General features: G+C 69.0%; 54 protein-coding genes and 1 tRNA gene (1 of these 55 running past the window's edge). 37 read left to right on the forward strand and 18 right to left on the reverse strand.

Going from position 1 to position 57,671, the window contains the following annotated elements; all coding sequences use genetic code 11:
* The first annotated feature begins 338 nt into the window (after positions 1-338).
* The 19 genes from ACWGKS_RS17690 to ACWGKS_RS17780 all read left to right on the forward strand — a co-directional run bounded on the left by ACWGKS_RS17690 (position 339) and on the right by ACWGKS_RS17780 (position 21,809).
* Positions 339-1,037: an immunity 49 family protein gene (locus ACWGKS_RS17690; RefSeq protein WP_452523317.1), complete on the forward strand. Its 699-nt coding sequence runs from the start codon at positions 339-341 to the stop codon at positions 1,035-1,037.
* A gap of 41 nt (positions 1,038-1,078) precedes the next feature.
* Positions 1,079-1,960 carry an immunity 49 family protein gene (locus tag ACWGKS_RS17695; RefSeq protein ID WP_452523232.1) on the forward strand — a complete coding sequence of 294 codons (882 nt, stop codon included), beginning with the start codon at positions 1,079-1,081 and terminating at the stop codon, positions 1,958-1,960.
* Positions 1,961-2,018: 58 nt separating this feature from the next.
* On the forward strand, positions 2,019-2,729 hold the full coding sequence (locus ACWGKS_RS17700) for a demethylmenaquinone methyltransferase (RefSeq protein WP_358507711.1): 711 nt from the start codon (positions 2,019-2,021) through the stop codon (positions 2,727-2,729).
* 417 nt (positions 2,730-3,146) lie between these two features.
* Positions 3,147-4,451, forward strand: coding sequence for a geranylgeranyl reductase family protein (locus tag ACWGKS_RS17705; protein WP_358507709.1), 1,305 nt, complete (start codon positions 3,147-3,149; stop codon positions 4,449-4,451).
* A gap of 211 nt (positions 4,452-4,662) precedes the next feature.
* Complete coding sequence (locus ACWGKS_RS17710) at positions 4,663-5,022, forward strand: NADH-quinone oxidoreductase subunit A (protein ID WP_067597535.1); 360 nt, start codon at positions 4,663-4,665, stop codon at positions 5,020-5,022.
* A gap of 70 nt (positions 5,023-5,092) precedes the next feature.
* On the forward strand, positions 5,093-5,638 hold the full coding sequence (locus tag ACWGKS_RS17715; RefSeq protein ID WP_067597538.1) for a NuoB/complex I 20 kDa subunit family protein: 546 nt from the start codon (positions 5,093-5,095) through the stop codon (positions 5,636-5,638).
* A gap of 2 nt (positions 5,639-5,640) precedes the next feature.
* A complete protein-coding gene (locus ACWGKS_RS17720) occupies positions 5,641-6,387 on the forward strand; it encodes an NADH-quinone oxidoreductase subunit C (RefSeq protein WP_452456364.1) in 747 nt (248 codons plus the stop codon).
* 55 nt (positions 6,388-6,442) lie between these two features.
* Positions 6,443-7,738, forward strand: a complete 1,296-nt coding sequence (locus tag ACWGKS_RS17725) for an NADH-quinone oxidoreductase subunit D (protein WP_358507704.1) — start codon at positions 6,443-6,445, stop codon at positions 7,736-7,738.
* Positions 7,735-8,484 carry an NADH-quinone oxidoreductase subunit NuoE gene (gene nuoE / locus ACWGKS_RS17730; RefSeq protein ID WP_358507702.1) on the forward strand — a complete coding sequence of 250 codons (750 nt, stop codon included), beginning with the start codon at positions 7,735-7,737 and terminating at the stop codon, positions 8,482-8,484. The genes ACWGKS_RS17725 and nuoE overlap by 4 nt, the downstream gene beginning before the upstream one ends.
* Positions 8,481-9,803, forward strand: coding sequence for an NADH-quinone oxidoreductase subunit NuoF (gene nuoF / locus ACWGKS_RS17735; RefSeq protein WP_358507701.1), 1,323 nt, complete (start codon positions 8,481-8,483; stop codon positions 9,801-9,803). The genes nuoE and nuoF overlap by 4 nt, the downstream gene beginning before the upstream one ends.
* Positions 9,800-12,259 (forward strand): NADH-quinone oxidoreductase subunit G, encoded by a 2,460-nt coding sequence (locus ACWGKS_RS17740; protein ID WP_358507700.1) that lies wholly within the window; start codon positions 9,800-9,802, stop codon positions 12,257-12,259. Before nuoF ends, ACWGKS_RS17740 begins: the two co-directional genes overlap by 4 nt.
* Complete coding sequence (gene nuoH / locus ACWGKS_RS17745; RefSeq protein ID WP_358507698.1) at positions 12,256-13,629, forward strand: NADH-quinone oxidoreductase subunit NuoH; 1,374 nt, start codon at positions 12,256-12,258, stop codon at positions 13,627-13,629. The genes ACWGKS_RS17740 and nuoH overlap by 4 nt, the downstream gene beginning before the upstream one ends.
* Complete coding sequence (gene nuoI / locus ACWGKS_RS17750; protein WP_358507696.1) at positions 13,622-14,170, forward strand: NADH-quinone oxidoreductase subunit NuoI; 549 nt, start codon at positions 13,622-13,624, stop codon at positions 14,168-14,170. The genes nuoH and nuoI overlap by 8 nt, the downstream gene beginning before the upstream one ends.
* Positions 14,167-15,114 carry an NADH-quinone oxidoreductase subunit J gene (locus ACWGKS_RS17755; RefSeq protein WP_358507694.1) on the forward strand — a complete coding sequence of 316 codons (948 nt, stop codon included), beginning with the start codon at positions 14,167-14,169 and terminating at the stop codon, positions 15,112-15,114. Before nuoI ends, ACWGKS_RS17755 begins: the two co-directional genes overlap by 4 nt.
* The gene (nuoK, locus tag ACWGKS_RS17760; RefSeq protein ID WP_013156051.1) at positions 15,102-15,401 is read left to right on the forward strand and encodes an NADH-quinone oxidoreductase subunit NuoK; all 300 of its coding nucleotides are present in this window, start codon (positions 15,102-15,104) and stop codon (positions 15,399-15,401) included. The genes ACWGKS_RS17755 and nuoK overlap by 13 nt, the downstream gene beginning before the upstream one ends.
* A gap of 14 nt (positions 15,402-15,415) precedes the next feature.
* The gene (gene nuoL / locus ACWGKS_RS17765) at positions 15,416-17,359 is read left to right on the forward strand and encodes an NADH-quinone oxidoreductase subunit L (protein ID WP_358507810.1); all 1,944 of its coding nucleotides are present in this window, start codon (positions 15,416-15,418) and stop codon (positions 17,357-17,359) included.
* Between the two features lies 1 nt (position 17,360).
* Complete coding sequence (locus ACWGKS_RS17770; protein WP_358507693.1) at positions 17,361-19,019, forward strand: NADH-quinone oxidoreductase subunit M; 1,659 nt, start codon at positions 17,361-17,363, stop codon at positions 19,017-19,019.
* A complete protein-coding gene (gene nuoN / locus ACWGKS_RS17775) occupies positions 19,016-20,665 on the forward strand; it encodes an NADH-quinone oxidoreductase subunit NuoN (RefSeq protein ID WP_358507691.1) in 1,650 nt (549 codons plus the stop codon). The genes ACWGKS_RS17770 and nuoN overlap by 4 nt, the downstream gene beginning before the upstream one ends.
* 139 nt (positions 20,666-20,804) lie before the next feature.
* Positions 20,805-21,809, forward strand: a complete 1,005-nt coding sequence (locus tag ACWGKS_RS17780; protein ID WP_358507689.1) for a polyprenyl synthetase family protein — start codon at positions 20,805-20,807, stop codon at positions 21,807-21,809.
* A gap of 71 nt (positions 21,810-21,880) precedes the next feature.
* Here ACWGKS_RS17780 and ACWGKS_RS17785 read toward each other — a convergent pair whose 3' ends face one another.
* From ACWGKS_RS17785 to rarD, 4 genes are all read right to left on the reverse strand, one after another.
* Positions 21,881-22,903 carry a hypothetical protein gene (locus tag ACWGKS_RS17785; RefSeq protein ID WP_358507687.1) on the reverse strand — a complete coding sequence of 341 codons (1,023 nt, stop codon included), beginning with the start codon at positions 22,901-22,903 and terminating at the stop codon, positions 21,881-21,883.
* 194 nt (positions 22,904-23,097) lie between these two features.
* A complete protein-coding gene (locus ACWGKS_RS17790) occupies positions 23,098-24,180 on the reverse strand; it encodes a hypothetical protein (protein WP_358507685.1) in 1,083 nt (360 codons plus the stop codon).
* A 231-nt stretch (positions 24,181-24,411) separates the two neighbouring features.
* A complete protein-coding gene (locus ACWGKS_RS17795) occupies positions 24,412-25,242 on the reverse strand; it encodes a hypothetical protein (protein ID WP_452523239.1) in 831 nt (276 codons plus the stop codon).
* A gap of 114 nt (positions 25,243-25,356) precedes the next feature.
* Complete coding sequence (gene rarD / locus ACWGKS_RS17800) at positions 25,357-26,310, reverse strand: EamA family transporter RarD (protein WP_358507681.1); 954 nt, start codon at positions 26,308-26,310, stop codon at positions 25,357-25,359.
* A 69-nt stretch (positions 26,311-26,379) separates the two neighbouring features.
* Between rarD and msrA the strand changes: the two genes are divergently transcribed.
* The 3 genes from msrA (at position 26,380) to ACWGKS_RS17815 (ending at position 29,408) form a co-directional block, all read left to right on the forward strand.
* Positions 26,380-27,045 (forward strand): peptide-methionine (S)-S-oxide reductase MsrA, encoded by a 666-nt coding sequence (gene msrA, locus ACWGKS_RS17805; protein ID WP_358507679.1) that lies wholly within the window; start codon positions 26,380-26,382, stop codon positions 27,043-27,045.
* A gap of 188 nt (positions 27,046-27,233) precedes the next feature.
* Entirely contained in the window at positions 27,234-27,980 is a 747-nt protein-coding gene (locus tag ACWGKS_RS17810; RefSeq protein ID WP_358507677.1) for a phosphotransferase family protein, read from the forward strand.
* A gap of 402 nt (positions 27,981-28,382) precedes the next feature.
* Positions 28,383-29,408, forward strand: a complete 1,026-nt coding sequence (locus ACWGKS_RS17815; protein WP_358507675.1) for an acyltransferase — start codon at positions 28,383-28,385, stop codon at positions 29,406-29,408.
* Positions 29,409-29,551: 143 nt separating this feature from the next.
* Here ACWGKS_RS17815 and ACWGKS_RS17820 read toward each other — a convergent pair whose 3' ends face one another.
* From ACWGKS_RS17820 to ACWGKS_RS17830, 3 genes are all read right to left on the reverse strand, one after another.
* Entirely contained in the window at positions 29,552-31,102 is a 1,551-nt protein-coding gene (locus ACWGKS_RS17820; protein ID WP_358507673.1) for a tripartite tricarboxylate transporter permease, read from the reverse strand.
* Positions 31,102-31,668 (reverse strand): tripartite tricarboxylate transporter TctB family protein, encoded by a 567-nt coding sequence (locus tag ACWGKS_RS17825; protein ID WP_358507808.1) that lies wholly within the window; start codon positions 31,666-31,668, stop codon positions 31,102-31,104. Before ACWGKS_RS17825 ends, ACWGKS_RS17820 begins: the two co-directional genes overlap by 1 nt.
* Before the next feature lie 65 nt (positions 31,669-31,733).
* Entirely contained in the window at positions 31,734-32,726 is a 993-nt protein-coding gene (locus ACWGKS_RS17830; RefSeq protein WP_452456363.1) for a Bug family tripartite tricarboxylate transporter substrate binding protein, read from the reverse strand.
* A 211-nt stretch (positions 32,727-32,937) separates the two neighbouring features.
* Between ACWGKS_RS17830 and ACWGKS_RS17835 the strand changes: the two genes are divergently transcribed.
* Together ACWGKS_RS17835 and ACWGKS_RS17840 are read left to right on the forward strand one after the other, a co-directional pair.
* A complete protein-coding gene (locus tag ACWGKS_RS17835; protein ID WP_452523243.1) occupies positions 32,938-34,602 on the forward strand; it encodes an ATP-binding protein in 1,665 nt (554 codons plus the stop codon).
* A complete protein-coding gene (locus tag ACWGKS_RS17840; protein ID WP_358507667.1) occupies positions 34,599-35,282 on the forward strand; it encodes a response regulator in 684 nt (227 codons plus the stop codon). The genes ACWGKS_RS17835 and ACWGKS_RS17840 overlap by 4 nt, the downstream gene beginning before the upstream one ends.
* Positions 35,283-35,315: 33 nt before the next feature.
* On the opposite strand, the gene ACWGKS_RS17845 is transcribed toward ACWGKS_RS17840, so the two are convergent.
* Positions 35,316-35,480 (reverse strand): hypothetical protein, encoded by a 165-nt coding sequence (locus ACWGKS_RS17845; RefSeq protein ID WP_452523245.1) that lies wholly within the window; start codon positions 35,478-35,480, stop codon positions 35,316-35,318.
* A gap of 251 nt (positions 35,481-35,731) precedes the next feature.
* On the opposite strand from ACWGKS_RS17845, the gene ACWGKS_RS17850 reads away from it, so the two are divergent.
* Complete coding sequence (locus ACWGKS_RS17850) at positions 35,732-37,396, forward strand: IS200/IS605 family accessory protein TnpB-related protein (RefSeq protein ID WP_452523247.1); 1,665 nt, start codon at positions 35,732-35,734, stop codon at positions 37,394-37,396.
* Here the strand turns inward: ACWGKS_RS17850 and ACWGKS_RS17855 are convergent.
* Positions 37,348-37,476, reverse strand: coding sequence for a hypothetical protein (locus ACWGKS_RS17855; RefSeq protein ID WP_452523319.1), 129 nt, complete (start codon positions 37,474-37,476; stop codon positions 37,348-37,350). The genes ACWGKS_RS17850 and ACWGKS_RS17855 overlap by 49 nt on opposite strands.
* Before the next feature lie 411 nt (positions 37,477-37,887).
* Between ACWGKS_RS17855 and ACWGKS_RS17860 the strand changes: the two genes are divergently transcribed.
* The gene (locus ACWGKS_RS17860; protein WP_452456361.1) at positions 37,888-38,262 is read left to right on the forward strand and encodes a VOC family protein; all 375 of its coding nucleotides are present in this window, start codon (positions 37,888-37,890) and stop codon (positions 38,260-38,262) included.
* A 28-nt stretch (positions 38,263-38,290) separates the two neighbouring features.
* On the opposite strand, the gene ACWGKS_RS17865 is transcribed toward ACWGKS_RS17860, so the two are convergent.
* Both ACWGKS_RS17865 and sigJ read right to left on the reverse strand, forming a co-directional pair.
* Positions 38,291-39,448: an NAD(P)-binding protein gene (locus ACWGKS_RS17865; RefSeq protein WP_452456360.1), complete on the reverse strand. Its 1,158-nt coding sequence runs from the start codon at positions 39,446-39,448 to the stop codon at positions 38,291-38,293.
* Positions 39,449-39,452: 4 nt separating this feature from the next.
* A complete protein-coding gene (sigJ, locus tag ACWGKS_RS17870) occupies positions 39,453-40,361 on the reverse strand; it encodes an RNA polymerase sigma factor SigJ (RefSeq protein WP_358507659.1) in 909 nt (302 codons plus the stop codon).
* Between the two features lie 163 nt (positions 40,362-40,524).
* Here sigJ and ACWGKS_RS17875 point away from each other — a divergent pair, with 163 nt between their 5' ends.
* Positions 40,525-41,064 carry a GNAT family N-acetyltransferase gene (locus ACWGKS_RS17875; protein ID WP_452456359.1) on the forward strand — a complete coding sequence of 180 codons (540 nt, stop codon included), beginning with the start codon at positions 40,525-40,527 and terminating at the stop codon, positions 41,062-41,064.
* Positions 41,065-41,160: 96 nt separating this feature from the next.
* On the opposite strand, the gene ACWGKS_RS17880 is transcribed toward ACWGKS_RS17875, so the two are convergent.
* The 6 genes from ACWGKS_RS17880 to ACWGKS_RS17905 all read right to left on the reverse strand — a co-directional run bounded on the left by ACWGKS_RS17880 (position 41,161) and on the right by ACWGKS_RS17905 (position 46,452).
* Positions 41,161-41,373: a hypothetical protein gene (locus tag ACWGKS_RS17880; protein ID WP_358507656.1), complete on the reverse strand. Its 213-nt coding sequence runs from the start codon at positions 41,371-41,373 to the stop codon at positions 41,161-41,163.
* Positions 41,374-41,453: 80 nt separating this feature from the next.
* The gene (locus ACWGKS_RS17885; RefSeq protein ID WP_358507654.1) at positions 41,454-41,666 is read right to left on the reverse strand and encodes a hypothetical protein; all 213 of its coding nucleotides are present in this window, start codon (positions 41,664-41,666) and stop codon (positions 41,454-41,456) included.
* A 345-nt stretch (positions 41,667-42,011) separates the two neighbouring features.
* Positions 42,012-42,551, reverse strand: a complete 540-nt coding sequence (locus ACWGKS_RS17890) for a hypothetical protein (protein WP_358507652.1) — start codon at positions 42,549-42,551, stop codon at positions 42,012-42,014.
* Between the two features lie 172 nt (positions 42,552-42,723).
* Complete coding sequence (locus ACWGKS_RS17895; RefSeq protein ID WP_452523250.1) at positions 42,724-43,386, reverse strand: NAD(P)H-binding protein; 663 nt, start codon at positions 43,384-43,386, stop codon at positions 42,724-42,726.
* 143 nt (positions 43,387-43,529) lie between these two features.
* On the reverse strand, positions 43,530-44,609 hold the full coding sequence (locus ACWGKS_RS17900) for a 2-oxoacid:ferredoxin oxidoreductase subunit beta (RefSeq protein WP_358507649.1): 1,080 nt from the start codon (positions 44,607-44,609) through the stop codon (positions 43,530-43,532).
* Complete coding sequence (locus ACWGKS_RS17905) at positions 44,602-46,452, reverse strand: 2-oxoacid:acceptor oxidoreductase subunit alpha (RefSeq protein WP_358507647.1); 1,851 nt, start codon at positions 46,450-46,452, stop codon at positions 44,602-44,604. The genes ACWGKS_RS17900 and ACWGKS_RS17905 overlap by 8 nt, the downstream gene beginning before the upstream one ends.
* A gap of 490 nt (positions 46,453-46,942) precedes the next feature.
* Here ACWGKS_RS17905 and ACWGKS_RS17910 point away from each other — a divergent pair, with 490 nt between their 5' ends.
* On the forward strand, positions 46,943-47,803 hold the full coding sequence (locus ACWGKS_RS17910) for a M48 family metalloprotease (protein ID WP_358507646.1): 861 nt from the start codon (positions 46,943-46,945) through the stop codon (positions 47,801-47,803).
* A 51-nt stretch (positions 47,804-47,854) separates the two neighbouring features.
* Here the strand turns inward: ACWGKS_RS17910 and ACWGKS_RS17915 are convergent, their stop codons facing one another.
* Positions 47,855-48,352, reverse strand: coding sequence for a YajQ family cyclic di-GMP-binding protein (locus tag ACWGKS_RS17915; RefSeq protein ID WP_358506836.1), 498 nt, complete (start codon positions 48,350-48,352; stop codon positions 47,855-47,857).
* A gap of 214 nt (positions 48,353-48,566) precedes the next feature.
* Between ACWGKS_RS17915 and ACWGKS_RS17920 the strand changes: the two genes are divergently transcribed.
* From ACWGKS_RS17920 to ACWGKS_RS17960, 9 genes are all read left to right on the forward strand, one after another.
* Positions 48,567-48,648 (forward strand) — tRNA-Tyr (locus ACWGKS_RS17920).
* Between the two features lie 553 nt (positions 48,649-49,201).
* Positions 49,202-49,447, forward strand: a complete 246-nt coding sequence (locus ACWGKS_RS17925; RefSeq protein WP_358506834.1) for a hypothetical protein — start codon at positions 49,202-49,204, stop codon at positions 49,445-49,447.
* Positions 49,448-49,503: 56 nt separating this feature from the next.
* Entirely contained in the window at positions 49,504-49,749 is a 246-nt protein-coding gene (locus ACWGKS_RS17930) for a hypothetical protein (protein WP_358506833.1), read from the forward strand.
* 13 nt (positions 49,750-49,762) lie between these two features.
* The gene (locus tag ACWGKS_RS17935; protein WP_358506831.1) at positions 49,763-50,008 is read left to right on the forward strand and encodes a hypothetical protein; all 246 of its coding nucleotides are present in this window, start codon (positions 49,763-49,765) and stop codon (positions 50,006-50,008) included.
* Positions 50,009-50,018: 10 nt separating this feature from the next.
* Positions 50,019-50,342 (forward strand): hypothetical protein, encoded by a 324-nt coding sequence (locus ACWGKS_RS17940; RefSeq protein WP_358506829.1) that lies wholly within the window; start codon positions 50,019-50,021, stop codon positions 50,340-50,342.
* A gap of 130 nt (positions 50,343-50,472) precedes the next feature.
* The gene (locus ACWGKS_RS17945; protein ID WP_452456355.1) at positions 50,473-51,015 is read left to right on the forward strand and encodes a hypothetical protein; all 543 of its coding nucleotides are present in this window, start codon (positions 50,473-50,475) and stop codon (positions 51,013-51,015) included.
* A 172-nt stretch (positions 51,016-51,187) separates the two neighbouring features.
* Complete coding sequence (locus ACWGKS_RS17950; protein ID WP_452523255.1) at positions 51,188-52,153, forward strand: DUF2397 family protein; 966 nt, start codon at positions 51,188-51,190, stop codon at positions 52,151-52,153.
* Complete coding sequence (locus ACWGKS_RS17955; protein WP_452523257.1) at positions 52,153-53,547, forward strand: TIGR02678 family protein; 1,395 nt, start codon at positions 52,153-52,155, stop codon at positions 53,545-53,547. Before ACWGKS_RS17950 ends, ACWGKS_RS17955 begins: the two co-directional genes overlap by 1 nt.
* Positions 53,501-57,671: the 5' portion of a TIGR02680 family protein gene (locus ACWGKS_RS17960; RefSeq protein WP_452523258.1), read on the forward strand. Its footprint extends 401 nt past the window's final position; only the first 4,171 of its 4,572 coding nucleotides appear in the window; its start codon is at positions 53,501-53,503; its stop codon lies beyond the right edge, outside the window. Before ACWGKS_RS17955 ends, ACWGKS_RS17960 begins: the two co-directional genes overlap by 47 nt.

Here is a 57,671-nt window from a genome sequence, read left to right on the forward strand (position 1 = left end):
CACGCCTGTGTCAGGGGAACGAAAGTTCACCCATGAATGCACCCCTCGTCTTGATTGTCGGGTTCCTGCAGATTCCCAGTCACTGAGATCACCTCAATGAGGGCGGGTGGTGCGGAACAGGCGAATGGGTACGATTATCGGATTTTCGACATTGGATAAAAATCGTGCATGTGGCTCGCCCCAAAATCTCTCGGCCGGTCGGCGAAAATAAACTGCGGAGGAATCAGGAGTTTATTGAAAGAAAAGCCAGTGAACTAGACGGGGGTGTTAGGAAGCTGGGTGGCGCGATTAATATCATTGACCATAAGGCTACTGAGTTTCTTGTCGCTGATCCTCGGGTGGAACAGGGTCGGACTTGGGATGCGTGGTTGACGGCAATGCAGTATCACCATGCCTTCTATCAGGCATCGATGGCGGAGCCTTATTCTCGGGTGGATTGTTTGGTCGCTGGTCGGATGCGGAACCTGCATAGTTTCAATCCGAACTATGCGATCAATGCGAGTTCGTGGATCAGTCTTATGCGTAAGACCTTGACGTGCCGCGCCGCTGATCGGTCCCGGTTTCTGGCGCGGGTTCCGGTCGAGGTTCTGCGTAGTGCGGGGGAGAGCGAGGGCACTCGTTTCATGCCTGGCGCCTACGCGGAGGTGGAGGCGTGGCAGGCGTTCGTCCTGGGTTCACCTGACACAGCGGGGCTGGTGGAGCGGGCTCGGGAGTTGTCGGACCCGAAACGGGCTTCGTTCGCCGCCGATCACGCGGAGATGGTGACGCTTCCTGAGCTGGATGTTCTGGGCCGGTTGGTCGCGGGGGACGGTCCCGGGTTCAACGAAGCCCTGGTTCGGGCCTTGGAGTTGTATCGGGAGTACACCGCGGAGGAGTTGGCCAAGGGGAGCACCACAGGGATCTTGCCGCTGGGCCTGTTGGCGTTGGCCTGTCTGGCCCATGACGGGGCCGTGGAGGGTGTGTCCCTCGAAGTGGAGTCCGATTACCTGCCCGCCGGGATCGTGAACGGTTCCTGGCGCGACGCCTTCCCCGTCTAACGACCTGTCGCATCAGTCGTCCTACTTAGAGGAGACCCCACATGGTTTTCGTTCCCCGCCGCACCCCGATCGGGTTCACGGTCGACGAGTCACGGGTGGAGGCGATCGAGGCCGAGCGTGAGCATTACGTCCGGCTCTTGGTGGAGGAGACGGCGACCGCCGACGTCCACCTCGACGCGGTGTACCGCCTCGCCATGGAATTGCTGGTCCTGGACCCCGAGTGCACCTGGATCTGGGCATGGGACGCGTGGGCGTTCGCCTTTCAGTACCACCACGCCGTCGTCGCGCTCGGGACCAGTTCGCGGGGCACCGAACTGGAGTTGTTCGTGGACTACGAGACCCGCTCGCTGGTCTCTCCAGGGGCCATGGCCGGAGCGGACGCGCGGACCTGGCTGACCGCGTTCTTCATGGGCTTGATCTGCCGGGACGAGAAGCGGGTCCGGCACCTGGCGGCCATCCCCATCGAACGGTTGCGCGGAGAGGGCAAGGCCCGGCACCCCGAGTACGTCTACGCCTGGGTGAGCGCCCTACAAGCACTGATCAACCTTGACGACCGGCTTGTCGCGCACCTGCGGGAGGCGATGGAGGGGTCGGACGCCCATTCCCGAGAGGACGCCGGATCGGCGCTGGAAGTGGACCTCTTGGTCTTTCCCCAGATGGACCTGCTGCGCGCGTACCTGACCGGCGAACCGGACGACTTCGAACGCACACTGGTACGCGGCCTGGAGATGTTCGGGGACTTCCACGCCCGCTCGGGGGGAACCGATCCGCTGGAGCAGGTCCTGCCCCTCGGCCTGCTGGGACTGGCGAGCCTGGTCTACGACGAGGCCGGGCGCGATCCGGACCAGCGGATGGACGCGCGTTCGGACTATCTTCCTCGGGTCCTCCTGGAGGGTGGGCGGTACGGGGAGCACCAGGTCTGATCCCGTACCGGGCGAGGGCGGTCTCGGACGCCTGTCGGGCCCCCTTAGTCTTGTTGCCATGACCCGCGCGAAGCTCGACAAGCAGCCCAAGGACGTCGCAGCGATGTTCGACGGCATCGCAGAGAACTACGACCTCGTCAACGACGTCATCTCGCTCGGCCAGGATCGTGCCTGGCGTCGGGCCGTGGTGGACGCGGTCGACGCCCACAGCGGTGAGCTGGTCTTGGACCTGGCCGCGGGCACCGGAACCTCCTCGGAGTCCTTCATCAGGAAGGGCGCTCGCGTCATCGCCTGCGACTTCTCCCTCGGGATGCTCAGCAAGGGCGCCGAGCGGCGGGGCGGCGCCTCTCGCGGTGGGGTGACGTTCGTGGCCGGCGACGCGCTGTCGCTGCCGTTCGCCGACGAGACCTTCGACGCGGTGACCATCTCCTTCGGTCTGCGCAACGTCGCCGACGTGGACCAGGCCCTGCGCGAGTTGCAGCGGGTGACCAAGGTCGGTGGCCGGTTGGTCATCTGCGAGTTCAGCCACATCCCGGTGGAGTTCGTCGACAAGCTCTACTCGACCTACCTGATGGCGGCGCTGCCCAAGGTCGCCGGCGCCTTCTCCGGGCGGAGCGAGGCCTACGACTACCTGTCGGAGTCGATCATGGCCTGGCCGGACCAGGCGGAGCTGTCCAAGTACCTCCAGGCGGCCGGTTGGTCGCGGGTGGCCTGGCGCAACCTGACGCTGGGCACGGTGGCCCTGCACCGTGGCTTCCGGGAAAAGTAAAATCCGACATAACGCCCAGGTGGCATTATTGTTCGTATAAATTAACAAAGTTCTCAAGTCCCAAGGAATCCTGTTCCTTGGGACTTTTTACGTTACCGATGAGTCACTTGGTCCCGCTTATCCGCCATGAGCTGCACTGTTGTCGTTGAGTGGCGCTTTGATGCCGGCTGTGGTGGTTATGGGTTCAATATCCGATTTCTTGAAGAACGGGCCCCGGGTGTCGCCTCTTGGCTCTTGGGGGGCTAGACTTCGGAAAAGAGGCTTGTGAAGTGCTTCACAAGCGCACGAGGCGTAGGACACATGGCCCTATGTCGGACAAGTCGGAAGTCCCGAACCGACCCATAACACCCCCGTTGGCGGGTCGAACCCGCACTGGCCCGCCACGGTAGGACCGCGCGAGTAGTCGAGGACCCACCCGTGAGTGAGACAGCCACCTCCGCTCCCAGAGGCCGTGAGCGGATCGAGTACGACGCCGACGTCATCGTCGTCGGCGCAGGCCCCGCTGGAGCCACCACCGCCTACTACCTGGCTCAGGCCGGACTGGACGTCCTCCTGCTGGAGAAGACCGCCTTCCCCCGGGTGAAGGTCTGCGGTGACGGACTGACACCCAGGGCCGTGAAGCAGCTCACCTCGATGGGCATCACCTTCGAGGACGAGGGTTGGATCAAGAACCACGGCCTGCGCATCGTCGGGGCCGGCGTCCGACTCGAACTTCCCTGGCCCGAACTGGCCGCCTACCCCGGGTACGGACTCGTCCGCACCCGCTACGACTTCGACCAGATCCTGGTCGAACGTGCGGTCGGCGCCGGGGCCAAGCTCCTGGAACGCACCAACGTCACCGGCCCGATCATGGACGAGCGCAGCAATCGCATCGTCGGTGTGCGCGCCAAGAACGCCGACCGCGAACCCGTGAGTTTCCGGGCGCCGCTGGTCGTGGCCGCCGACGGCAACTCCTCCCGGCTCTCCATCGGCATGGGCATCCGTAAGCGTGACGACCGTCCGATGGGCGTGGCCGTGCGCACCTACTTCGAGAGCCCCCGCCACGACGACGACTACCTGGAGTCCTGGCTGGAGCTGTGGGACCGCAGCGGCGACAAGGACGTCCTCCTGCCCGGCTACGGCTGGGTCTTCGGCGTGGGCGACGGCACCAGCAACGTCGGCCTGGGCATCCTCAACTCCACCACCGCCTTCCAGGACGTGGACTACCGCAAGCTGCTGCGCCGGTGGACCGACTCCATGCCCGAGGAATGGGGCTTCAGGGAGGAGAACCGGCAAGGCAAGATCCTCGGCTCGGCGCTTCCGATGGGCTTCAATCGGGTTCCGCACTACGCGCGCGGCCTGATGTTGGTCGGCGACGCGGGCGGCATGGTCAACCCCTTCAACGGTGAGGGCATCGCCTACGCCATGGAGGCCGGGCAGATCGCCGCGGACGTGATCGTGCAGGCGCACGGTCGCACCACCCAGCAGACGCGGGAACGCGTCCTGTTGAACTACCCGGAGATCCTCGCCGACACCTACGGCGGCTACTACACGCTCGGTCGCTACTTCGTGAAGGTCATCGGTCAGCCCGAGTTCATGAAGTACGCGACCAAGTACGGACTGCGTCAGCGCACCCTCATGAAGTTCGTGCTGAAGATGCTCGCCAACCTCACCGAGCCGAACAAGGGTGACGCCATGGACCGGGTGATCAACGGTTTGAGCAAGATGGCGCCCGCGGCCTGACCCGAGGTTTCTCGCGACGCCACGAAGAGCATGGGCCGAAGCCCTGGCGGAGGCCCGAAAAAGCACAGCGTTCTCGTGACGGGCGCCCCTTTCGGGTGCTTTCGAAAGGGTGCCCCTCACACCGAAAAGGATGCGGGACATGCAGGTGAAAACGTTCACAAGACCGCCGGGCGCGCGCCCCGGCGGGCCGTTCAACGGAGGAGGGTGAGCCGTGGAGCTGTACACACCGCTACTCGTGCTCGGCGGGATCGGCGCCGCCTTCGTGGTGGTGTCGATGGTCGTCGGAGCGATCGTCGGACCCAAGCGCTACAACCGCGCCAAGATGCAGGCCTACGAGTGCGGCATCGAGCCGACCCCGCAGCCGGCGGGTGGCGGCCGTTTCACCGTCAAGTACTACATGACGGCCATGATGTTCATCGTCTTCGACATCGAGATCATCTTCCTCATCCCCTGGGCGATCCACTTCGACGCCCTCGGCTGGTTCGGTCTGATCGCGATCATCCTCTTCCTGGTGAACGTCTCCATCGCCTACGCCTACGAATGGCGCCGCGGAGGCCTCGAATGGGACTGATCCGCATGCCCCACCCCCACCCCCAGGCACCACAGACCCGGCAGTTCAGCCTTGAGGAGGTCCGAAGCTGATGGGACTCGAAGAGAAACTCCCCGCGGGGATCGCGCTCACCACGGTCGAACAGGTCGCCGGGCTCGCCCGTAAGACCTCCATGTGGCCGGCCACGTTCGGTCTGGCCTGCTGCGCGATCGAGATGATGTCGGTCGGCGGTCCCCACTACGACCTGGCCCGTTTCGGCATGGAGAAGTTCGGTGCCACCCCCCGACAGGCCGACCTGATGGTCGTCGCCGGACGCGTGAGCCAGAAGATGGCGCCGGTCCTGCGGCAGATCTACGACCAGATGCCCGAACCCAAGTGGGTCATCGCGATGGGCGTGTGCGCGTCCAGCGGAGGCATGTTCAACAACTACGCGATCGTCCAGGGCGTGGACCACATCGTCCCCGTCGACATCTACCTGCCGGGCTGCCCGCCCAGGCCGGAGATGTTCCTGGACGCCGTGCTCAAGCTCCACGACAAGGTGCAGAACACCAAGCTCGGCGCCCATCGGGAGCAGGAGATCACCGAGACCGAGGAGCGGATGCTCCGTCATTCGCTGCCGCTGGTGACCAAGGACTGATCATGAGCAACGAGTACGAGCGCGACCGCGACGAGTCGGCGGAGAACCTGCCCGACCAGCTCGGGCGTGAACGGTTGGCCGCGCCGATCAAGCGAACCGGCATGTTCGGGTCGACGACCACGGGGGACACCTCCGGGTTCGGTGGGCTGAAGGTGCGGGGGAGCGCTCCCGTCCACAGCAGTCGGCCCTTCACCGACCCCGACGACCCGCGCACCGCCGACTTCGACCGGGTCGCCGACGACCTGGAGGCGGCGTTGAACGCCCTGGAACGGGCGGACCTCGTCGAGAGGGTCGTGGTGGCGGTCGGGGAGATCACCTTCCACGTCCGTCGCGAGGGCCTCCTGGAACTGGCCCGGGTACTGCGCGACGACCCCGCCCTGCGCTACGAGCTGTGCACCGGCGTGATCGGGGTGCACTACCCCGACCAGGTCGGGCGCGAGCTGCACGCGGTCTACCACTTCCGGTCGATCACCCACAACAGCGAGATCCGGGTCGAGACCACCTGCCCCGACGCCGACCCGCACGTGCCCTCCATCGTGTCGGTATATCCGACCAACGACTGGCACGAGCGCGAGGCCTGGGACTTCTTCGGGATCGTCTTCGACGACCACCCGGCCCTGACCCGTATCCAGATGCCCGACGACTGGGAAGGCCACCCCCAGCGCAAGGACTACCCACTGGGCGGCGTCCCGGTCGAGTACCGGGGCGCGACCGTGCCCCCACCGGACGAGCGGCGGGACTACAAGTGAACCGCCCGGCCACCACACGAGTGATTCGAAGGGCCATCCAGAAGGGAGGCACGGCATGACCGTCACCGAGGACTACATCGACGCCTCCGGTGGGGACTGGGACGACGTCGTCGAGAAGGCCCAGGGCAGTAGCGCCGAGCGCCTCGTCGTCAACATGGGACCGCAGCACCCGTCCACGCACGGCGTGCTCCGGCTGATCCTCACCCTGGACGGCGAGACCTGCACCGAAGCCCGAGTCGGCATCGGTTACCTGCACACCGGTATCGAGAAGAACATGGAGTACCGGACGTGGACGCAGGGCACCACGTTCGTGACCCGCATGGACTACCTGACGCCGCTCTTCAACGAGACGGCGTACTGCCTGGCGGTCGAGAAGCTGCTCGGCATCACCGACCGCATCCCCGACCGGGCCAACGTCATCCGGATCCTGCTCATGGAGCTGAACCGGATGGCCTCGCACTTCGTGGCCATGGCGACGTTCGGCATGGAGCTGGGCGCCACCACGATCATGACCAACGGCTTCCGTGAACGCGAGATGATCCTCGACATCTTCGAGCTCATCACGGGTCTGCGAATGAACCACGCCTTCATCCGCCCCGGCGGGGTGGCCCAGGACCTGCCTCCGGGCGCGGTCGGCAAGGTGCGGGAACTGCTCAAGGACATGCCCGAGCGCATCAAGATCATGCGCAAGCTCCTGGACGAGAACCCCCTCTACCTGGCCCGGACCAAGGACGTCGCCTACCTCAACCTGCCCGGTTGCATGGCGCTCGGCGTCACCGGACCGCTGGTGCGCGCCTCCGGTCTGGCCTGGGACCTGCGCAAGGCCAAGCCCTACTGCGGCTACGAGAACTACGAGTTCGACGTGCCGGTCTCCGACGGCGGCGACGTGTACGCCCGTTACCGGGTGCGCATGGCCGAGATGGAGGAGAGCCTCAAGATCGTCGAGCAGTGCCTGGACAAGCTGGAGCCCGGGCCCGTGATGATCGAGGACGCCAAGATCGGTTGGCCCGCCAAGCTCGCGCTGGGTCCGGACGGTCTGGGCAACTCCCCGGACCACATCGCGCACATCATGAGCGGCTCGATGGAGGCGCTCATCCACCACTTCAAGTTGGTCACCGAGGGTTTCCGGGTCCCGGCCGGCCAGGCGTACGCGGCGGTGGAGAGCGCCAAGGGCGAACTCGGCTGCCACGCCGTCAGTGACGGGGGCACCCGCCCCTACCGCGTCCACTTCCGCGACCCGTCGTTCACCCACCTCCAGGCCGTCGCCGCCATGTGCGAGGGCGGGACGGTGGCGGACGTCATCGCGGCCGTGGCCAGTATCGACCCGGTGATGGGAGGAGTGGACCGGTGAGCGAGAACAACGACAACGGGACCACCGAGACCGAACAGAGCGTCTTCACCGACGAGGTGGTGGCCCGCCTGGCGCAGGACGCCAAGGAGATCATCAGCCGCTACCCGAAGCCGCGGTCGGCGCTGCTGCCGCTGCTGCACCTGGTGCAGTCCGAGGAAGGGCACGTCAGTCGGGACGGCATGAGGTTCTGCGCCGACCAGCTGGACATCACCCTCGCCGAGGTCAACGCGGTCGCCACGTTCTACACCATGTACCGCCGCCGTCCCGGCGGCGACTACCAGGTGGGCGTGTGCACCAACACCCTGTGCGCGGTGATGGGCGGAGACGAGATCTTCTCCTCCCTCAAGGAGCACCTGGACCTGGAGAACGGCGAGACCACCGAGGACGGCAAGGTCACGCTGGAGCACGTGGAGTGCAACGCGGCCTGCGACTTCGCCCCCGTGGTGATGGTCAACTGGGAGTTCTTCGACGACCAGACGCCCGCCACCGCCAAGCAGCTGGTCGACGACCTGCGCTTGGGCGAGGACGTCGCGCCCACCCGCGGCCCGAAGAGCCTGTGCACCTGGAAGCAGGCCTCGCGCGTGCTCGCCGGGTTCGACGACGGGCGCGCGGGCGAGGGTGTCCAGGCGGCCACCCCGTCGCTGGCCGGCCTCAAGCTCGCCCAGCAGCGCGGGTGGACGGCTCCGGACCCCGACGACCTCCCCACACCTTCTTCCGACGAGCAGGGTGAGGAGGGCGCCAAGTGACCACCCTGACCCCGATCCTGTCCAAGAACTGGGATCGTCCCGACTCCTTCACGATCGACGGTTACCGGGCCACCGGCGGCTATGAGGCGCTGCGCAAGGCGCTGACCATGGAGCCCGACGGCATCGTCGACCTGGTCAAGGAAGCCGGCCTGCGCGGCCGCGGCGGCGCGGGCTTCCCCACCGGGATGAAGTGGGGGTTCCTGCCCAAGGACAACCCCAACCCGCGCTACCTCGTCGTCAACGCCGACGAGTCCGAGCCGGGTACCTGCAAGGACATCCCGCTCATGCTCGCCAACCCGCACGTGTTGGTGGAGGGCGTGGCGATCGCCGCCTACGCGATCAAGTCCAGCCAGGCCTTCATCTACGTGCGCGGTGAGGTCCTGCACGTCATCCGACGGCTCCGTCAGGCGGTGGCCGACGCCTACGAGGCCGGACTGCTGGGCAAGGACATTCTCGGCACCGGCTTCGACCTCGACGTGGTCGTGCACGCCGGGGCCGGCGCCTACATCTGCGGTGAGGAGACCGCCCTCCTGGACTCCCTGGAGGGCTACAAGGGCCAGCCGCGGCTCAAGCCGCCGTTCCCCGCGGTGGCCGGGCTCTACGCCTCCCCCACCGTGGTGAACAACGTGGAGTCCATCGCCAGCGTCCCGGGGATCGTCGCCAACGGCGCCGAGTGGTTCACCTCCATGGGCACCGAGAAGTCCGCCGGGTTCGGCTTCTTCTCGCTGTCCGGGCACGTCGCCAACCCCGGCCAGTACGAGGCGCCGCTCGGCATCACGCTGCGCGAACTCCTCGACATGGCGGGCGGGATGCGCGCCGGGCACGAACTCAAGTTCTGGACCCCGGGCGGTTCCTCCACACCGATCTTCACCGACGAGCACCTGGACACCCCGCTCGACTTCGAGTCGGTGGGCGCCGCCGGGTCCATGCTCGGCACCCGCGCCCTCCAGATCTTCGACGAGACCACCTGCGTGGTGCGCGCCGTCGGCCGTTGGATCGCCTTCTACGCCCACGAGTCCTGCGGCAAGTGCACGCCCTGCCGCGAGGGCAACTTCTGGATGGTCCAGGTCCTGGACCGGCTGGAGCGGGGCGAGGGCACCGAGGCCGACATCGACAAGCTCCTGGACATCTGCGACAACCTGCTCGGTCGCTCCTTCTGCGCCCTGGGCGACGGTGCCACCAGCCCCGTCATGTCGTCGATCAAGTACTTCCGCCAGGAGTACGTCGACCACTTCGAGAAGGGCGGCTGTCCCTTCGACCACTCCAGGTCCACCCTCTGGGCGGACCGGCCGACCTCTGCAGAGGGAGGGAACCGATGACCGTCACCTCCAACACATCCGGCGGGTCCTCACCCGCCCCGCCCCCGGAGGATCTGATCACCGTCACCATCGACGGTTTCCAGCTCCGGGTGCCCAAGGGGACCCTGCTGATCCGCGCGGCCGAGCTGCTCGGCATTCAGATCCCCCGGTTCTGCGACCACCCGTTGCTCGATCCGGTCGCCGCCTGCCGCCAGTGCCTGGTCGAGATCCCCGACATGGGCAACGGCCGGGGAATGCCCAAGCCACAACCCTCCTGCGCCATCACGGTCATGGAGGGCATGGTGGTCAACACCCAGTTGACCTCCTCGGTGGCGGAGAAGGCCCAGCGCGGAATCATGGAGTTCCTGCTGATCAACCACCCGCTGGACTGTCCTGTCTGCGACAAGGGCGGCGAGTGTCCCCTGCAGAACCAGGCCATGTCCACGGGGCAGGGCGAGACCCGCTTCATCGACGTCAAGCGCACCTTCCCCAAGCCCGTCTCGCTGTCGACCGAGGTGCTGCTGGACCGCGAGCGCTGCATCCAGTGCACGCGTTGCACCCGCTTCGCCGCCGAGATCGCCGGTGACCCGTTGATCGAGCTCATGGAGCGCGGCGCCCAGGAACAGATCGGCATCGCCGAGGGGGAGCCGTTCGACTCCTACTTCTCCGGCAACACGGTGCAGATCTGCCCGGTGGGCGCGCTCACCGGCGCCGCCTACCGGTTCCGGTCACGCCCCTTCGACCTGGTCTCCACCCCCAGTATCTGCGAGCACTGCGCCGGTGGTTGCGCACAGCGCACCGACCACCGACGGGGCAAGGTCACCCGCCGCCTGGCCGGCGACGACCCGCAGGTGAACGAGGAGTGGAACTGCGACAAGGGTCGGTGGGCGTTCACCTACGCCACCGAGGGCGACCGGCTCAGCCGCCCCCTGGTCCGTGACGAGGACTCCCGGGCCCTGGAGTTCGCCTCCTGGCCCGAGGCCATCGGCATGGCCGCCCAGGGACTGGCCGCCGCTCGCGGCAACGTGGGCGTACTGGTCGGCGGACGCCTCACCTACGAGGACGCCTACGCCTACGCCAAGTTCGCCCGCGTGGCCCTGGGCACCAACGACGTGGACGCCCGCGCCCGCGAGCACTCCGCCGAGGAGGCGGCCTTCCTCGCCGCGCGTGTGGCGGGCAGGCCGGTGGACGTCGACTTCACCTCGGTGGAGAAGGCGCCCGCGGTGCTGCTCGCCGGATTCGACCCCGAGGACGAGTCGGCCTCCACGTTCCTGCGCCTGCGCAAGGGCATGCGCAAGCGAGGACTGAAGGTGTACTCGCTGGCCTCGCACTCCACCCTCGGCCTGACCAAGACCAAGGGCACGCTCGTTCGGACCGTCCCGGGTGATGAGGGTCGGACCCTCAACTCCCTGGACGTGGAACATCCCGAGATCCTCCAGGCCATGGGCCAGGAGGGCGCGATCATCCTGGTGGGCGAGCGGCTCGCCGCCGCCCCCGGCGCGCTCACAGCGGCGGTCGCCCTGTCCGAACGCACCGGAGCCCGCCTGGCGTGGATCCCGCGTCGCGCGGGTGAGCGCGGCGCCATCGACGCCGGGGCGCTCCCGAACCTGCTGCCCGGCGGACGTCCTGTCGCCGACGCCTCGGCCCGCGCCGAGGTCGCCCGAGCCTGGAACGTCGGTTCCCTGCCGAGCGAACCCGGCCGCGACACCGACGCGATCATCGCCGCGGCCGCCGCCGGTGAACTGGACGCCCTGGTCATCGCGGGGCTGGAACTGGACGACCTGCCCGACCCCGAGGCGGCCCGCGCCGCCCTGGCCCGGGTGCCGTTCATCGTCAGCCTGGAACTACGCGCCAGTGACGTCACCGACCGCGCCGACGTGGTGTTCCCGGTGGCCGCCGTCGCCGAGAAGTCCGGCACCTTCGTCAACTGGGAGGGCCGTCACCGACCCTTCGGTGAGGCGCTCAAGGTGCCCGGAGCCCTCTCCGACCTGCGGGTCCTGTCCGCCATCGCGGACGAGATGGACGTGCACCTGGGTCTGCCCGACGCCACGGGCGCCCACCGGGAACTGTTGGAGTTGGGCCCGTGGGCGGGGAACCGCCCCGTCGGTCCCTCCGCGCGTCCGGTGGCCACACCCGAACCCGGCCCCGGCCGCGCGCTGCTGTCCACCTGGAAGCAGTTGCTCGGCACCGGCCGCATGGAGGACGGCGAGCCCTACCTGGCCGGGACCGCCCGCAAGGCCCGTGCCTACCTGTCCAAGACCACGGCGGAGGAGGTCGGCGTCTCCGACGGCGGCTCGCTGCGCGTCACCGGCCCCCTGGGGACGGTGACCGTGCCCGCGGTCGTCACCGACATCGCCGACCGGGTCGTCTGGCTCCCGGCCAACGCGCACGGCTGCGACATCCGTCGTGACCTGGGCGCCACCGCCGGGCAGACGGTCGAACTGGCCTCGCCCACCACCAACGGGAGGCAACAGTGACCCCCGCCGCTCTCGATCCGCGCGTGGCCGACCTGGCCGCGGAGAGCACCCTGAGCGCCTTCGGGAACGACCCGTGGTGGATCACCACCATCAAGGCGCTGGGCATCTTCGTGTTCCTGATGGTCTGCGTGCTGATGATGATCATGGCCGACCGTAAGGTCATGGGCCGCATGCAGCAGCGACACGGACCCAACCGGATGGGCCCCTTCGGCCTCCTGCAGTCCCTGTTCGACGGGATCAAGCTCTCCCTCAAGGAGGACGTGATCCCGCGCGGTGTGGACCGGTTCGTCTACATCGCCGCGCCGATGATCGCCGCCATTCCGGCGTTCCTCGCCTTCTCGGTCATCCCGATGGGTCCCGAGGTGAACATGTTCGGGGTCATGACCCCGCTACAGCTCACCGACCTGCCCATCGCCGCGCTGCTGGTGCTGGCCACCGCCGCGCTGGGCGTGTACGGGATCGTCCTGGGCGGCTGGGCCTCCCAATCCCCGTACGCCCTGCTCGGTGGTCTGCGCGCCTCCGCGCAGGTGATCAGCTACGAGGTCGCCATGGGCCTGTCCTTCGTGGCGGTCTTCATCATGGCGGGCACCCTCACCACCTCCGGCATCGTCGCGGCCCAGGAGAACCTGTGGTTCGCGGTGCTGCTCCTGCCCTCCTTCCTCATCTACATCGTCACGATGATCGGCGAGACCAACCGGCTCCCGTTCGACCTGGCCGAGGGTGAGGGCGAGATCGTCGGTGGCTTCATGACCGAGTACGGGTCCATGAAGTTCACGATGTTCTTCCTCGCGGAGTACGTGAACATGTGCACCGTCGCCGCGGTGTCCGTGACGCTCTTCCTCGGCGGCTGGTACGCGCCGCCCGGCGTCACCGCGATCATCCCCGGCGCCAACGAGGGCTGGCTGCCGCTCCTGTGGTGGCTGCTCAAGTTCGTCGCCGTGATGTTCCTGTTCATCTGGGCCCGGGGCAGCCTCCCGCGTGTGCGCTACGACCAGCTGATGAAGCTCGGCTGGAAGGTCCTCATCCCGATCCAGCTCGTGTGGATCACCGGTGTGGCCGTCGTGCGCATGCTCATCCTGGACGGCGCCTCCCCGGTCATCATCGGGGCGGTCGTCGCGGCCTTCACCGTGGCCACCATCGCCGCCTTCGCCGCTTGGGTGCGCTTCGTGCGCCGCGAGCGCGCCGAGGAGGCCAAGGTGCGTGCCGAGAACGCGCGCCGAGCCCACAAGGAACCCTCCTTCGGCGGGTTCCCGGTGCCCCCGAGCACCGCCGCCCACTACGGCAGCCGCGTGCTCGCCGAGCCGTCTCGGACGGCCTCGGCCGGCACCGTCGAACGCAATCAGAAGAAGGGGGAGGTTACCGGTGCTTGAGTGGCTCAACCCCGTCAAGGGTTTCGGTGTCACCTTCCACACGATGTTCAAGAAGGTGCCCACCGTCGAGTACCCGGAGGTCAAGCGCCCCACGGCGCCGCGCTTCCACGGACGGCACCAGCTGAACCGGTGGGCCGACGGCCTGGAGAAGTGCATCGGGTGCGAACTGTGCGCCTGGGCCTGCCCGGCCGACGCCATCTACGTGGAGGCCGGTGACAACACCGACGACGACCGGTACTCGCCCGGCGAACGCTACGGTCGCGTCTACCAGATCAACTACCTGCGCTGCATCCTCTGCGGTCTGTGCGTCGAGGCCTGCCCGACCCGGGCGCTCACCATGACCAACGAGTACGAGCTCGCCGACGACAGCCGGCAGAGCCTCATCTGGACCAAGGAGCAGCTCCTGGCGCCCCTCACCGAGGAGATGGAGCAGCCCCCGCACCCGATGCGGCTCGGCGACGACGAGCAGGACTACTACGCCACCGGGCGCGGTCAGCACGGCACGCAGGACCGGCCGGAGAACGCGGAGGCCACCCCGTGACCCCGCTCGACACGACTCCGCACGTCCTGCACTCCGCGGCGGGAGCGCCGATCGGGTCGGGGGAGACCGCCCTGTTCTGGGTACTGGGCACCATCGTGGTGCTCGGTGCCCTGGGCGTGGTCTTCTCCCGCAAGGCCGTCCACTCGGCCCTGTCGATGGCGTTGACGATGGTCGGCCTGGCGATCTTCTACGGCATCAACGAGGCGCCGTTCCTGATGGTCGTCCAGATCGTCGTCTACACCGGCGCCGTCCTCATGCTGTTCCTGTTCGTACTGATGCTCGTCGGCGTCAGCTCCTCCGACTCCGTGGTGGAGACCCTGCGCGGACAGCGGCTGTTGACGGCGATCGTCGCGATCTGCTTCATCGGCGCCCTCGCCACCGGGATCACCCGCATCACGGTGGGCGACCCGGCCGGGATCGCCGCCGCGGCCCCGGTCGGAGGAACCATCCCGTGGCTGGCCGGCGAGCTGATCATGCGCTACCTGGTCGCGTTCGAGGCCACGGCCGCGCTGCTCATCACCGCGGTGCTGGGCGCCATGGTGCTCGCGCACACCGCTCGGATCGGCAAGCGCCGCACCCAGCGGGAGATGTCCGAGGACCGCATCCGCGGCGACCACCCCACCCCGCTGCCCGGGCCGGGCACCTACGCCAGGCACAACGCGATCGACATGCCCGCGCTGCTGCCGGACGGCACGGTCTCCCAGCTGTCCCTCAACCCCGTCCTCACCGCGCGCGACCCCCAGTACCAGAAGGGCGTGCCCATGGACATCCGGGCGACTCCGCTCCAGGGCGGGGGGTCCGACGCGATCCGACCCGAGGACGACGAACCCACCGCCGGGAAGGGGGCCCGACCCACCGGCGACGGTGAGGACGGCTCCGACCCGGCGGTCGACAACGGCACCAACGGCAACGGGCAGGAGGTCGAGTCCACGTGGACCCGATGAACTACATCGTCCTCGCGGCGCTTCTGTTCACCATCGGCGCGGTCGGCGTCCTCGTCCGACGCAACGCGATCATCGTCTTCATGTGCGTGGAGCTCATGCTCAACGCCTGCAACCTGGCGTTCGTCGCGTTCGCTCGGATGCACGGGGACATCGAGGGGCAGGTCATCGCGTTCTTCGTGATGGTCGTCGCCGCCGCCGAGGTGGTCGTGGGCCTCGCGATCATCATGCAGATCTTCCGAACCCGCAGGTCCGCGTCGCTCGATGACGCCAACCTGCTCAAGCACTAGAAGGCGACGTGGCTGTGACACGACATCACGCGTACCTCGCCGCCGAACCCGCGGCGACCGCGGCCGACAGCGCGGTGCTGTCGAACGCCTGGCTGCTGATCGCCCTGCCGTTGGTGGGCGCGGCGATCCTGTTGCTGGGCGGGCGACGCACCAACGCCTGGGGGCCCCTGCTGGCCACCGTCCTACCGGTGGTCTCCTTCGTCTGGGCCGTCCTGGCCCTGTTCGACCTACTCGGACGAGGCGCCGACGCGCGCAGCGTCTCCGTTCCCGTCTACGAGTGGTTCGCGGCCGGCGACTTCTCCGCGCGGATCAACCTGCTGGTCGACCCGCTCTCCATCACCTTCGTCCTGCTCATCACGTTCGTGGGTTCGCTGATCCACGTCTACTCCCTCGGCTACATGGCCGAGGACCCGGGCAAGCGCAGGTTCTTCGCCTACCTCAACCTGTTCGTCGCCGCCATGCTGGTTCTGGTGCTGGCGGACAACTTCGTCCTGCTGTTCCTCGGCTGGGAGGGTGTGGGCCTGGCGTCCTACCTGCTCATCGGGTTCTGGCAGGACAAGCCCACCGCCGCCACCGCGGCCAAGAAGGCGTTCCTGATCAACCGGGTCGGCGACATGGGCCTGCTCGTGGCGATCATGATCATGTTCACCGCGTTCGGCGCGGTGGGCTTCAGCGACGTCTTCGCCGCCGTACCGGGCGCACACGACGGTGTCCTGCTCGCCATCGGTCTGCTGCTCCTGCTGGGCGCCTGCGGTAAGTCCGCGCAGCTGCCGTTGCAGGCGTGGTTGCTGGACGCCATGGAGGGCCCGACCCCGGTGTCGGCGCTCATCCACGCGGCCACCATGGTCACCGCCGGTGTGTACCTCATCGTGCGCGCCGGTCCGATCTTCGAGGCCTCCCCGACGGCGCAGATGACCGTCATGGTCGTCGGCGCCGCCACCATGCTGGCCGGCGGGATCATCGCCTCCGCCAAGGACGACATCAAGAAGTCCCTGGCCGGATCCACGATGAGCCAGATCGGCATGATGGTGCTGGCCGCGGGCCTGGGCCCGATCGGTTACGCGGCGGCCATCGCCCACCTGGTCACGCACGGCTTCTTCAAGGCCGGGCTGTTCCTGGGCGCCGGTTCGGTCATGCACGCCATGAACGACGACGTGAACATGCGCAAGTACGGCGGTCTGGCGTCGAAGATGCCGATCACCTTCGCCACCTTCGGCCTGGGCTACCTCGCGATCATCGGCGTCCCGCTGCTGTCGGGTTGGTGGACCAAGGAGAGCATCATCTCCGCCACCTTCGGTCTCGGCGGCAACGTCGGCCTGGTCTTCGGCTCCCTGGTCATCCTGGGCGCCGCGCTCACCGCCTTCTACATGTCCCGGATGGTCTTCATGACCTTCCTCGGTAAGAAGCGTTGGGACGAGGGCGTGCACCCGCACGAGTCGCCCGTGAGCATGACCGCCCCCATGGTGGTGCTGTCGCTCGGCTCGATCGCCCTGGGCGGATTCCTGGTGGCCGGCGACCGCTTCGCCGCGTTCCTCCAGCCCGTCACCGGAGCGGAACTTCCCCACTTCACGGTGGGCCACGCCTTCACCTCGCCCTACGGCATCGCGGCGCTGGCCGTGCTGGTCCTGGGCGTGGTCGCGGCCTGGGCGATCTACCTGCGCAAGCCGGTGGAACGCACCGCCCCCAAGGGCAACCTCGTCACCAACACGGCCCGCAACGAGCTGTACGGCAACGAGATCAACGAAGACCTGTTCATGCGACCCGGCCAGGTGCTCACCAAGGCGCTGGTCGTCATCGAGGACAAGGTCATCGACGGCGCGGTCAACGGGATCGGTGCCGGGGTCCGAGACTCCTCCACCGGGCTCGGCAAGGCACAGACCGGGTTCGCCCGCACCTACGCGCTCACCATGCTCATCGGCGCCGTGATCGTCGCCGCGACGCTGGCTGTGAGGTTCTGACATGATCCCCTGGCTCACACTCGCCATCGCCCTTCCGGCGGTCGGCGCGATCCTCATCTGGGCACTGCCCCGGGTCGGGACGAAGGCCGAGGCGGCGTCCGGCTCGGCCCGGGCCACCGCCTCCGCCGAGGCGGGCGGTGGCGGTACCGCGGTCAAGACCCGGCCCGCCACCGGGACCGGGGCGGGAACCGCCTCCGCGGAGAACGCCAAGCGCGTCGCGCTGATCGTCTCCCTGGTCACCCTGGCCCTGGTCGTGGCCATGGCGCTGAACTTCGACACCGCCACGGCGGGTGACCTCCAGTTCGAGGAGGTCTACCCGTGGATCCCCTACTTCGGGGTCCACTTCGCCGTCGGTGTGGACGGCATCGCCCTGACGATGGTCCTGATGTCGGCGATCCTGGTCCCGCTGGTCATCCTGGCGGCCTGGAACGAACACTCCGACCACCCGGACGGCGGCCGCGGCTACTTCGCCCTCATCCTCGCCCTCGAAGCGATGATGATCGGTGTCTTCGCCGCCACCGACGTCTTCCTGTTCTACGTGTTCTTCGAGGTCATGCTGATCCCGGTCTACTTCATGATCGGGCGGTACGGCCGGGGCGCCGAGCGCACCAAGGCCGCGTTGAAGTTCCTGCTGTACAGCTTCGCCGGCGGCCTCATCATGCTGGTCGCGGTGATCGGCGTGTACGTCATCGGCGGCACCTTCCTGTGGACCGAACTGACCGCGCCGGGCAGTCCGCTCGCCACCGTCGACCCGGCCACCGCGCGCTGGCTCTTCCTCGGATTCTTCATCGCCTTCGCGATCAAGGCTCCGATGTGGCCGGTGCACACCTGGTTGCCCACCGCCGCGGGCTCCTCCAGCCCCGGCACCGCGGTGCTGCTGGTCGGTGTCCTGGACAAGGTCGGCACCTACGGGATGCTCCGGTTCTGCCTGGAGCTGTTCCCGTCCGCGGTGTCCTGGTTCGTGTGGCCGGTGGTGGGGCTCAGCGTCGTGAGCATCATCTACGGCGCGATCCTCGCCATCGGACAGAGCGACATGATGCGCCTGGTGGCCTACACCTCGATCTCCCACTTCGGGTTCATCACCATGGGGATCTTCGTCCTGACCCCGCAGGCGCAGGCGGGCGCGGCCCTGTACATGGTCAACCACGGCTTCGCCACCGGCGCGCTGTTCCTCATCGTGGGCTTCCTCATCGCCCGTCGGGGCAGCTCCCGCATCGAGGACTTCGGGGGCGTCCAGAAGGTCGCGCCCAAGCTCGCCGGGGTGTTCCTGGTGACCGGCCTCGCCGGTCTGGGCCTGCCCGGACTGGCCCCGTTCGTCAGTGAGTTCCTGGTGTTCGTCGGCGCCTACGCCTTCAACCCGGTGCCCGCGATCATCTCCGTGGTGGGCGTGGTCCTGGCCGCTCTCTACATCCTGTGGATGTACCAGCGCACCATGACCGGACCGACCCCGCAGAAGCTGTCGAAGCTGCCCGACCTGTCCGCGCGTGAGACCTGGGTGGTGGCTCCGCTGCTCGCCCTCATCCTCGCGCTCGGTGTCTACCCGCAGCCCCTGCTCAACGTGATCAACCCCGCCGTCGAACGGACCGTGGAGATCGGGGCGGACACCGCCTCGGCCACCACGAACGCCGAGGGCGACACCGAGGAAGGAGACGAGGAGTGAACGCGCTCTACGTCGCCGACGGGGCGCCCCCGTCGCTCCCCGGCATCACCGAGGCGGCACCGACCCTGGACTGGTGGCTCCTCGCCCCGATCCTGGTGGTCTTCGGCGCCGGTGTGCTGGCGGTGCTGTTCGAGGCCTTCGTGCCCAAGAAGGTCCTGCGGCCGGTGCAGATCACCGTCGCCGCCGTGGCACTGCTCGTCACGTTCGTCATGATCGTCCTCCAGGTGGAGGCGGTCGGCGACGGCGTGATCGTGGCGGGCGGAGTCCTCGCGATGGACCGCGTGGTGCTCTTCCTCCAGGGCACCATCACCGTGCTGGCCCTGATCAGCCTCATGCTCATCGCCGAACGGCGTGACGGCCGCGACGCGTTCTCCGCGCAGGCCGCCACGGTCCCGGGCAGCGAGGAGGAACGCAGGCACATCCTCGCCGGGTCCCAGCACACCGAGGTCTACCCGTTGGTGCTGTTCGCGGTGCTGGGCATGTTGCTCTTCCCCGCGGCCAACGACTTCCTCACCATGTTCATCGCCCTTGAGGTGATGAGCCTGCCGCTGTACCTGCTGTGCGGGCTGGCCCGCCGCCGTCGCCTGTTCTCCCAGGAGGCCGCGGTCAAGTACTTCCTGCTCGGCGCGTTCTCCTCGGCGTTCTTCCTCTTCGGCATCGCCCTGGTGTACGGCTACGCGGGTTCGGTGAACTTCACCGCGATCCGTCAGGCCGTGGACTCGGGTGGCGCGGCGATCTTCGCCGACGGCAACGGCGAACCGCTGCTCATCATGGGCATCGGCCTGGTCGCGATCGGTCTGCTGTTCAAGGTCGGCGCCGTGCCCTTCCACAACTGGAAGCCGGACGTCTACCAGGGCGCCCCCACCCCCATCACCGCGCTCATGGCCTCCTGCACCCTGGTGGCCGCGTTCGGCGCGCTGTTGCGGGTGTTCTTCGTGCCCTTCGGCGGATCCCTGGAGATCTGGGAGCCGATGCTGTGGACGGTCGCCATCCTCACCATGGTGGCGGCGGCGGTCATCGCGGTCACCCAGCGCGACATCAAGCGACTGTTGGCCTACTCCTCGGTCGTGCACGCCGGCTTCATCCTCACCGCCGTGATCGCCTCCAGCACCGAGGGCCTCGTGGGCGCCATGTTCTACCTCGCCGCCTACGGGTTCACCACCCTGGGTGCGTTCGCGATCGTCACCCTGGTGCGCACCAGGGACGGCGGTCAGGAGCTCGGCGACCTGGAGGGCTGGGCCGGTCTGGGGCGTCGTGCCCCCGGGCTCGCGCTCGCGTTGTCGCTGTTCCTCCTGGCCTTCGCCGGTATCCCGCTCACCAGCGGGTTCATCGGCAAGTTCGCGGTGTTCGAGGCCGCCGTCGCCGCGGGCGCCACCCCGCTCGTGGTGGTCGGTGTCCTCAGCAGCGCGGTGACCGCCTTCTTCTACATCCGGATCATCGTTGTGATGTTCTTCCGGGAATCGGAGGGCGAAGGACCCACGGTGGCCCGCGCGGGCGCACTCACCGGCGGCGTGATCACCGTGGGTGTGGCGGCTACGCTGGCCCTCGGAATCTTCCCGGGGCCGGTCCTGGACGGTCTGCTTCCGGACGCCGAGGCCGGTCAGGAACCGGCGGCGGTGATGGTCCACCAGGTCACCGAGGAGTGATCACCGACCCGGGTGTGGCTTTGGACGATCATTCCGGGTCGGATACCGTGGCAAGTCGGATCATGTTCATGTGCTGAGCGTGCGGCGGCCCCCTCTCAGGGGGTCGCCGACACGCCCGTTCAACAGGTGGAGCTTTACGGTGAGCGGTGCTGTCCCGAGCGGGTTTCTCGCTCTGCCGAGAGTCGATGCGGCCCTCGCTCGTGGGGTGCAGGACGACCTTGAGAAGGTGGAGGAGCTGCTGCGGGAGTCGGTGCGGTCCAGTGACCCGTTGCTGACCGAGGCGGCGTCCCACCTGCTGGAGGCCGGTGGCAAGCGCTTCCGCGCCATGCTGGTGCTGCTCGCCGCCCACTTCGGCGACCCGAAGGTCCCCGACCTCATCCCCGCGGCGGCAGTGGTGGAACTGACCCACGTGGCGACGCTCTACCACGACGACGTCATGGACGAGGCGGAACTGCGTCGCGGCAGGTCCAGCGCCAACCAGCGCTGGGGCAACACCGTCGCCATCCTCACCGGCGACTACGTGTTCGCCAAGGCCTCCACGATGCTGGCCGACCTGGGCACCGAAGCGGTCCGGCTGCAGGCGGAGACCTTCGCGCGCCTGGTGCAGGGGCAGATCCTGGAGACCTCCGGTCCTCGTGACGGCGTCGACCCGTTGGACCACTACCTCAACGTCATCGACGACAAGACGGCGTCGCTGATCGCCTCGTCGGCGGAGTTCGGCGGCATGTTCGGCAAGGTCGACCCGGAGACGGTCGGCACCCTGACCCGTGCCTGCGACGCGCTGGGCATGGCGTTCCAGCTCGCCGACGACATCCTGGACGTGGCGAGCGAGAGCGCCGACTCGGGCAAGGTCCCCGGTACGGACCTGCGCGAGGGCGTGCTCACCCTGCCCATGTTCTACGCGATGCGCTCCGAGGACCCGGCCGACGAGCGCCTGAAGTCCCTGCTGGGCCGGCCGCTCGACGACACGGAGGCCGAGGAGGCGCTGGCACTGCTGCGTCCCCACCCGGCCATGGCCGAGGCCGACGCGACCCTGCGCAACTGGGCCGACAAGGCCCGGGGAGAGCTGAGCACACTCCCGGACATCCCGGCGCGGGACGCCTTCCTCTCGCTGTGCGACTACGTGGTGGAGCGCTCCGGCTGACCCACCGCACGACGACTTCACGCGGGCCCTTCCTCGGATCGAGGGAGGGCCCGCGTCGTGTCCGGGTGGGTTCAGACCCTGGGGAGGGGGACGAGCAGCCTGGCCCGAGTTCGGGCGTAGTAGGCCGGAGAGTGGGAGTCCAGGAAGCGCCAGAGGTGGGAGCCCGACTCCGGGACCAGGGGGCCGGCCAGGGAGAGGACCGCGGCGGCACGCTGGTGATCACCGGCGACGTGCAGCGCCGAACCGAACGTATGCGCGTCTCGTGCGGCCAGGGGGTAGGTGATCGGACCCGCTACCCAACGGTCGGCGGCGTCGATGATCTCGGCCCTCACCGAGGGGTCTCGGTAGTAGCCCTCCAAGACTCCACTGACGGCACCATAGGTCTCCAGGCCCTCCTTTCCGATCATGACGCTGAGGTTCTCGTAGTGCGCCTGCGCGATCAGTACGAGGGAACGATCACCCAGGGGAGCCCGGGCCACCGCCTCACGGGCGAAGGAGAACATTTCGTCGTGAGAGCCCCGCCACTTCGGGCACAGGACCTGGAGTCTGCTCTCCTTCGAGGCGTGGTGGTCGGGATCCAGCTCCATGATCCGTTCCCAGACCGCGTCCAGTTCCTCGCGGGGAAGATCCATTCCCAGGCAGTACCACTGGAGCTGGTCCAGGGCAGTGGGGGAGAGGCTGATCCGGGCCGCGTACATGAGCGGGTCGGCCGCGGGTGCCAACATCTCATGGAAGCGATGGAACCGTTCCGCGTCGACGTCTTTGGCCCAGGCCCCGGTGCGGATGGCCCAGGCGGCCTTGGTGCGGGCAGCACCCGCCCACATCAACAGGTCCGGCTCGGGGTCTGGAAGGTCCATCCCCGACTCCAGCTTCTCCAACAGGGAGATGGTCTCGTTGGAGAGGATGTGCAGGCGAAGGGAACGGAGTTGGGGGTCCGGGGTGTCGAGGAGAGCCAGACCGGCGGTGAGGTCGCCCGCCTTGATGGAGGGAAGGACAGCGGCGAGGTCAGGGTCGTGCCAGGGGTCGCCCCAGACGACGCCGTACTTCCGGGCAAGGCGATCATCTGCGTGAGCGAACAGTTTGCTGAGAACCATTCTTTGATTCTGCCGACGAATCATGCTCCCGAATGAGATTTAGAGGACCAAAACGGCAACGGTTTCGTCTGTTGCCACCGCCCCTGCGCCGGCCCTGGCCACCGGACGTGGAATCGTCCCCGCGAACAAGGGACGGCGCCGCCCCTCATACACCGGGGCGGCGCCGTCGACACGGGGAGTGCCGTCAGATGGCTTTAGGAGATCACGGGGAGCGCCTCGGAGCCGGGCAGGTCCATGAAGGTGGGGTGCTCGACCATGCCCTCGGGGGTCTCCTGCTCGGCGGTGCCGCCCTCGATGGCGACCAGGTCGCTGGTGTCCAGGTCGTGGACCAGGTCCGTGCCCCGGCTCAGGCCGGCCACCAGGTCCTCGGCGGCGGTGGTGTCCAGACCGTCGGCGACCTGGGGGAGCTGCGCGTCCGCCAGGGGGCCGTTCACGTCGATGGGCTTGGCCTCACCGGAGGACATGCCCTCGGCCAGGCCGTCGGTGAGGTCGGTCAGACCCGGGACCTGGGGCGAGCTCTGCGGGACGGTGGTGACCTCCTCTTCCCAGGCCCGGTTGCCCACCATGCCCAAGACCTCCTGCTCGCCCAGGTCCACGTAGTTGTCCGCGGTGACCGGGTTGGACTCGACGACGTCCTGGAGCCGGTCGGGGGTCCGCACACCGAAGCCGGCGGCCAGGTCCCACACGTTGGGCGCCGTGGGCAGCGCGGACTCGGAGTGGCTCATGGGCAGGGTGGGGCCCTCCAGCTCCGGCAGCGTGAGCGTCTCGTCGCGCAGGTCGGTGACGGCCACCACGGTGTGCGGCACCACTTCCCGGGCCTTGTCCTCCACGATGCCACCGGCCCCGCGAGCGGTGTCCTCCACCACGACCCCGGCGTCTTGGGCGCCGGCCTCCAGCGACTCGCCTGCGGTGTGACCGATCGTGTCGTGCGGGTCCCCGTCCAGACCGGTGGCGTCCTGGGTCTCGGTGACGGCGTCGGCGAGCGGGGAGTCAGGGAGGGCGGCACCCAGGTCGGGGGCGCCGTGCTCGGGGTCGTTGGCACTGGCCTGCAACTCCTCCAGAGCGGTTCCGGCGATCGGGCCCACGCCCTCGGGAGCGATCTTGTTCATGGTGGGCGCCACGCCTTCGACGAGGGCCCGCTCGACGGTGGGGGCGATGTCGTGCATGGGGGTCTGCAGGTCCTCGGCCCCGGCGATACCGGCGCCGAGGGCCACGAATCCGGCTGCGCCGGCGGCGAGGATCACGGTTCGGGCGGTCAGGCGCTTGGGCTGGGTCATGGGTTTCCTTCCTGAAGCTGCTGCTGGGGCGGCCGCGGGAGGCGGCCTGATCGAGCCGGGGTGGACCACCGGCTGACGTGAATCACGTGTGCGGAGCACGGGACTCAGGTCAGCTCCCAGACGAAGAAGGTGGGGGCGGGCTGGGAACGGGTCCGAGGGGCGCACGGAAGGCGCACGGGGGCACGCGGGCAGGCGTGGGAACACGCGCCGAACGTGCGGTCGGGCCGTTCGCTAGTCGGGGGAGACCGTGGGGTCGTCCGCCGGGTCCGCGGGTGTGGCGTGCGGGGACCGGGCGTGCACGAGCGCGATGGCGGCGTCGGGGCCGGGCAGCGCGGCGGTGGCGAGGTAGCCGGCGACGGCGGCGGGCGCCGAGGTGGGGGCGTTGGCGGAGGAGACCGCGGAAACCACGGAACCGGCGGAAGTCTGAACCTCGGGTGGGTCGACGGGATCGCCGGTGAGCGCCCCGGCGGACTCGGGATCGTGTTCGGGGTCGGCGGCCCGGTGCTCCTCGACCGTGGGTCGGAACGGTGCCGGGATGGCTCGGTCCTCGCCGGCCTCGGTGGTCTCCTCGGCGGACGGCTTCGCCTGGTCCGAGGAGTCCGTTTCCGGCGCGGTGATCGAGTCGTCGGTGGCCGATTCGTCGTCGGGATACGAGGACACGACCGGTTCGATGAGGGCCGGAACGAGGCCCTGGTCGGCGGCCTCTTCACGGGTCCGATCGATCCCGGTGACGACCCCGCGCACCTCCCCGCGTACTTCGGCGACGGCGGGTTCGGGCAGGGCCACGGCGGACGCCGCGGCCTCGCCGGTTCCCCGCTCCACCCGCTGGTGGACGGTGCCGAGGGTGTCGGTCACCGGAGCGGTCACCGGGCCGGTGACCTCGTCGACCCGCTCCAGCCCCAGGCCCCCCAACGGCTCCGAACGGGTCTCGGCCTGAGCGGGAGCGGAGAGCAACCACAGGGCCGCGAACAGCACACCGAGCAGGAACAGGAGGGCGAGTGCCGCCGCGCGCAGGCCCGAGGCGGCACGGAGCGTGCCGATCGAGCTGAGGCGAGGCTTCACGAGGACCCTCCAGGGCAGGCGGCCGGTTCGGGGTGGGGGCAGAGCCCGACACCCACGACCAGACGTTAGCACAGGGTCACACAGTGTAGTTTCGGTTCGCCGGAACCGGGGAACTCATTCTCTTGGCGCGGGGGCCGGGGGAGTCGTGGGCGCGTCGGGGAGATCGCCCGCCGCGGTGCGCTCGGCGGAACGGCGACGGGACGAACGCACCTGGTCGTAGGCGAACACGCACACGGCCAGCCACACGAAACCGAAGCCCGCCCAGCGGCTCGGGGGCATCTCCTCGCCCTGGAGCAGCCAGCCGATGAGGAACATCATGGTCGGCGTGATGAACTGGAGCATCCCGATCACGCTCAACGGCACCCGGCGCGCGGCCATCCCGAACAGCAGCAGCGGCAGCGCGGTCACCAGGCCGCCCCCGATCAACAGGGCGGTGTGCCCGGGCGAGACCGAGAACGTCGTACCGGCCCCGGTGACCTCCAGGTGGATCACGTAGCCCAACGCGGGCAGGAACATCACCAGGGTCTCGATGGTCAGACTCTGCAACCCGTCCAGGCTCACGTACTTCTTCACCGCGCCGTACGCGGCGAAGGAGGAGGCCATGAGCAGGGAGAGCCACGGGGTGGAACCATAGGCGACGGTCATCACGACCACCGCCGTCGCGCCCAACCCCACGGCGACCCACTGTGCGGCGCGCAGACGCTCGGAGAAGAACACCACACCCAGGCAGACGGTCATCAGCGGGTTGATGAAGTAGGCCAAAGAGGCCTGCAGGGTCTGGGTGATGGAGACCGAGTAGATGAACCCCCACCAGTTGAGCGAGATGAGCACGGCCGCGGCGGCCACCGGCAACAGGCGCCTGGGACTGCGCAGGATGGGGAGCAGCCACGCCCAGCCCCGCCGCGCCAGCAGCAGGAAGACGCACATCGCGCCCAAGGCCCACACCATGCGGTGGGCGAGGATCTCGGCGGGTTCTGCGGCGGAGAGGAACGGCCAGTACATGGCCGCGAAGCCCCACAGGATGAAGGCGCTCGCTCCGAGGGCGACACCACGGTTGGATTCCGGCACAACGGCAATCGTAGGACGAATCGTGCCTCCTGTCGTCCCCTTTCTTGTGCCCGTGGATAGGCTGGGGACATGTTCGGTAGAAACGCCACCATGGTCGAACCCGCCCGCGCCCTTCCGGGCCGGGACACACCGATCGAGCCGCCCTTCGGTCACACGGTCCTGGGCACCTCGCTGACCCCGCCCTACCCGCAGGGCAGTGAGGTCGCCGATCTGGGCATGGGCTGTTTCTGGGGCGCCGAGCGCGTGTTCTGGCGATTGGGTGCCGAACGCGGCGTCATCACCACCGCCGTGGGCTACGCCGGCGGGTACACGCCCAACCCCACCTACGAAGAGGTGTGCTCTGGGCTGACCGGTCACACCGAGGCCGTGCGCGTGGTCTTCGACCCGAAGCTGATCTCCTACGAGGAGATCCTCAAGATCTTCTGGGAGGGCCACGACCCGACACAGGGTCTGCGCCAGGGCAACGACGTCGGCAGCCAGTACCGGTCGGCGATCTACTTCCACTCCGAGGCCCAGCAGAAGGCCGCCGAGGCCACCCGCGACGCCTTCCAGCCCGCCCTGTCCCGGTCCGGCTACGGTGCGATCACCACCGAGATCGCCCCGCTGAAGACGTTCTACTTCGCCGAGGACTACCACCAGCAGTATCTGTCCGACGCCAAGAACCCCAACGGTTACTGCGGCATCGGCGGAACCGGCGCCAGCTGCCCCATCGGTGTGGCCACCGCGGACGACTGATCCAGAGCCCGAGCGACGAAGGCCGGAGTGGAACACCCACTCCGGCCTTTTCGCGTTCTGGCGCTCCCCTCCACGGGTTCGAATGATGGTCGGCGTGCACGAGGCCGCCGGTGGGACGCGGTCAACCGCGTGATCCCAGGCGAAAAACCCGGCGACGTCGGCGATCGTCCCGGGGATACTGGTCTCCCATGGATGAGGTCGAAGTCGTCGTCGCCCATTCCGAACGTGCGACTCTGCGCGTCGGCGACGTGTTCCTGAAGGTCGACTCCGATCAGGCGCGCGTCGACGCCGAGTTCGAGGTGATGTCCCTGGCGCCGGTTCCTACCCCCGAGGTCCTGTGGCGCAAGCCGCACGTGCTCGCGACCGCCGCACTCGCGGGGACGACGCTCGGGCGCCTTGGTGGGCCGTCGACCGGGTCGCCGGCGGCGTGGGCGGCGGCGGGCGCCGCCATCCGGAAGCTGCACGACGCGCCGCCGCCCTCCCGGCTGGGACGGGCCGGTCGGAGCATCGTCGCGCTGGCGGCGGAACTCGACAAGGAGTGCGAGCTGCTCGTGACGAACGGTGTCCTGCCCGCCGACCTGGTCACCCGCAATCGCCAGGTCGCCGATGCCGCGCTCCGGCCGTGGACCCCGGCGTTCACGCACGGCGACCTACAGATCGCACACGTCTTCGTCGACGGCGACGAGGTCACGGGCATCATCGACTGGTCCGAGGCGGGCCGGGGTGACGCCCTGTACGACCTCGCGACCTTCACGCTCGGACAAGAGGAGCACCTCGACGACGTCATCGCCGGCTATGGCGCCGACATCGACCTCGACGTGATCCACGCGTGGTGGTCGTTGCGAAGCCTGCTGATAGTTCGCTGGCTGAGCGAGCACGGCTTCGACCCCTTCGAACCGGGCTGTGAGGTGGACGTGCTCAGGGCCCGGATGTGAGGCCGCGCGGGCGGAACCGATGCGGCAGCGCGATTTCTGATCCGTGCTGATATGGCCGTTTTCGACTATCGCTTTCCGGTGCCGGACTGACTCCCGCATCACCGACGCCCTGACCGACGGAGGTCCCTTCCTCCGGGCCAATGACGGAACCCACCTGCTTTCCGAGTACTGAGGCGGCACGCCGGCGCCCCGATTCGGCGGCGTGTCGGGGCGGTGATCGAAGAATTCACAGAGGGTGTCGACGACCAGGTCAGGCGGTGTACCTTGGCCTGCGGGTGACGTATCTCGAACCTATTCGGGTTGATTCCACGTATAACGAAATGGTATCGGTAGTGTGTGCGAGTAGAGACAGCCCCCGCCGGTAGACAGGCGCCCTCACAGTCCTCCTCGTCCACTTCGTGGATGGGGTTCGCCCGTGTGGCCGCGATGGCGGCGGTCATCGGCGTGCACGCCTACTCACCACTGGTGAGTACGGTCTACGCCGAACTCGGCGGCTACACATGGTGGTCCGCCAACCTCCTGGACGCGGGCACACGCTGGTGCGTCGCGGTGTTCGTGATGATCAGCGGTGCCCTGTTGCTGCGCCCGCGCGAGGAGGGCGTGGGTACCTTCTATCGCAAAAGATGGGCCAAGATCGGCATCCCGCTGGTGGCCTGGACCGCCATCTACCTGGTCTGGCAGCACTGGCGTGACGACCTGGGCACACCCGACGCCGCGACACAGGCCGCGTCGGGAGCCCCCTCGATCCACCTGTACTTCCTGTACGTCATCGCCGGCCTCTACCTGTTCACCCCGTTCTTCCGGACGGTGGTCGCGCACAGTTCGCGCACCGCGCTGTGGTGGTTCGCCGGAGCATCGTTCGGGGTGGGCGTCTTCGACCAGCTGCTGTCCCTGATCGACGGGGCGGGCGGAGTGAGCGCCGCCACCCGCTTCCTGCCGTTCCTCGGCTACTACCTGGTGGGGTGGCTGCTGCTGACCACCGAGAACAGCCCTCGCACCACCCGCTTCGGGATCGCCGCGCTCACCCTGGGCGTGGCCGGCACCGCCCTGGGCGCGGGGATCGCGGCCCAGGTGGAGGGGGAGTGGGGCGCTGGAGGCGAGTACTTCTACGCCTTCCTGTCCCCGCCGATGATCGTCGCCGGAATCGGCGCCTACCTGACGCTGCGCGCCGCCGGCGAGCGCCTGGCGGTGGCGGAGAACCCGGCGGCCCTGGCCACCAAGAACGTCGTTCGCGTGGTCTCCGGGCTGAGCTTCGGGGTCTACCTCGTACACGTCATGGTGATGTACACGCTGCGCGACCTGGGAGGCATGCCCGAGGGTTACCTGGCGCTGTTCGCGGCGGCCGGGTACGCCGTGGCCACCGCGGTGATCAGCCTGATCCTGGTGGCCATCGCCCAACGCGTCCCGCTCGTGCGCACCATCGTCTGACCCGGGACTCCTCACGGGAATGACAAAACCCCGGGGCCCGACCCCACGTCCCCATGACCGGCGGCGAACTCCATCCGACGTCTGAACGACGGTGGCCCCCGGCGGACGGACACCGGGGGCCACGAAGGGGATGGTGTGAGGGGTCAGACCCGCTCGGCCGGCTCCTCGACCTCCGCGGCACGGGCGGCGGCGCGACGTCGACGCAGGGACGCGATCAGCGGCAGTACCGCCGCGACCAGCACCAGCACGTACAGGCCGATCGAGATGCCACTGCTCACCAGGATCGACGGGTCGCCCGAGGAAGCGGCCAACGCACGACGGAACTCCGTCTCCGCGATCGGGCCCAGCACCACGCCGATGAGCGCCGGCGCCACCGGGACCCCGAACGTCCGCATGACCAGACCCAGCACCGCGACCGCCAGCAGCATCACCAGGTGCGTCACCGAGGTGTTGATCGCGTACACGGCCAGCACTGAGAACAGCGTGATGCCCGCGTACAGGTACGGCTTGGGCAGCTTCAGCAGCTTGGCCCACAGCGGAGCGAACGGCAGGTTGATCACCAGCAGCAGGACGCTGCCGATGAGCAGCGACGCCAGCAACGTCCACACCAGGTCGGCGTTGCGCTCGAAGAGCACCGGCCCCGGCTGCAACCCGTACTGCTGGAACGCCGCCAACATGATCGCGGCCGTCGCCGACGTGGGCAGCCCCAACCCGAGCAGCGGCACCATGGTGCCCGCGGCGCTGGAGTTGTTGGCCGACTCCGGGCCGGCCACACCTTCGATGGCGCCCTGCCCGAACTCGTCCTCCTCACCCTTGCGGCGCGCGCGCCGCGCGGCGAGCTTGCGCTCCAGGCCCAGCGAAAGGAACGTGGGGATCTCCGCGCCACTGCCGGGGATCGGACCGAAGGCGCTGCCCAGCGCGGTGCCGCGCAGCCACGGCTTCCAGGAGCGGCGCAGGTCCTTGCGGCCCAGCCACGGACGCCCGGTGCGGATCGCCGCGAAGTTCGGCGCGGACTTGCCACGCGCCGCGATGTACAGCACCTCGCCCAGGGCCAGCAGACCCACGGTCACGATGACGATGTCGATGCCGTCCATCAGACCGGCGGCACCGAAGTCGAACCTGGCCGTGCCGCTCTGGGCGTCGATGCCCACCATGCCGATGGCCAGACCGATGAGCAGCGACGTCACACCGCGCAGCACCGAACCCGACACCACCGCGGCCACCGCCACGAACGAGAACACGGTCAGGGCGAAGTACTCGCCGGGACCGAAGTTGAGCGCGAACTCCACCATGACCGGCGCGAACAGCGCCACGACGAGCGTGCCGATGACACTCGCCACGAACGAACCGATCACCGCCGTGCCCAGTGCCTGCGCAGCCCTGCCGTTGAGCGCCATCTTGTGGCCCTCGTAGGTGGTGGCGATCGACGACGCCTGTCCAGGCGTGTTCAGCAGGATCGACGTGGTGGCGCCACCGAACATGCCGCCGTAGTACACACCGGCGAACAGGATGAAGGCGCTGGTCGGGTCGAGCCGGAAGGTCACCGGCAGCAGCAGGGCCACCGCCATCGCCGAGCCCATGCCCGGAAGGACGCCCACGGCGGTGCCCAACAGCACGCCGAGGAAGGCCCACATGAGGTTCTGCGGGGTCAGCGCCGCGGCCAACCCGTCCATCAGGTTGATCAAAGTGTCCATCACAGCACCAATTCCAGGAAGCCGCCCGGCAGGTTGAGCCCGAGCCCGAGCGAGAAACCGACCTGCACGGCGGCCGACATCGACAGCGCCACGATCGCGTCACGCAGATAGGCGCGTGCGCCGAACGCGTAGGCGACGACCCAGAACAACAGGGCGCCGGCGAGCAGCCAGCCCACGAGTTCCAGCAGGGCGGTGTGCACCACCAGGCCGGCGAGGACCAGCAGAACCGGTCGGCTCTCGAACCAGGCCAGTGGGGAAGCGCCCTTCCCGCTGCCCAGGTTGCGCAGGTTCACCACGCTCATGCACACGGCGGCGATCAGTAGCAGCCCGCCCACCGCGCCGGGGAAGGCGCCCGGGCCGGGACGGGTGGCGTTGGGCGGGGCCTCGATGGTGACCGCGCCCCACACGGCCACCAGGCCCAGGATCGCGGTCAGCGCGGGCACGACCCACGCCGACGGTCCCCTCCACACGGTGTTCTCGGGGTCCGGGGCAGAGGCCACCGCCTCGCTCCCGGTGTTCGTTTCCGTCTCCGGGGCCTGGACGGCGTCCGTGGTTCGAGGGGACATGGTGCCGCCGGTGGTCTCGGCCGGGTCGTCGCCCGCCGTGTTCTTCTCTTCTGTTCCGTTGGCGCTCACAGTCCCAGCTCCTCCACGGTCTCCTGGGTCAGGGCGATCTCCTCGTCCAGGAACTCCTCGAACTCCTCGCGGTCCTGGTAGGTGTCGGTCCACCGGTTGCGTTCGAGGGTGTCGGCCCAGGAGTCCGACGCCAGCAGCTCCCGCACCAGCTCCTCCAGCGCTTCGGTCTCCTCCTCGGTCAACCCGGGCGGGGCGATGACCCCGCGCCAGTTCGACATCTCCAGGTCATAGCCGAGCTCGGTCATGGTGGGGATGTCCACCCCGTCCAGACGTTCGGGTGAGGAGACCGCCAGCGCGCGTAGCGGACCGTCGTCCTCGATCTGGTCGCTGAAGTCGCCCAGGGTGCCGAACCCGATCTCCGAGGTGCCGGAGAGCAGGGAGGTCAGGGTCTCGCCGCCGCCCGAGTAGGGCAGGTAGTTGATCTCGCCCGGGGAGATGTCCAGGGACTGCGCGACCTGCGCGGCGAAGATCTGATCGACGCCGCCCATGGAGCCGCCCGCCACGGGCAGGGTGCCCGGGCGCTCGCGCCAGTCCTCGGCGAGGTCGTCGAGGGTCTCGTAGGGGGAGTCCCGCGGGACGACGATCGCGAGGTACTCCGAGGCCAGCTGGGCGATGGGGGTGGAGTCGGCCATCGTGTACGGCGACCCGGTGGTCTCCACCGCTCCCACCATGCCGAGACCGGTCATGGTCAACACGTTGTCCTGACCCTCGCGGTTCGCGGTCTGGGCCAGACCGATGGTGCCGCCGGCGCCCTCGGCGTTGCGGACCTCGACGTTGAACCGCAGGTCCTCGTCGCGCAACCCGTTCTGCATCTCGCGGGCCAAGGTGTCCCAGCCGCCGCCGGGTCCGGCAGGCGCGATGAGCAGGAGTTTCTCCTGGGCACCGTCACCGGAGGCCGCGCTCTGGCGAACGTCGTACAGCGCCGTCCCGACCAGCAGGAGGGCGCACAGCCCACCCACCAGGCGGAGCACCACGCCACTATTGCGCATGGGTCCTCTCCTTCCTTGATCGTCTGTGCACGTCCCCCGGTGCGCAGACGCAGGGGAGATCCAGGACACAGTGTGACCCGCGGCACGGAGAGATGAGGGTTTTGTTAAAACTGGCGTCATATTGGTCGTATTGTTCGTGAAGCGCGTTACGTCCCTCGACGACCTGCGCCTTCGGCCGGACCACCCGCGCTCCCCGGCCACTGGAGTACCCATGACCTCACCGCCCGCACGAAGCCGGCTCACGCTCACCGGATCCCTGTTCATCGGCTACGTGTGCCTGTTGGCGGTGGCGCTCACCGGGGTCGGAGTGCTCTGGATGCTCCAGGCCGACCGGGCGACCGACCGCCAGTACGCCGAACGCGTCCTCTCCGTGGCCCGATCCGTGGCCGTCATGCCCGCGGTGGTCGAGGGCATGCAGGGGGCCGACCCCAGCGCCGAACTGGACCCCCTCGCCGACCGTGTCGCCGCGGCCACCGGCGCGGACTTCGTGGTCCTCGCCACCCCCGACGGAACCCGCCACACCCACCCGAACAAGGACCTCATAGGTCGGACGGTCTCCACCCCGCCCGGCCCCGCGGCTCGGGGCGTGGAGTGGACCGGGGTCCAGGACGGAACACAGGGCCGCACGGTCCGCGCCAAGGTTCCCGTCTTCTCCGAAGGCGGATCGATCAGCGGCGGTGACGCGCGGGGCGACGTCATCGGCTACGTGTCGCTGGGAATCCTCACCTCCAGCGCGGCCGGGGACGCACGCGCCGCCATCCCCGCCATCCTCGCCACGACCGTGCTCCTCCTCGCCGTGGGCGTGGTCGGTTCCTGGGCGCTGTCTCGCCGGCTGCGCGCCAAGACGCACGGGCTCGAACCCGCCGACATCACCGCGCTGCTCGAAAGCCGAGAGGCGCTCCTGCACGCCGTGCGCGAGGGTGTCCTCGCCGTCGACACCAACGACCGGGTGGTCCTGGTGAATCCGCCCGCCCGCGCCATGCTCGACCTGCCCGAGGACGCCGAAGGCCGGCACCTGGACGAACTCGACCTGCCCGAACGGGGCCGCGACATCGTCTCCGGAGTCGATCCGGGAGGAGACCTCATCCTGCTGGCCGGTGACCGGGTCCTGGTCGCCAACCGCATGCCGGTGCGCATTCGCGGCGTCGAGTCCGGGGCGGTGGTCACCCTCCGGGACCGCACCGAGGTGAACCGACTCACCGGAGAACTCGACGGAGCCCGCACCGTCACCCGAGGGTTGCGGGCCCAGACCCACGAGTTCGCCAACCGGGTGCACACCGTCGCGGGCATGCTGGAGTTGGGCGCCCACGAGGAGGCCCGCGACTACCTGGCCGACCTCACCGCCACCCACACCCGCACCACGAGCGGCGTCGCCGAACACGTGCGCGACCCGGCGCTCGCCGCCCTCACCCTGGCCAAGTCGGCGCAGGCCTCCGAGATGGGGGTCGACCTCGGCCTGTCCCCGATGACGAGTGTCCCCGAGTGCCTCCAGGGCGAACTACGATCCGACGCGCTGCTCATCCTCGGCAACCTGGTGGACAATGCCCTGGACGCGGTCGCTCATGGCGGATGGGTCGAGGTCCTGGTGCGACTGCACCGATCCGCCGACAGTGACCTGTCGCACGACCTACTGGAGATCCGGGTGATCGACTCCGGGCACGGGGTCGCGGACGACGTCGCCGAGGAGATCTTCCGATTCGGGTTCACCACCAAGGCGTCCCGGGACGGTGGAAGCAGGGGTCTGGGCCTGGCCCTGGTCAAGCAGGTCTGTGAGAGCAGAGGGGGAAGCATCGAGATGGAGGCACCCGACGCGGAGGAGGGCGCGGTCTTCACCGCCTGCCTGCCGGTCGCCACGCCGACGGGGGTGGCCGGGTGATCCGTGTCCTGGTCGTCGACGACGACGTGCGGGTGGCCCGTAACCACCAGGAGCTGGTGGAGTCGGTGCCCGAGTTCACCGTGGTCGGGGTGGCTCACACCGCCGCCGCGGCCCTGGCCCAGGTACGCGGACACCGTCCGGACCTGGTCCTGCTGGACCTGCACCTGCCCGACGGCTCGGGGATCTCGGTCATGCGCGCCCTGCGATCGGCCGGCGAACCGGGCACGCCCCAACCCGACTTCCTGATGATCACCGCCGTTCGCGACATCGCCCAGGTCCGCTCGGCGGTGCACGGCGGTGCCGTTCACTACCTGCTCAAACCCTTTCCGCTCAGCGCCCTGCGCGACCAGCTCGAACGGTTCGCGGTGGCCCGGCGGCAGATGCAGGCCCAAGGGGAGGCCACCCAGCAGGACGTGGACCGGTTGTTCGGACTGTTGCGTCCGCCCGCGGCCCGTTCCCTGCCCAAGGGCCTGACCGCGGCCACCGTCGACCTGGTCGCGGGTGTGCTGCGCGAGGCAGAGGGAGAGCTGTCCGCCGCGGAGGTGGCCGAGCGTTCCGGGGTGTCCCGGGTGACGGCCCGCCGCTACCTTGAGCACCTGTGCGCCGATGGTCGGGCGGAACTGCGCATGCGCTACGGTTCCGCCGGCCGTCCCGAACACCTCTACCGCTGGGTCGCCTGACCCCGAACGTGCCTCCCCGACGCCGCCACCGGGTCACTCGGTCGGGGGCGCCCCGCCGATGCGTTCCCGCCATGGGCCACTCGCCACGAGCCAGTGCGGGATGAGTCTCACGGGAAAGGGGGAGTCGGTCTCGAAGAGTTCCTCACCCTGACTCTGACCGATCTCCTGGTAGCCACCGTCCTCCAGACGGAACTCCACGATGCCGGGCTTCTCCGGATGGGGATTCTCATCTATTCGTGTGCGCGGTCATATGAGTGTGCGTGGACGTCCATGAGTGAACTCATCGAACCACTCCTGTCGTGAAGGGCACCGGAGCCGGATTCGAGCGGTACGCACCCTCACCCCCGGGCGGAGGAGTTTTCCGGTTCGTGCCACACCCGCCCCGGGGCGCGGCTAGCGTCGTGTTCGAGCACGGGGATCGAACGCAGTCAGGGGGTGAGGAGCGGGTGGTGGGCACCGATCAGCGGGGTTTGCGGTCGATCGCGGCTCCCTATCCGGTTCCGGGGCCCACCGGTGTGGCCGTGCGCACCCGCCTCAAGTGCCTGACCCTTCAGGATGAGAAGGTGCTGCGGCTGGTCGGTTCCCATCTGGGTTCGTTGGCCGCTGCCGATCTCAAAGCCCGCTGTGCTGATGGCCTGGACCATGACAGCCACACGTGGGCGGAGCGTAAACGCCGACTGACCCCGGAGTGCTCCTCCCGGTGGGCGGGGGCGATCACCAAGGCCACCCACGACCAGTGGGCACTGGCCCGACGCGGACAAGCCGCGCACCTGCGTTCTTTGGAAGCCGGGGCCGCGATGGTCCGGTCCCGGTTGTCGTCGCCGGTCGGGGCCAAGGGCACCAGGAAGAGGCCAGGCGGCTACCGATCCAAGCAGGAGTGGCACGCCAAGTCCCGACGCCTGGCCACCCTGCAAGACCGGCTCGCCACGGTTCGGGCCGACTTCGAGGCTGGCTTGGTGCGCGTGGTGCGTGGCGGTAAAAGTCTGTCCCGTAGCCGTCATCACCTCGATGCGGCTCAGCTCACCGAGACCGCCTGGCGTGAGCGGTGGCAAGCGGCCCGCTGGTTCCTCCAAGCCAACGGGGAAACGGGGAAGCGGTTCGGCAACGAGACGATCCGCATCACCCCGCAGGGAGAGGTGTCGATCAAACTCCCGACCCCGCTCAAGGAATGGGCGAACGCCCCGCACGGCCGATATGTGCTCTCGGGCACGGCGGTTTTCGCGCACCGTGGCCGGGAGTGGGCCGATCGGGTGGCGGCGAATCGGGCGGTGGCCTACCGGGTGCACCTGGATGTGGAGCGTGGGCGCTGGTATGTGACCGCGTCCTGGCAGATCGTGGCGCCATCGTGGGTCCCTCTTCGGTCCGCCCTCACCGAGGGGGTGATCGGGGTGGATATGAACGCCGATCATCTGGCCGCCTGGCGTTTGGATGTGCACGGCAACCCCATCGGTGACCCGCGCCGGTTCGACTACGAGTTGTCCGGCAGCGCTTCCCATCGTGACGCCCAGGTGCGCCACGCGCTGACCCGGTTGTTGCGCTGGGCGCACGGTTGTGGTGTGAAGACGATCGCGGTCGAAGATCTGGACTTCACCACCTCCAAGAGTCGGGAGAGGCACGGCCGAAAGAAGCGGTTCCGGCAGGTCATCTCCGGTATGCCCACGGCCAGGCTGCGTGCCCGGCTGACCTCGATGGCCGATGCCACCGCGATCACGGTCATCGCCGTGGACGCGGCCTACACCTCCAGGTGGGGTGCCCAGCACTGGCAAAAACCCACCACCACCGCCAAGAGGAAGACGTCCCGGCACGATGCGGCGAGCATCGCGATCGGGCGACGCGCCCAAGGGCACCCGATCCGGCGTCGGACGGCACCGCCCCGCACCCACCAGAGTGATGAGTGTGGGCCTCGGACCGTCCAGGCCGGACCGGGCGCTCGTGGGGGTGAGGGAATCCGCCACCCGGTCACGGAGCGCGCACACGATGCGCGCACCCAGACCTTGGGGAAGGAGAACGCGGAGGACCAGCGCATCCAACACCGTTCGGGACGCGCGCAGGACCAGGGGCGGCATCAGATGTCACCCCTGCACTCTGCTGAGGAACGGTTGATGATCCAGTAGGAGGGGATCCCGAACACGGCGTACTCGTACCGTTTCGTGTGGTTGTCGCGGAGCACGCTTTCGGGGGAGAAGATCTCCACGGCCAAGAGCGGGGGAACGGTGTAGTAACCCTCCTCCGGCGGTTCCTGGCCGAAGGCCGGTGCTTACCCGGGTCTCCGTTGAGGGTGATGCCGGGGCCGTCCCCGATCTCCAGATCCTCGGGAGCATGGATGCCGAGAAGGAAACCCAGACGGTAACTCACTCGTGTGTGCAAAGGCTTGGGCACGGGCGACACGTCAAGCCTCTCGTCGACCAGTTCATACCGCCGTTCGTTGTCCGGCGTGTTCTTCAGGTCGTTCATGGGCCTCCCTCTGAGAGACCAGTATTCAGCGTCACCCTGGGTTACCGGCGGGTTTCCACAGGACGGATTCGGGTCGGTCGAACCGGGGTGGTGTGCTTCGGAGGGACGTGTCCCATCGAGGAATGTCAGTGATGGGTGTCACACTCGGGGCATGTTGGATCACCTCGGAATCCAGGTCGCCGACCCGACCGCCGCCGCCTCCTTCTACGACGCCGTCCTCGCGCCCCTGGGACACCGCCGCATGCTCCAGTTCGGGGAGGTCATCGGCTACGGCTCCGATGACCCCGCGTTCTGGATCTCGCCCAGCGAGACGGACGGCCCCCCGCGCGAGTCCCACATCGCGTTCACCGCGGCCGACCGGGCCACCGTCGACGCCTTCTTCGCCGCTGCCGTCGAGGTCGGGGCGGAGGTCCTGCACGAACCGAAGGAGTGGCCCGAGTACCACGAGCACTACTACGGCGCCTTCGTCCGCGACCCCGACGGCAACAACGTGGAGGCCGTCTCCCACGTCCCGGCCCGGGGCTGACCGGACACCGCCGGGCCCCGGGCCGGGTTCACCGGGAGTCGGTGACGGCACGCGAGTGCCGAGCGGTGGCCAGCTCCGCGGCCCGTACCGCGCTGGTCACCGCCACCTCACCCAGCAGACCCGGTGCGGCGACCTGGTCCCCGGCCAGGTACACGCCCTCACCCCGGTCGATGGCGGGACGGTCCCGCCAGGTGGTGCCCGGCAGGTCCAGCGCCCCGGTGCGCCCCCGCGCCACCTGGTCGCGCCGCCACGTCAGCCTCTCCCGCCACTCGGGCAGTGCGGTGTCGAGCAGGACCTCCAGCCGGGCGTTCGTCTGCGCGCGGCCCTCACCCGGGCGGATCGGAAGCTGTGCCTGGACCAGGTCCTCACCCTCGGGTGCGAGCGTGGGGTCGACGACGGTGTAGCGCTCCAGGAAACCGCACTCGTCGGAGTCGAACACCAGGAACGGATCGCCGTGGCGCCGTGTCAGCCCCAGGTCCACCATCAGGGTGTGTCCGCCCTCCCAACGCAGCGTGTCGTCCCCCAACAGGGTGCGCGCCGCGTCCAAGGACGTGGCCACGACGGTCGGGCCCTGCGGAGGGGCGTCCACCCGACTCCGCGTCTCGATCCGCACGCCCATCTCCCGGGCGCGCGCGGACAGGTGTTCCACCCAGGAGCCCCAGCCCCCGATCAGGTACCGGGGCGCGGGCCATCCCGGGGTGGTGACACGTTGGAACCGGTCCCAGACGAAGGCGGCCGACAGGCGCTCCGGCTCGGCGTGGAAGAGCACGACCCCCATCATGTTGCCGACGGCTCGGGCCGACTCCGCGCCCAGGTGCTCGGTGCCCCAGGTGCCGAAGTCCACGTCGTCCGGGGCACGTAGCCGCCGGCGGGCCGCGGCCCGGAGCACCCCGCTCGGAGGGCCGCCGATCCGCTCCCGGTACCGCCACCGGGTTCCGAGCGCGGCCCTCAACGGCAGAGCCTTCGACGGTGGGACCAGGCCGCGTCGCTCCAACCAGACGTAGGGCGCCCCGTCCGAGTACAGGACGTGCGGTCCGTCGTTGGCCACGTACGGGGGCTCGGTGGAGCGGGCCCGTCCGCCCAGCGTGGCGTGGGATTCGTACAGGGTGACCGTGGCGCCTCTCTCGGCGCCGGCGATGGCCGCGGTCAGTCCGGCGAGGCCACCGCCCACAACGTTGAGTTCCATGTCCCTAGGACGGGTCGACCACGCTCAAACGTGACAACTTGTCGGGGTTGACCAACAGATACACGTGCTGGACCCGCCCTTCGAAGACGTCCAGGGAGATCATGAGCACCGCGTCCCCGGCCGCCGAGATCAGCACCCCCGGACCGCCGTTGACCTCGGTGACCCTGATGTCCAGGGCGTCCATGCCCTCGACGCCGACCGAGGCGAGGAACCGGGTGGCGTTGCGCTCCTCGGTGACGGCCGCGAGGAAGCGACCCACCTTGTGCGCGCTGCGCAGTACCCGTAGGGGAGCCCTGGCCTTGCCACCGCTGTCGCTCACCAGGGTGGCGTCGTCGGCGAGCAGGCCCTTGAGCCCGTCCAGGTCCCCTTCCAGGCAGGCCCGGAGGAAGCGTTCGGTGATCCGCCGTCGTTCGGCCCGGTCGGCCTCGAATCGGGGTCGGCGATCCCGCACGTGGTCGCGGGCGCGTTTGGCCAACTGTCGGGTGGTGGCCTCACCCCGCCCGATGACCTGCGCGATCTGGGCGTAGGGCAGTTGGAAGGCCTCGTGCAGGACGAACACGGCACGTTCCAACGGACTCAGCGTCTCCAACACCACCATCAGGGCGAACTCCACCGAGTCGGCGAGTTCGGCCCGTTCGGCGCCGTCGGGCAGGTCGCTGACCGGTTCGGGAAGCCACTCGCCCACGTAGGACTCACGTCGGGAACCGGCCCGCCGCAACCGGTCGATGGCCACCCGCGAGACCACGGTGACCAGGTAGGCACGCGGGTCGTCGACCTCGGTGGGATCGACCCCGGACCAGCGCAGCCAGGCCTCCTGGACCACGTCCTCGGCGTCGTTGGCGCTGCCCAGGACCCGGTAGGCGACCCCGTTCAACAGGGAGCGATGCTCTTCGAAGACCTCTGTCGTCGTCATGACAGGGAAGACGTACCACCGTGCGCGGTCCGTGACACGTCCCCGTCCGATATTCTCCGAAACGCCTCTCAGACCGCGGAGAGGGACCGAACGGTGACCCCCGACCGACGCGGAACGCGCTCCAGGTCGGCGCGGTCGGTGGATTCGAGGAGGGGAAGCGTCGTTGTACCGACTGCGTGAGTGGAACCGAGGGGACGTCGACCGACTGCTGGAGGCCTTCGCCTGGGAGGAACTGGTCTGGCAGGAGCCCGGCGACCTCCCCCGAACCCCGGACCAGGCCCGAGAGTGGATCGAGTACCGGACCGAACTGGCCGGGAAGAGCGACGTCCACGGGTTCGCCGTGGTGGATGACCGGGACAAGGCGTTGGGGCACGTGCAGATCTCGGTGACCAGCCGCCGACACGAGCTGGGCTGGTTGTCCTTCTGGACGCACCCGGCGGAACAGGGACGAGGGGTCGCGACGGCCGGGGCGAGATTGGCCTCGCGCTTCGCGTTCGACCGGCTGGGCCTGTTCCGGGTGGAGGCGGGACACCGACTCGACAACCCGGGCTCGTGCCTGGCGCTGGGCCGCGCGGGGCTGCTGCCGGAGGGGACCGAGCGCGCCAAGCTGCGGTACGGCACCTCCCGTTATGACACCGCTTCGCACGCGCGCCTGGTGACCGACCCGGACACCTGGAGCCCCGAGGGGCCCTGCAAGGGCTGAACCGGTTCCGCGTGCGCGGGGCGGTGAGGGAACAGAACGCGGGGCACGGCGATGGATTCGCCGTGCCCCGCGTCGTCGCCGGAGGAGCGTGGACTACTAGTCCATGACGCTGATGCCGGAGTTGAAGTCGTTGTCGATGACGTTGCAGCCCTCGGAGCTGAAGCCCGCGAAGCTGATGACGTCGGCGCAGACGGGCACCGTGATGTTCTGGATGTCGGCGTTGTTGTCGGCCGCGGCGGTGCCGGACATGGCGCCCAGGGCGAGGCCGGTGGCGAGGATGAGACCGGAGACGGCGGTGATGCGCTTCATGGTGAGTGTTCCTTTGCGGTTCGCTGTGTGCAGGTGGTGACGGTGGCCGGATGGAGCCGACCCGGATGACTACCGGGTGATCAGTCGTCGACCGAGATGCCCGAGGTGGCGTTCCAGTCGACGACGTTGCAGCCGCTGGCGCTGACGCCGGAGGCCTTCAGGACGTCCAGGCAGATCGGGATGGTGACGTTCTGGACGTCGGCGTTGTTGTCGGCCGCGGCGGTGCCGGTGAAGGCGCCGAAGGCGAGGCCGGTGGCCAGAACGAATCCGGAAAGCTTGGCGATACGGGACATGTGAGTCACCTTTCGGAAGTACTAAAACGGGTTGGCTGCGGCCGCCGTAATTAACTTAGCGTAGCCGGATGCATGCCTGAAGTAGTTTCCGCGAAGATTCCAGAGTTTCCCCAGAGTTTCCTCGGCTTCCCGGGCGGTATGACCGACATGTCACCGCATGGAACCCCCAGTGCGTTACACAACCGAAAGCACGACTAGAACAGGCTTCTGGCGAATGCATCGGAATCCGTGGCTGTCCGCTCATCGAGGGTCATGTCGGACACGGTGCGGGGGTGCGAAGCGCATGGAACGCACAAAAAGGCCCGTACGGCGGATCCGCCGTACGGGCCCGAGGACCTGGTGGGACTACCAGCCCTGCTGGCCGTAACCCGGGTACTGCTGGCCGTAGCCGGGCTGCTGCCCGTACCCCGGCTGCTGCTGCCCGTATCCGGGGTATTGATGCTGGTCATAGCCCGGGTACTGCTGCGGCTGCTGACCGTAACCCTGGCCGTAACCCGCGTACGGGTCCGGCTGCTGCGCACCCGTGGGGTGCTGCGGGTAGGCGGCCTGCTGCCCCGTCCCGTCCTGCGGATGCTGGGGTTGTTGCGGCTGCTGGGCCTCGGCCTGCGCCGACTCCTTCGCCTTCAGCGCCTCGGCGTCGGGGCGGAAGATGAACAGGCGGGCGGCCTGGGACTCCCCGTTCTCGCTCGGGGTGATCAGGTCCAGACGCCAGCCGGCCTCCTCGATCCCCTCAAGGATGCGGGTCAGCCCTGGACGCAGCTTGCTCGAAGCCTCGTCGTAGGCGTTGACGTCCAGCTGGATGATGAACATCCGGCGCTTCTGCTGCGCGGCGACCTTGGCGTGTTCGACGACCGTGCTATCCCTGACGACCTGTGTGACGCTCATGAAAACCGTACCCATCTGCTCTGCGGAGCTGATTCACCCGTCGGGGCGTTCCCGGTCGTCCGCGTCCACCGTGGCGGGATTCCGCCGGGCTCCGAAACCATCATGCCTTCTATAGGTGCATCTGGCCACAGAGACCGAACGGATCCCCGCCCCCGCGATACGCGGTCAAGGATCAGCCGGCGGCGGCGCGGACGGCTTCGACGACGGGCGTCTCACCGTTCACCAGATTGAGAACCCGGCCGACGGTTCCTGGTTCGTCCAAAAGTGCGACGATCACGGCGGCGACGTCGTCACGGGTCACAGTGTCGCGCTCGACCTCCTCACCCAGGTCCACCCGACCGGTTCCGGAGTCGTCCGTCAGTCCTCCGGGACGCAGGATCGTCCAGTCCAGGTCGAGGTCGCGCTGACGGAGGTCGTCGTCGGCGGCCTTCTTCGCCGCCACATACGCCTTCCAGACCTCACCGGTGTCCTCCGGAACCGGCTTGTCCACGTTGATCGCCGACACCTGGACGAGACGGCGCACCCCGGCGAGGGCGGCGGCGTCGGCGGTCAGCACCGCCGCCTTGTGGTCGACGGTCTCCTTGCGCTCCGCGCCGCTGCCCGGTCCGGCGCCGGCCGCGAACACCACGGCGTCGGCGCCCATGATCTTCTCGGTCAGCTCGGTCACGGTGGCCTGCTCCAGGTCGATCACGACCGGCTCGGCCCCGGCGTCGACGATGTCCTGGGAATGGTCGGGGTTACGGATGAGGCCCACGGGGGTGTCGCCGCGGTCGGCCAACTGCCTGGCCAGTCGCAGCGCGATCTTCCCGTGTCCTCCGACGATGACGATTCGCATGGGGGCAGCGTATTGCCTTCACCCGCGGTGGACCGAGGGCCGCCCCGGACGTCGCCTGTGAACTTCTCGACGCCGTCCGGGGGAATACCGGAGCGACCTGACGATCGGCCTCGTGATCGGGCGACCACCGGGCCCCTATCCCACTAGTCCACGGTCCAGGTGTCACCGCCGGCCAGCAACGCGGCCAACTCACCGTCGCCGCGTTCGGACCGCGCGTCCTCGATCTGCTCGTTCAACAGATCGTCGTAGGTGGGCCGGCGCACGTCCCGGAACACCCCGATCGGCACGTGTTCGAAGGCCGGCCGATCCAGCCTCGACAGCGCGAACGCGTAACCCGGGTCCTCCCGGTGCGCGTCGTGGCGGATCAACCGCTCCTCACCGACCTCGGCCACGTCGACGACCTCCAGGCCGCCGAACTCGCCCGCGACCACACCGCGATCCGGCCCCAGCCGCAGCGGCTCGCCGTGCTCCATCCGCAGCAGTCTCAGGTCCCGCGAGGACGCGTCCTTCAACGGCTCGAAGGCGTCGTCGTTGAAGATCGGGCAGTTCTGGTAGATCTCCACGAACGAAGCGCCGGGGTGGTCGGCGGCGGCCCGCAGCACCGACGTCAGGTGCTTGCGGTCCGAGTCCACGGTCCGGGCCACGAACCCCGCCTCCGCGCCCAGCGCCAACGACAGCGGATTGAACGGGTGGTCCAGCGACCCCACCGGTGAGGATTTGGTGATCTTCCCGGCCTCGGAGGTGGGGGAGTACTGGCCCTTGGTGAGCCCGTAGATGCGGTTGTTGAACAGGAGGATGTTGATGTTGACGTTGCGACGCAGCGCGTGGATGAGGTGGTTGCCGCCGATCGACAGTCCGTCGCCGTCGCCGGTGATCACCCACACCGACAGGTCCGGCCGGCTCGTGGCCAACCCCGTCGCGATCGCCGGGGCGCGCCCGTGGATCGAGTGCACGCCGTACGTGCTCAGGTAGTACGGGAACCGAGAGGAGCAGCCGATCCCGGACACCATCACGATGTTCTCCCGCGGCACCCCCAGCTGCGGCAGGAACGATTGGAACGCGGCCAGGATCGCGTAGTCACCGCAGCCCGGGCACCAGCGCACCTCTTGGTCGGACTTGAAGTCCTTCATCTTGTACGGGGCGTCGGTCTTGGGCACCAGTCGCAGTCCGGCGAGGCCGTCCTCGTCGTGAACGTGCCCGGTTCCGTTCGGATTCTCAGTCACGGTCGATGACCTCCTGCAGCACACCCGCGAGCTCCTCCGCCTTGAAGGGAAGACCACGGACCTTGTTGTAACCGATGACGTCGACCAGGAAGCGGCCGCGCAGCAGCAGCGCCAGCTGGCCCAGGTTGATCTCGGGCACCACCACGCGCTCGTAGCGCCCGAGCACCTCGCCCAGGTTCGCGGGGAACGGGTTGAGGTGGCGCAGGTGGGCCTGGGCCACACGGCCGCCCGCCCGCCGTACCCGTCGCACCCCGGCGGTGATGGACCCGTAGGTGCCACCCCAGCCCAGCACGAGCACCTCCGCGTCCCCGGTGGGATCGGACACCTCCAGTTCGGGGATGTCCCGCGCGATGGCGTCGATCTTGGCCTGCCGGGTGCGGACCATGAGGTCGTGGTTGCCGGGGGTGTAGGAGATGTCGCCGCTCTGGGCGTGCTTCTCGATGCCGCCGATGCGGTGTTCCAACCCGGGCGTGCCCGGAACCGCCCACGGGCGGGCCAGGGTGTCCTCGTCGCGCAGGTAGGGCAGGTAGGTGCCGTCCGGACCGTTCGGTTCGGTGGCCAGGTCCGGTTCGATGACCGGAAGGTCCGCCACGTCCGGCAGTCGCCACGGCTCGGAGCCGTTGGCGAGGTAGCCGTCGGAGAGCACCACCACCGGCGTGCGGTACTTCACCGCCAGCCGGGTGGCCTCGATCGCCGCGTCGAAGCAGTCCGCGGGGGAGGAGGGCGCCACCACCGGGACGGGGGACTCGCCGTTGCGCCCGTACATGGCCATCAACAGGTCGGTCTGCTCGGTCTTGGTGGGCATGCCGGTGCTCGGGCCGGCCCGCTGCACGTCCACGATGAGCAGGGGGAGTTCCGTCATCACGGCCAGCCCCACGGTCTCCTGCTTGAGCACCATGCCGGGCCCGGAGGTGGTGGTCACGCCGAGCGATCCGCCGAAGGAGGCGCCCAGGGCCGCGCCCACCCCCGCGATCTCGTCCTCGGCCTGGAAGGTGCGCACCCCGAACCGCTTGTGCTTGGACAACTCGTGCAGGATGTCCGAGGCCGGGGTGATCGGGTAGGAGCCCAGGAACAGGGGGAGCCCGGAACGCTTGGACCCGGCGATGAGCCCGTAGGCCGTGGCCAGGTTCCCGGTGATGTTGCGGTAGGTACCCGAGGGCAGCCGGGCCGGTTTGATCTCGTAGGAGACCGCGAAGTCCTCCGTGGTCTCCCCGAAGTTCCACCCCGCCCGGAAGGCCTTGAGGTTGGCGTCGAGGATGTCCGGCTTGCTCGCGAACTTCGACTTCAGGAACGAGGTCGTCCCCTCCGTCGGGCGGTTGTACATCCAGGACAACAAACCCAGGGCGAACATGTTCTTCGCGCGCTGGGCGTCCTTCTTGGAGATGTCGGAATCGGCCAGGGCCGCCACCGTCATCGAGGTCAGCCCCACCGCGCTCACCTTGAACCCGTCGAGGGTCCCGTCGGTGAGCGGGTCGGAGACGTAGCCGACCTTGGTCAGACTGCGCTTGGTGAACTCGTCGGTGTTGACGATGATGGTGGCGCCCTTGGGCACGTCGCCGAGGTTGGCCTTGAGCGCGGCCGGGTTCATCGCCACCAATACGTCCGGGGCGTCCCCCGGGGTCACGATGTCGTGGTCGGCGAAGTGCAACTGGAAGCTGGAGACACCGGGAAGGGTGCCGGCCGGAGCGCGGATCTCCGCCGGGAAGTTCGGCAGGGTCGACAGGTCGTTGCCGAACGACGCGGTCTCCTGGGTGAATCGGTCACCGGTCAACTGCATGCCGTCGCCGGAGTCGCCGGCGAAGCGGATGATGACGCGGTCGAGCTGTTCGATCTGTTTGGCCACTGAGATCGACGACCTCCTCGGTGAGCCGCCGGTCGTGGAGGCGGCGGCGCTCGGGTGTTCCACCCCCGGCCGGACCGCACCGTCGCGGGCCGGATGCCATGGTCGGGGGCGGGGACTTCGGTCGTGGCCCCCACACGCGCCGGGTGCGCCAACCCGGTGCGGCGTGTGCGGTGCGGGTACCGCGGCCGGATCGCGCGTGGCTGCCGACCTTCGACGACACGGCCCACCACCCACCACGAGGACGGAGTTCTTCCGTCCCCTCGGTGCGCGTAGTGACGAGGACCACGTTCGCACTATAGGTCGTCGATGCCGGTCGGAGGCCGGGCGGGTGGCGATTGTCACACACGCCCGTTCGGCCCGTGTTCGCGCGCTGATGGCGCGGACCGCGACACCGACCGGTCACATGGGGAACGCGAGACGCCGACCCGCACGTTTGTCACCATGTACGCATCAAAAGCCGGACACCGGCGAACACCGGAAGGGAGGGCGCGTGCACGTCAACGCGGTCCGCGCGGTCGGCCTGTTCGCCGGAGCCTCGGCGCTCATCGTCGTGGTCGGCTGGTTCTGCGGTGCCCAGAAGGGCGTCCAGATCGCGATCGCCCTGGTGCTGTGCGCGGGGATCCTCGTCTACCTGTTCGGGGAATCCCTGGCGTTGCGGGCGATGCGGGCCCGACCGGTCAGCGAGATCGAGCGCCCGGAGCTGTATCGGATCGTTCGGGAACTGGCCACGGCCGCCAAGCAGCCGATGCCGAAGTTGTACCTGGCGCCGGTGCGCACGCCCAACGCCTTCGCCACCGGGGGCAGTCCGCGCCGGGCGTCCCTGTGCTGCACGACCGGGTTGCTGCGCGTCCTCGACGAACGTGAGCTGCGCGGCGTGATCGCCCACGAGTTGGCGCACATCCGCTCGCACGACACACTGCTCAGCTCGGTCGCGGCGACCTTGACCACCCTCATCACCGCGCTCACCCTCGTGACCTTCCTGCTGCCGTTGGGGGAGTCCGAGGAGACGGACATGCCCAACCTCCTGGGAGGGCTGATGCTGGCCGTGCTGGCGCCGCTCGCGGGCGTGGTCGTCTACTGCGGCGTGGGACGGGCCCGAGAGTTCCGTGCCGACGAGCACGCCGCCGAACTCACCGGGGACCCGTTGGGGCTCGCCGACGCGCTGCGCAAGCTGGAGTCCGGCAACCGGGCCCACCCGCTGCCACGGGAGCGGGTGCTGTTGGCCACGGCGCACCTGATGACGACCAACCCGTTTCCCGGGCCGGTGGGCCGGTTGTTCTCGGCGCACCCACCGATCGCCGAGCGGATCCGACGCCTGCGCGAGCTGCGCCGCAAGTGGGACCTGGGCTGAACACGACGACGGCCGCCCGCCGATGGCGGGCGGCCGTCGAACGTCGGTGCGTCAGCGGTAGTTGACGAACTGGAGGGCCAGGTCGAAGTCCTTCTCCTTGATGAGCGTCATGACGTTCTGGAGGTCGTCCTTCTTCTTGGCGCTGACCCGAAGTTCCTCGCCCTGGATCTGCGCCTTGACACCCTTGGGTCCCTCGTCGCGGATGAGCTTGGAGATCTTCTTGGCGTCCTCGGTGGTGATCCCCTCCTTGAGGTTCACCGGGAGGCGGTACTCCTTGCCCGAGGGCTTGGGCTCCTCGACGGCGTCCAGGACCTTCAGGGAGATCTTGCGCTTGATCAGCTTCTCCTTGAAGACCTCCAGGGCGGCCGTGGCGCGTTCCTCGGCGCTGCTCTTGATCTCGATGCCGTTCTCACCCTGCCAGGCGATGGTGGTCCCGGTGCCCTTGAAGTCGAACCGCTGGGCCAGCTCCTTGCCTGTCTGGTTCAGGGCGTTGTCGACCTCCTGACGGTCGAGCTTGGACACCACGTCGAAACTGGATTCGGCGGCCACGTACTCTCACACCCCGCTAGCTCTCGTGGGTCACGGGCGATACCCGTGCACGTCTGTTCGGCCCGGTGCGGGCCGGCTTCAGAGCTTAGCCGCGCCCCGCCGCGCACACCCGAAGCCGCTGGTGGGGGACGCGCCTCAGGATCCGATTTCAGGTTGGGGCCGATCATCCGCTATTGTCATTCATGCGCAGCGACACACACGTCGCCGCAGCCCAGGCAGGTTGCCCGAGCGGCCAATGGGAGCGGACTGTAAATCCGTCGGCTTAGCCTTCGAAGGTTCGAATCCTTCACCTGCCACCCTGGGGAAGGCCCCGGTGAACAGCGGAAACGCTGGCCACCGGGGCCTTTCGCGTTCCCTGCCCCCCAGGACCGCCTCGCGGGAGGGTGCCCCGAGGGGCGGCGCGACCACATCGACTCCCAGGCGCATCGCGGCGTGCTCGCCGACTCGACCACGCGACCACGCGACCACTGTCGAGAGCCGATGGATCAGGGCCGGCGGTATGAGGCGACGACGCGTCGTGGTTTCGGGCCTGTTCGCCGCGACCGCCGTGGTGCTCGGGGGATTCGGGTGGTCGCGAAGGTGTTACGCCAGGGCCACAGAGTGATCACCCTGAGTGATTTTCGTGGGATGGCGGAGCGGCTCGGCTGGGCTGATAAATCAGCGCATTGTCGTATTTGGGTTGCCTGACGAAAAGAATTGATCCGGCAATATGGACAAAATGACTTCCGAGTTTCGGCGTTGACAAAAAAGCGGGGCCGGATAATGATTGCCACAGTCCACCGCGACACAGGTGCAAGAAGCGCCTGCGTCTTTTTCTGTCAATGCCTCGCATGATTTCTCGGGGGAAACATGATCAAGAAGCTGACCGCTGCTGGCCTGGTCGCCGGTGCCGCGATGGGCGCGCTCCTCATGGGAGCTCCCGCGCACGCCTCGCACGGTGGTGACCAGCAGTTCAACCAGAACCTGCAGCTGGTTCCGGTTCAGTCCTGCAACCTGACCGGCAGCGTCGGTCTGGTCGCCGTCACCGTGCCGATCCTGTCGCCGCAGACCACGGGCGACTGCGTGAACGGCCCCATCGGCACCAACATCAGCTAGTTCCGGCAATCGGTCCGACCGATACGCTATCCCAAATTCTTCCGAAAGGTAATTCAATGCTGCGTAAGCTCGGCGTTGCCGGCCTCGTCGCTGGTGCCGCTTTCTCCGCCATTCTGGCCGCCACTCCGGCCTCCGCCTCGCACGGTGGCGACCAGCAGTACAACCAGAACCTGCAGGCCGTCCCGGTGCAGCTGTGCAACACCAGCGCCGCCGTGGGCCTGGTCGGTGTGAACGTGCCGATCCTGTCGCCGCAGACCACGGGCGACTGCGTCAACGGTCCCATCAGCACCAACATCGACTAGGAGAGTTCCCAGAATGCGTAAGTTCACCGCCGCCACCGCCATCGCCGGTATCGCCTTCGGCGCCATGCTCGCCGCCGCTCCGGCGTCCGCCTCGCACGGTGGCGACCAGCAGTACAACCAGAACCTGCAGGCCGTCCCGGTCCAGCTGTGCAACACCGAGCTGGCCGTCGGACTCCTCGCCGGTGTCAACGCGCCGATCCTGTCGCCGCAGACCACGGGCGACTGCGTCAACGGCCCCATCAGCACCAACATCGACTAGGGATCCGTAGATGCTGCGCAAGTTCACCGCCGCCACCGCCATCGCCGGTATCGCCATGGGTGCGATGCTCGCGACCGCGCCGGCCTTCGCCTCGCACGGTGGCGACCAGCAGTTCAACCAGAACCTGCAGTTGGTTCCGGTCCAGCTGTGCAACACCGAGCTGGCCGTCGGCCTGGTCGGCGCCAACGTGCCGATCCTGTCGCCGCAGACCGCCGGTGACTGCGTCAACGGTCCGACGAGCACCAACATCGAACACGACCGTGACGATGAGGGTGACGAAGGCCACGAGGACCACAAGGGTCACGAGGGCGACAAGGGCAACGGCTACTACTAGTAGCCCGAGTCCGACGGGTCCGATCCGGTCCCGATGACGGAACAGGGTTGTTGAAAGGCCCCCCGGCGTGTGCCGGGGGGCCTTTCGCGTTCACACCGGGATGATGGGGACTTGAGACCCAGGAGGCGACATGAAGCGTGCACTACTGATCGGCGCGGTCCTGGCACTGGCGCTCTCCGCCTGTGGCGACCAGGACGAGCCGGACCGGGACGACGTTCCGGCCGAGGACGGCAACGGTGACGACGAACGTGACCGCGACGAGCACGACGACCACGACGATCGTGACGACGACCAGCGTGACGAAGAGGGTGAGGCGGCGACCCAGGGGGACGTCCAGGTCCTCAACTTCTACGGCGACGAGGCCGGTTTCGACGAGCAGCGACCCACGGAGTACGTGGCCACCGAGTTCACCACCTTCACCGACATGGAGTGGGACGAGTGGGATGAGGGTCGAGCCCGCGGAGAGGGCGAGGTCCTGGGCACCTGGTGCATGGACCAGGGGTGCCAGGACGACCCCTACGACGTGGACGTGGAACTCGGCGATCCCGTCGACGTCGACGGCACCATGTACTTCTCCACGTACACGATCACCGACTACGACGACGACATGCCCGAAGAGACCCGTGAGGCCTTCGACCAGGCGGACGAGGGCCGGCTCGGGGTCCCGCAGTAGGCGTCCAGGGATGAGGTGACGTCGAAGAGTTCCCCGGCTCTTCGTAGAATCCTTACAAACGCCACAGTTGGGACAAAGCACCTGTTCAGAACGGGTGTCAGGGAATCTCACCGAGGGCGGAGGGAGTCGAACCGGGCGTGGCGGGCCCGAGAGGTCTCTAGTCTGCTGAGTTGTGGGACTCAACCAGTGGACGAACGACCGCGCGGACGACGGACGGGGCAACGGCGATCGGCCGGTGCCACGGCACGGACGCGCCGCCTTGCTGCGTCTGGCCGGCTGGTTCGAGGAGGCGGAACCGGACCGCGCCGAAGCCTTGGCGACCGCGGCCTTCGCCCTCCACCCCGCCCGTCACCTGGAAGGACGCGTCGACGACAGCGTCGCGGCGACCACCAGCTGGTGGCAGGGGGAACCCGACCGCAGCACCATCACCGAGCACCCCGGTGCCCGCCCTCCCGAACCGGTCCGGGACCACCGCGCCCAACAGGCTCGCCTTCGGGACGCCGCCGAGTCCTCGGCGCACTGGCGCCGCGCGGGCGCCGACCAGATCCGCTCCCTGCTGGCCGAGCCCACCGGCGACGACGCCCGTCTGGACCTGTCCGGCGCCGGCATGGAGGTCCTCATGGAGCTCCTCACCGCCGCTCTGGGTTCGGGTGACGCCTCCCGGCGTCCCACCTCCGCCGGTGACCTGGAGTTCGGCCTGCGCCTGCACGTAATCGCGGCGCCGGGCGCCGAGGTCACCGCCCGGGGCGAGGGCGGCGACCTGAGCCTGGAGGGGCTGCGCCTGTGCGTGACCCCCTACGGTCAGCACTTCATCGACGTCCCCGCCGACCGCGCCGTCACACCCGACCCGCCGGAACGTCCGGTCGCCCGGACCCCGACCACCACTCCGGAACCTGTTTCGGACACCCCCGAACCGGTGGAACCGGTCCCGTCCGAACCGCCCCCCGCGGAAACTCCGCCCACCGGAACACCGCACGCCGTGCCCCCGGCCTTCGCGGCCCCGGAGGAGGACACCGCACAGGCCCCTGTCGAGGAGCCGACCGACACCGATAGCCTCCCCGGGCCGGACCCGGACTCCCAGAACACCGGTCCCATCGGGATCACCACGCAAACACCCTGGACGCGGAGGTGGGGGTGATGGAGACGAACGCCTACAGCGAAGACGCCGCCCTCATCGGGGAACGCCAGGCCGCCGCGCGCGCCCTCATGGCCCACCCGTTGCTCACCCGTGCCGCGCACCCGGCCGAGTTCTCCCTGGTGCGCTCGCACAACGAGTGGCTGGTCCAGCGCTTCCAACGCGTGCTCGGCTATCGGCTCACCGTCGCCGACGACCACGCCCGTCTGGGCAAACGCGGGCTCGTCGACGAGGTCACCGGACCGATCAACCGCGCGGACGGTTCCCGACTCACCCCCCGGGCCCTGACCTACCTCGCCCTGACGCTCGCGGTCCTGGTCGAGCACGACGGACCCGTCAGCGTGCGCTCCCTCGCCGCCACCGTGCGCGCGACCGCCCATGAGGCGGGCATCGACGCCGATCCCGCCCGTGGCCTGGGCGAACGCCGCGCCTACTGCGCCGCCCTGCTCCACCTGGTCGACCTCGGCGCGCTCACCGAGACCTCCGGCACCATCGGAGCCCACCAGGCCGACGCCGCGATGGACGCCGAACTCGACCCCGACACCGAGGCCCTGCGCACGGTCACCGCGCACCTGCCCCGGGCCGGCACGGACGCCGACACCTTCCTCGCGGAGGCGGTCGACCCCGAGCCCGAGAGTGACCAGGCGGGAGAGGTCGCCCTGCGCCGCCTTCTCGCCGAGACCGCCGTCGTGCACCGAGAGGAACTCTCCGACCGGCAGCGCGACCTGCTCGCCGCCCACCAGTGGCGGGCCGCGTCCGCCCTGGGCAACCTGTTGGGCTGCGACACCGAGATCCGCGCCGAGGGTGTGGCCCTGGTCATGCCCGACGAGGCGATGGCCCGCCCGCGCTTCCCCTCCGACGACCCGGTCGGACACACCGCGCTGGCCCTGGTCCGTCACCTCTCCGGTCTGTTGAACCCCGGCCGCCCGACCACGTCTGTTCCCATCCCCGAGCGAGAACTCCAGGTCGCGCTGGACGCGCTCGGTGGCGCCGACGCACCGGTGCGCGCGGAGTGGGCGCGCACCGCCGGGCCGGAGATCCCCGAGCCCGAACGCCTCTTCGCCCTCGTCCTGGAACTTCTCACCGGGCTCGGACTGCTCCGGGGCGAACCCGGTGCCCGAAGACTGACGGCCGTCGCCGCGAGGTACGGCGCGGAAGTGGACCATCGCGTCCCCCGGATCCAGGACAATGGCGAAGACAGCCGGACACATCCCGAAGACCGGACACACCCAGAACAACCGCGCGGTTCCGGTCGACAGGAGCCCGAGCCTCGGGACGACCCCCGTAGCGACCTCGACCGGGTGGCGTCCGTGCTGCAAGCGGTGGCGAACGAGAAGGTGAGCGCGACCAGTGGTGACACAGGAGACGAGCCAGGCCCACGGGAAGCCTCCGGCTGACCCCGCCCCCACCCCCCGTTACCGCCTCGAACGCGCGGGCATCCGGAACGTCTGGCAGTACGACGACCACGTCCTGGACTTCGCCGAGGGGCGGCTGCTGCTGCGCGGCCGCAACGGCGCCGGCAAGTCCAAGGCCCTGGAGATGCTGCTGCCGTTCCTGTTGGACGGGGACGTGCGACGTCTGGACACCACCGGCACCAACCGGACGAGCCTGCGTTGGCTGATGTCCGACGACCCCCGCGCGGGCCGTGTCCCGATCGAGGAGGAGACCGGTCCGGACCTGCTCGGTGGCCCCGAGGACCTCGTCGACGGCACCTCCGACGACGGCGACGCGACCCCCGGCCCCGCCACCCGCCTGGGCTACCTGTGGGTGGAGTTCACCACCGCGCGCGGGGACCGCGGCCTGGACGCCGCCGCCCGCACCACCGGACCCAACTCCGCCTCCGCCCTGCTCGCGGCGCAGGCCGAACCCATCGCGGAACCCGAACCCGAGGGCGAGGAACCCCGTTACCTCACCCTGGGCGCGGCCGTCCTCGCCGTGGGCGACTCCGACCCGCGCTGCGTCTTCTTCGTCACCGAACGCCGGGTCGGACACGACCTGGACCTGGTCGTGGACGGCCGACCCAAGCCCGTGGACCGGCTGCGTTCGGAGATCGGCGCGGACAACTGCTTCACCAGCGCGGTCCCCTACCGGGCACGGGTGATGCGAACCCTGTTCGGCATCGACGACTCCGTCCGCTATCGCAACCTCATCCACCTGCTCTACCGGCTGCGCCGCCCCACCATCGGCGACCGCCTGGAAGCGGGCGAACTCGTCGGCGTGCTCTCCGAGGCCCTGCCGCCCATGGACGAGTCGGTCCTGGACGAGGTGGCCCGCAACATCTCCGACCTCGAACAGGCCCGTGCGGAGAAGAACGCCCTCACCGAGGCCGACGGCGGCATCGCCGAGTTCCTCACCGACTATCACGGTTACCTGGTCCACACCCTGCGCGCCCGGGCCGCCGAGGTCCGCGAACAGCTCGACGCCCGTGACCGACGAGTGGACGAGACCGACCGGCTGCGCGCCGAACTCGACGAGCTCATCTCCGACGAGAGCCAGATCTCCGAGGAACGCGACCAGGCCCGCCGCACCCGCGACACCGCCGAGGCCGACGACGGAACCCTCGCCTCCGCCCAGCAGGACGCGGCCACCGCCACCGCCAACGAACGTCGCGCCTACGACGCGGCCGTGGGCGCCTACATCCGTGCCGCGGAGGCGGCCTGGGCCGCCGCCGAACACGCCGCCACCACCGAGGACCACGCGATCGAGCGGTTGGGCGAGGACGTCTCCGCCGTCGAACGCGCCCTCGACGTCCTGCGACAGACCCACGCCGAAGCCGGTCGCGCCGCCACGGCCGCCGGCCTGGATCCCCGCGCGCTGGGCCGGGTCCCCGACACCCGCACCACCGTGCACGCACCCCGCGAGAGCACCACCCGGGTGGACATCCAAGGCCTCGAACAGGCCGTGGAACGTGCCCCCGTCGACGGCATCGACCTCGACGACCTGCGCGAGAACCTGGGCCGGCTGCACGACCGGCTCACCGCCGCCGCCGACACCGCGGCCGACCGCACCGACCAGGCCGCCCGCCTCACCGGCCTGACCAGCGCCGAGACCGCCGCGGACCGTCGCCTGGTCGCCCTGACCAGCGAGTCGGAGAGCGCCCAGGCCACCCTCGAACACACCCACACCCGGGAACAGGACGCCATCACCGGGCTGCGCGAACAGAGCGCCGCCTACGCCGAGGGCGTTCGCACCTGGGCCGCGCGCCTGCGCGACTCCAGCCACGCCCACGCCCTGGGCGACGCCATCCACGAGCTGGAGGGCAGCGTGGAGCTGCCCATCTCCGACGCGCTGCGCGTGCTGGACCCCGACGTACCGGCCAAGGTCGCCCGCCTGGCCCACACCGCCGTGGATCCGCTCCTGGAGGAGCTGCGCGCCCGACGTGACGTGGCCGTCAACGAGGAGGGCCAGCTCGCCGACGAACTCGCCGAGCTCGCCGAACGCAAGGCCAAGAACGCCGACGCCGCACCCGAGCGCCCCGCGTGGGCCACCTACGCGCGCCCAGACTCCGACGGAGTCCCCTTCCACCTCGCCGTCGACTTCGCCAACGGGCTCACCACCCGCGAACAGGCCGGGCTCGAAGCCGCCCTGGAGGCCAGCGGTCTGCTCGCCGGTTGGATCCGCTCCGACGGCACCCTGTACGACCCCGCCACCCGCGACCTCATGATCACCCCGGCCCGCCCCGCCAAGGGCCGCACCCTCTTCGACGTGCTCGTACCGGTCGCCGTCCCCGACCGTGGCGTCGACAACGACAACCTGCGCGCCCTGCTGGCCTCCATCGCCCTGGGCTCGGAGTCGACCGGTGCCTCCGCGGAGGACACCGAGGCCAAGCACCGCCGGGACAGCTCCGTGGCCACCGTCAGCTCCATGTCGCTCTCCGGCGGCTGGCGACTGGGCGTGGCCTCCGGAGCACACACCAAGACCGAACCGGAGTACATCGGCGAGGCCGCCCGCAAACGCGCCCGCGACCGTCAGACCGCCAACACCGACCGCCGCATGGCCATCGCCGAGGCCCTCCTCGCCGAAGCCGGCGAACGACGGTGGGCGGTGGAGCACTCCTACTCCGAACTCCTGGAGGTCTCGCGGGACCTGCCGGACGCCTCCCCCCTGGTCCGGGCCTGGGCCACCCTCGACGTGGGCCGCACCGACGTCGCCGCGGCCCGTCGCGCGCACGACACCGCCCGAGCCACCGCCGACGACGCCCGTACCGAGCTCCTCGACCTTCGCCGTCGCCTCAAGGACGCCGCTGGGGCGGAGGGTCTGCCCACCACGCGCGCCGAACTCGACAGCGCCCTGCGGGCCATGGACCACCTCCGCGTCCTCATCGCCTCGGCCCTGCGCGACCTCGAAGTCCTCGCCTGGCAGCTGGCCGACCACGAACGTCACGTCGCGGCCTGGAGCCGCACCCGATCGGCGCGTCTGGCCGCCGAGGACGCCCGGGCCGGCGCCATCGACGACATGATCACCGTGCGCCGCCAGTTCGAACTGGGCGATCGCGCGCGGGGAGTGCCCGGCGACCAGATCGAGGCTGCCCGAGAGCAGGTCCGCGCCCGAGCCGAAGAGGCCGCTGAACGCCTTCCCGAACTCGAACGCCGCGCCCAACAAGCACGCGATGACCGGGTGGCCGCCGAGGCGCGCCTGGAAGCGGCCACCATCGAACGGGCCGAACAGGTCCGTCGCGCCCTCGCCACGGGGGAGAACCTGGTCGGCGCGGTCACCACCCTCGGCGACCCCGCGGCCAAGGCGGTCAAGGGGACCGAGGACACCCGTCCCGACGCCGTCCTGCTGCGCGCCGCCGGGCTGGAGGACAGCGCCGCCGACGACGGCCCGCTGACCCGCTACCTGGCCGCCCTGGAGACCGGAGCCGACACCGAACCCGTCGGCCCCGACACCCGCCTGGACCTCCTCGCCGACTTCGTCGAACGGCTGGAGACCGGCCTGGCCGCGCAGACCGACGTCACCGAGGTCGACGACAGCGCCATCCTCGGCAGCCGTGAGGACCTACAGCGTCTCCTCACCTCCGTCGGCCGGGCGCAGACCCGCACCGAACTCACCGAACCCCGGGGTGTCAAACGCCTCACCGTCCATGACGAGGACGGGGCCCACGACGTCACCGCCTACGCCGAACACGTCGCGGCGTCCGTGACCAAGGCCGAGGAGGCCGTCGCCATCGCGGAGGAGGAGGCCTTCGAACGCCACCTGCTCGGGGAGCTCGCCGGACACCTGTCCCACCAGATCGACGAGGCCCGCGCCCTCATCACCACCATGAACGACGTCCTCAAGGACGTCACCACCTCCGCCGGTCTCGGCGTGCGGCTGGACTGGAGCCTGGCCCCCGACGCGGGCGCCGACGTCGAGGCGGTCGTTCCCCTGCTGGCCACACCGCCGGAGGAACGCACCCGCGTCCAGACCACCCGTCTACGCGACGCGCTGCGCCGCTGCATCGAGGCGATCCGTCGACTCGACCCGACCGCCACGGGCGGTGCCCAACTGCGCGCGGCCCTGGACTACCGGTCCTGGTTCA

It is taken from the genome of Nocardiopsis sp. NPDC055879 (assembly GCF_053615935.1).

What these genes read in the sequence shown, in the direction of transcription:
- ACWGKS_RS17695 (WP_452523232.1), top strand. Translation starts at nt 1,079, where the DNA reads ATGGTTTTCGTTCCCCGCCGCACCCCGATCGGGTTCACGGTCGACGAG.
- ACWGKS_RS17700 (WP_358507711.1), top strand. Translation starts at nt 2,019, where the DNA reads ATGACCCGCGCGAAGCTCGACAAGCAGCCCAAGGACGTCGCAGCGATG.
- ACWGKS_RS17715 (WP_067597538.1), top strand. Translation starts at nt 5,093, where the DNA reads ATGGGACTCGAAGAGAAACTCCCCGCGGGGATCGCGCTCACCACGGTC.
- ACWGKS_RS17720 (WP_452456364.1), top strand. Translation starts at nt 5,641, where the DNA reads ATGAGCAACGAGTACGAGCGCGACCGCGACGAGTCGGCGGAGAACCTG.
- ACWGKS_RS17725 (WP_358507704.1), top strand. Translation starts at nt 6,443, where the DNA reads ATGACCGTCACCGAGGACTACATCGACGCCTCCGGTGGGGACTGGGAC.
- ACWGKS_RS17740 (WP_358507700.1), top strand. Translation starts at nt 9,800, where the DNA reads ATGACCGTCACCTCCAACACATCCGGCGGGTCCTCACCCGCCCCGCCC.
- ACWGKS_RS17770 (WP_358507693.1), top strand. Translation starts at nt 17,361, where the DNA reads ATGATCCCCTGGCTCACACTCGCCATCGCCCTTCCGGCGGTCGGCGCG.
- ACWGKS_RS17785 (WP_358507687.1), bottom strand. Translation starts at nt 22,903, where the DNA reads ATGGTTCTCAGCAAACTGTTCGCTCACGCAGATGATCGCCTTGCCCGG.
- ACWGKS_RS17790 (WP_358507685.1), bottom strand. Translation starts at nt 24,180, where the DNA reads ATGACCCAGCCCAAGCGCCTGACCGCCCGAACCGTGATCCTCGCCGCC.
- msrA (WP_358507679.1), top strand. Translation starts at nt 26,380, where the DNA reads ATGTTCGGTAGAAACGCCACCATGGTCGAACCCGCCCGCGCCCTTCCG.
- ACWGKS_RS17810 (WP_358507677.1), top strand. Translation starts at nt 27,234, where the DNA reads ATGGATGAGGTCGAAGTCGTCGTCGCCCATTCCGAACGTGCGACTCTG.
- ACWGKS_RS17815 (WP_358507675.1), top strand. Translation starts at nt 28,383, where the DNA reads ATGGGGTTCGCCCGTGTGGCCGCGATGGCGGCGGTCATCGGCGTGCAC.
- ACWGKS_RS17820 (WP_358507673.1), bottom strand. Translation starts at nt 31,102, where the DNA reads ATGGACACTTTGATCAACCTGATGGACGGGTTGGCCGCGGCGCTGACC.
- ACWGKS_RS17825 (WP_358507808.1), bottom strand. Translation starts at nt 31,668, where the DNA reads ATGTCCCCTCGAACCACGGACGCCGTCCAGGCCCCGGAGACGGAAACG.
- ACWGKS_RS17830 (WP_452456363.1), bottom strand. Translation starts at nt 32,726, where the DNA reads ATGCGCAATAGTGGCGTGGTGCTCCGCCTGGTGGGTGGGCTGTGCGCC.
- ACWGKS_RS17835 (WP_452523243.1), top strand. Translation starts at nt 32,938, where the DNA reads ATGACCTCACCGCCCGCACGAAGCCGGCTCACGCTCACCGGATCCCTG.
- ACWGKS_RS17860 (WP_452456361.1), top strand. Translation starts at nt 37,888, where the DNA reads ATGTTGGATCACCTCGGAATCCAGGTCGCCGACCCGACCGCCGCCGCC.
- ACWGKS_RS17865 (WP_452456360.1), bottom strand. Translation starts at nt 39,448, where the DNA reads ATGGAACTCAACGTTGTGGGCGGTGGCCTCGCCGGACTGACCGCGGCC.
- sigJ (WP_358507659.1), bottom strand. Translation starts at nt 40,361, where the DNA reads ATGACGACGACAGAGGTCTTCGAAGAGCATCGCTCCCTGTTGAACGGG.
- ACWGKS_RS17880 (WP_358507656.1), bottom strand. Translation starts at nt 41,373, where the DNA reads ATGAAGCGCATCACCGCCGTCTCCGGTCTCATCCTCGCCACCGGCCTC.
- ACWGKS_RS17885 (WP_358507654.1), bottom strand. Translation starts at nt 41,666, where the DNA reads ATGTCCCGTATCGCCAAGCTTTCCGGATTCGTTCTGGCCACCGGCCTC.
- ACWGKS_RS17890 (WP_358507652.1), bottom strand. Translation starts at nt 42,551, where the DNA reads ATGAGCGTCACACAGGTCGTCAGGGATAGCACGGTCGTCGAACACGCC.
- ACWGKS_RS17895 (WP_452523250.1), bottom strand. Translation starts at nt 43,386, where the DNA reads ATGCGAATCGTCATCGTCGGAGGACACGGGAAGATCGCGCTGCGACTG.
- ACWGKS_RS17925 (WP_358506834.1), top strand. Translation starts at nt 49,202, where the DNA reads ATGATCAAGAAGCTGACCGCTGCTGGCCTGGTCGCCGGTGCCGCGATG.
- ACWGKS_RS17930 (WP_358506833.1), top strand. Translation starts at nt 49,504, where the DNA reads ATGCTGCGTAAGCTCGGCGTTGCCGGCCTCGTCGCTGGTGCCGCTTTC.
- ACWGKS_RS17935 (WP_358506831.1), top strand. Translation starts at nt 49,763, where the DNA reads ATGCGTAAGTTCACCGCCGCCACCGCCATCGCCGGTATCGCCTTCGGC.
- ACWGKS_RS17940 (WP_358506829.1), top strand. Translation starts at nt 50,019, where the DNA reads ATGCTGCGCAAGTTCACCGCCGCCACCGCCATCGCCGGTATCGCCATG.
- ACWGKS_RS17945 (WP_452456355.1), top strand. Translation starts at nt 50,473, where the DNA reads ATGAAGCGTGCACTACTGATCGGCGCGGTCCTGGCACTGGCGCTCTCC.
- ACWGKS_RS17955 (WP_452523257.1), top strand. Translation starts at nt 52,153, where the DNA reads ATGGAGACGAACGCCTACAGCGAAGACGCCGCCCTCATCGGGGAACGC.